General features: G+C 65.9%; 53 protein-coding genes and 1 other RNA gene (1 of these 54 cut by a window edge). 9 read left to right on the top strand and 45 right to left on the bottom strand.

What is annotated here, in order from left to right; genetic code table 11:
- Nucleotides 1–29: 29 nt before the first annotated feature.
- The 3 genes from ligA to murD form a co-directional block, all read right to left on the bottom strand.
- Nucleotides 30–2069, bottom strand: a complete 2040-nt coding sequence (gene ligA / locus ACVDHE_RS13110) for an NAD-dependent DNA ligase LigA (protein ID WP_458884815.1) — start codon at nucleotides 2067–2069, stop codon at nucleotides 30–32.
- A gap of 61 nt (nucleotides 2070–2130) precedes the next feature.
- On the bottom strand, nucleotides 2131–2835 hold the full coding sequence (gene yunB / locus ACVDHE_RS13105) for a sporulation protein YunB (protein WP_213038441.1): 705 nt from the start codon (nucleotides 2833–2835) through the stop codon (nucleotides 2131–2133).
- 60 nt (nucleotides 2836–2895) lie between these two features.
- The gene (murD, locus tag ACVDHE_RS13100; RefSeq protein ID WP_458884814.1) at nucleotides 2896–4266 is read right to left on the bottom strand and encodes a UDP-N-acetylmuramoyl-L-alanine--D-glutamate ligase; all 1371 of its coding nucleotides are present in this window, start codon (nucleotides 4264–4266) and stop codon (nucleotides 2896–2898) included.
- A gap of 135 nt (nucleotides 4267–4401) precedes the next feature.
- Between murD and rnpB the strand changes: the two genes are divergently transcribed.
- Nucleotides 4402–5014: RNase P RNA component class A (gene rnpB, locus ACVDHE_RS13095), an RNA gene on the top strand.
- A 538-nt stretch (nucleotides 5015–5552) separates the two neighbouring features.
- Here rnpB and ACVDHE_RS13090 read toward each other — a convergent pair.
- From ACVDHE_RS13090 to ACVDHE_RS12980, 23 genes are all read right to left on the bottom strand, one after another.
- Nucleotides 5553–5720 (bottom strand): hypothetical protein, encoded by a 168-nt coding sequence (locus ACVDHE_RS13090; RefSeq protein ID WP_458884813.1) that lies wholly within the window; start codon nucleotides 5718–5720, stop codon nucleotides 5553–5555.
- Between the two features lie 19 nt (nucleotides 5721–5739).
- Nucleotides 5740–6729: a helix-turn-helix domain-containing protein gene (locus tag ACVDHE_RS13085; RefSeq protein ID WP_458884812.1), complete on the bottom strand. Its 990-nt coding sequence runs from the start codon at nucleotides 6727–6729 to the stop codon at nucleotides 5740–5742.
- Between the two features lie 66 nt (nucleotides 6730–6795).
- Complete coding sequence (locus tag ACVDHE_RS13080) at nucleotides 6796–7176, bottom strand: DUF6291 domain-containing protein (RefSeq protein WP_458884811.1); 381 nt, start codon at nucleotides 7174–7176, stop codon at nucleotides 6796–6798.
- 266 nt (nucleotides 7177–7442) lie between these two features.
- Nucleotides 7443–8180 (bottom strand): YebC/PmpR family DNA-binding transcriptional regulator, encoded by a 738-nt coding sequence (locus ACVDHE_RS13075; RefSeq protein ID WP_213038436.1) that lies wholly within the window; start codon nucleotides 8178–8180, stop codon nucleotides 7443–7445.
- 5 nt (nucleotides 8181–8185) lie between these two features.
- Nucleotides 8186–8977 (bottom strand): Nif3-like dinuclear metal center hexameric protein, encoded by a 792-nt coding sequence (locus ACVDHE_RS13070; protein WP_458884810.1) that lies wholly within the window; start codon nucleotides 8975–8977, stop codon nucleotides 8186–8188.
- Nucleotides 8955–9668 (bottom strand): tRNA (adenine(22)-N(1))-methyltransferase, encoded by a 714-nt coding sequence (locus tag ACVDHE_RS13065; protein ID WP_418725911.1) that lies wholly within the window; start codon nucleotides 9666–9668, stop codon nucleotides 8955–8957. The genes ACVDHE_RS13070 and ACVDHE_RS13065 overlap by 23 nt, the downstream gene beginning before the upstream one ends.
- A 76-nt stretch (nucleotides 9669–9744) precedes the next feature.
- The gene (locus ACVDHE_RS13060) at nucleotides 9745–9951 is read right to left on the bottom strand and encodes a DUF1858 domain-containing protein (RefSeq protein ID WP_213038433.1); all 207 of its coding nucleotides are present in this window, start codon (nucleotides 9949–9951) and stop codon (nucleotides 9745–9747) included.
- Between the two features lie 138 nt (nucleotides 9952–10089).
- Nucleotides 10090–11748, bottom strand: coding sequence for a glycosyl hydrolase family 18 protein (locus ACVDHE_RS13055; protein WP_458884809.1), 1659 nt, complete (start codon nucleotides 11746–11748; stop codon nucleotides 10090–10092).
- Between the two features lie 73 nt (nucleotides 11749–11821).
- The gene (locus ACVDHE_RS13050) at nucleotides 11822–12328 is read right to left on the bottom strand and encodes an amidase domain-containing protein (protein ID WP_213038430.1); all 507 of its coding nucleotides are present in this window, start codon (nucleotides 12326–12328) and stop codon (nucleotides 11822–11824) included.
- A 1058-nt stretch (nucleotides 12329–13386) separates the two neighbouring features.
- Nucleotides 13387–15069, bottom strand: a complete 1683-nt coding sequence (recN, locus tag ACVDHE_RS13045) for a DNA repair protein RecN (RefSeq protein ID WP_418725914.1) — start codon at nucleotides 15067–15069, stop codon at nucleotides 13387–13389.
- A 696-nt stretch (nucleotides 15070–15765) separates the two neighbouring features.
- Entirely contained in the window at nucleotides 15766–16215 is a 450-nt protein-coding gene (locus ACVDHE_RS13040; RefSeq protein ID WP_213038428.1) for an arginine repressor, read from the bottom strand.
- Nucleotides 16205–17086: an NAD(+)/NADH kinase gene (locus ACVDHE_RS13035; protein WP_458884808.1), complete on the bottom strand. Its 882-nt coding sequence runs from the start codon at nucleotides 17084–17086 to the stop codon at nucleotides 16205–16207. Before ACVDHE_RS13035 ends, ACVDHE_RS13040 begins: the two co-directional genes overlap by 11 nt.
- Nucleotides 17083–17907 (bottom strand): TlyA family RNA methyltransferase, encoded by an 825-nt coding sequence (locus ACVDHE_RS13030; RefSeq protein WP_458884807.1) that lies wholly within the window; start codon nucleotides 17905–17907, stop codon nucleotides 17083–17085. The genes ACVDHE_RS13035 and ACVDHE_RS13030 overlap by 4 nt, the downstream gene beginning before the upstream one ends.
- Nucleotides 17904–19757, bottom strand: a complete 1854-nt coding sequence (gene dxs / locus ACVDHE_RS13025) for a 1-deoxy-D-xylulose-5-phosphate synthase (protein ID WP_458884806.1) — start codon at nucleotides 19755–19757, stop codon at nucleotides 17904–17906. Before dxs ends, ACVDHE_RS13030 begins: the two co-directional genes overlap by 4 nt.
- Nucleotides 19758–19774: 17 nt before the next feature.
- A complete protein-coding gene (locus ACVDHE_RS13020) occupies nucleotides 19775–20332 on the bottom strand; it encodes a DUF21 domain-containing protein (RefSeq protein ID WP_418725906.1) in 558 nt (185 codons plus the stop codon).
- A gap of 2096 nt (nucleotides 20333–22428) precedes the next feature.
- Nucleotides 22429–23304, bottom strand: coding sequence for a site-specific tyrosine recombinase XerD (gene xerD, locus ACVDHE_RS13015; protein WP_458884805.1), 876 nt, complete (start codon nucleotides 23302–23304; stop codon nucleotides 22429–22431).
- 34 nt (nucleotides 23305–23338) lie between these two features.
- Nucleotides 23339–23881: a hypothetical protein gene (locus tag ACVDHE_RS13010; RefSeq protein ID WP_458884804.1), complete on the bottom strand. Its 543-nt coding sequence runs from the start codon at nucleotides 23879–23881 to the stop codon at nucleotides 23339–23341.
- A gap of 452 nt (nucleotides 23882–24333) precedes the next feature.
- Nucleotides 24334–24741, bottom strand: a complete 408-nt coding sequence (locus tag ACVDHE_RS13005; RefSeq protein WP_213038423.1) for a TIGR04086 family membrane protein — start codon at nucleotides 24739–24741, stop codon at nucleotides 24334–24336.
- A gap of 72 nt (nucleotides 24742–24813) precedes the next feature.
- On the bottom strand, nucleotides 24814–25179 hold the full coding sequence (yajC, locus tag ACVDHE_RS13000) for a preprotein translocase subunit YajC (protein ID WP_213038422.1): 366 nt from the start codon (nucleotides 25177–25179) through the stop codon (nucleotides 24814–24816).
- An 82-nt stretch (nucleotides 25180–25261) separates the two neighbouring features.
- Nucleotides 25262–26395 carry a tRNA guanosine(34) transglycosylase Tgt gene (gene tgt / locus ACVDHE_RS12995; RefSeq protein ID WP_458884803.1) on the bottom strand — a complete coding sequence of 378 codons (1134 nt, stop codon included), beginning with the start codon at nucleotides 26393–26395 and terminating at the stop codon, nucleotides 25262–25264.
- 137 nt (nucleotides 26396–26532) lie between these two features.
- Nucleotides 26533–27417: a cation diffusion facilitator family transporter gene (locus ACVDHE_RS12990; protein WP_458884802.1), complete on the bottom strand. Its 885-nt coding sequence runs from the start codon at nucleotides 27415–27417 to the stop codon at nucleotides 26533–26535.
- A gap of 276 nt (nucleotides 27418–27693) precedes the next feature.
- The gene (gene queA / locus ACVDHE_RS12985; protein ID WP_458884801.1) at nucleotides 27694–28719 is read right to left on the bottom strand and encodes a tRNA preQ1(34) S-adenosylmethionine ribosyltransferase-isomerase QueA; all 1026 of its coding nucleotides are present in this window, start codon (nucleotides 28717–28719) and stop codon (nucleotides 27694–27696) included.
- A 12-nt stretch (nucleotides 28720–28731) separates the two neighbouring features.
- Complete coding sequence (locus ACVDHE_RS12980; RefSeq protein ID WP_458884800.1) at nucleotides 28732–30108, bottom strand: SpoIID/LytB domain-containing protein; 1377 nt, start codon at nucleotides 30106–30108, stop codon at nucleotides 28732–28734.
- A gap of 198 nt (nucleotides 30109–30306) precedes the next feature.
- Between ACVDHE_RS12980 and asd the strand changes: the two genes are divergently transcribed.
- A complete protein-coding gene (gene asd, locus ACVDHE_RS12975) occupies nucleotides 30307–31392 on the top strand; it encodes an aspartate-semialdehyde dehydrogenase (protein ID WP_458884799.1) in 1086 nt (361 codons plus the stop codon).
- Nucleotides 31393–31569: 177 nt separating this feature from the next.
- Nucleotides 31570–32469, top strand: a complete 900-nt coding sequence (gene dapA / locus ACVDHE_RS12970) for a 4-hydroxy-tetrahydrodipicolinate synthase (protein WP_458884798.1) — start codon at nucleotides 31570–31572, stop codon at nucleotides 32467–32469.
- Between the two features lie 94 nt (nucleotides 32470–32563).
- On the opposite strand, the gene ACVDHE_RS12965 is transcribed toward dapA, so the two are convergent.
- From ACVDHE_RS12965 to ACVDHE_RS12940, 6 genes are all read right to left on the bottom strand, one after another.
- The gene (locus ACVDHE_RS12965; protein ID WP_213038415.1) at nucleotides 32564–33085 is read right to left on the bottom strand and encodes an RNA polymerase sigma factor; all 522 of its coding nucleotides are present in this window, start codon (nucleotides 33083–33085) and stop codon (nucleotides 32564–32566) included.
- A 27-nt stretch (nucleotides 33086–33112) separates the two neighbouring features.
- Nucleotides 33113–33478: a hypothetical protein gene (locus ACVDHE_RS12960; protein ID WP_458884797.1), complete on the bottom strand. Its 366-nt coding sequence runs from the start codon at nucleotides 33476–33478 to the stop codon at nucleotides 33113–33115.
- A gap of 82 nt (nucleotides 33479–33560) precedes the next feature.
- Nucleotides 33561–35186: an ABC-F family ATP-binding cassette domain-containing protein gene (locus ACVDHE_RS12955; protein ID WP_458884796.1), complete on the bottom strand. Its 1626-nt coding sequence runs from the start codon at nucleotides 35184–35186 to the stop codon at nucleotides 33561–33563.
- A 93-nt stretch (nucleotides 35187–35279) separates the two neighbouring features.
- On the bottom strand, nucleotides 35280–36512 hold the full coding sequence (gene tyrS, locus ACVDHE_RS12950; protein WP_458884795.1) for a tyrosine--tRNA ligase: 1233 nt from the start codon (nucleotides 36510–36512) through the stop codon (nucleotides 35280–35282).
- Nucleotides 36513–36931: 419 nt separating this feature from the next.
- Nucleotides 36932–39568, bottom strand: coding sequence for a valine--tRNA ligase (locus ACVDHE_RS12945; protein WP_458884794.1), 2637 nt, complete (start codon nucleotides 39566–39568; stop codon nucleotides 36932–36934).
- A gap of 47 nt (nucleotides 39569–39615) precedes the next feature.
- Nucleotides 39616–40143: a hypothetical protein gene (locus ACVDHE_RS12940; protein ID WP_458884793.1), complete on the bottom strand. Its 528-nt coding sequence runs from the start codon at nucleotides 40141–40143 to the stop codon at nucleotides 39616–39618.
- Nucleotides 40144–40570: 427 nt separating this feature from the next.
- On the opposite strand from ACVDHE_RS12940, the gene ACVDHE_RS12935 reads away from it, so the two are divergent.
- The 3 genes from ACVDHE_RS12935 to ACVDHE_RS12925 are packed head-to-tail and all read left to right on the top strand — an operon-like array spanning nucleotide 40571 to nucleotide 41635.
- Nucleotides 40571–40777, top strand: coding sequence for a helix-turn-helix transcriptional regulator (locus ACVDHE_RS12935; RefSeq protein WP_325226932.1), 207 nt, complete (start codon nucleotides 40571–40573; stop codon nucleotides 40775–40777).
- On the top strand, nucleotides 40774–41193 hold the full coding sequence (locus tag ACVDHE_RS12930; protein WP_458884792.1) for a hypothetical protein: 420 nt from the start codon (nucleotides 40774–40776) through the stop codon (nucleotides 41191–41193). The genes ACVDHE_RS12935 and ACVDHE_RS12930 overlap by 4 nt, the downstream gene beginning before the upstream one ends.
- A gap of 13 nt (nucleotides 41194–41206) precedes the next feature.
- Nucleotides 41207–41635, top strand: coding sequence for a hypothetical protein (locus ACVDHE_RS12925; protein ID WP_213038407.1), 429 nt, complete (start codon nucleotides 41207–41209; stop codon nucleotides 41633–41635).
- Nucleotides 41636–42465: 830 nt separating this feature from the next.
- On the opposite strand, the gene ACVDHE_RS12920 is transcribed toward ACVDHE_RS12925, so the two are convergent.
- A complete protein-coding gene (locus ACVDHE_RS12920) occupies nucleotides 42466–43302 on the bottom strand; it encodes a hypothetical protein (protein WP_325226935.1) in 837 nt (278 codons plus the stop codon).
- Nucleotides 43303–43430: 128 nt separating this feature from the next.
- Nucleotides 43431–44516: a DUF3048 domain-containing protein gene (locus tag ACVDHE_RS12915; RefSeq protein ID WP_458884791.1), complete on the bottom strand. Its 1086-nt coding sequence runs from the start codon at nucleotides 44514–44516 to the stop codon at nucleotides 43431–43433.
- 160 nt (nucleotides 44517–44676) lie between these two features.
- Here ACVDHE_RS12915 and ACVDHE_RS12910 point away from each other — a divergent pair, with 160 nt between their 5' ends.
- From ACVDHE_RS12910 to ACVDHE_RS12900, 3 genes are read left to right on the top strand one after another with little or no spacing between them, the layout of a single operon-like run.
- A complete protein-coding gene (locus ACVDHE_RS12910) occupies nucleotides 44677–45225 on the top strand; it encodes a DUF4364 family protein (protein ID WP_458884790.1) in 549 nt (182 codons plus the stop codon).
- A gap of 59 nt (nucleotides 45226–45284) precedes the next feature.
- Entirely contained in the window at nucleotides 45285–45521 is a 237-nt protein-coding gene (locus tag ACVDHE_RS12905) for a hypothetical protein (protein WP_458884789.1), read from the top strand.
- Between the two features lie 9 nt (nucleotides 45522–45530).
- Nucleotides 45531–45797, top strand: coding sequence for a hypothetical protein (locus tag ACVDHE_RS12900; protein ID WP_458884788.1), 267 nt, complete (start codon nucleotides 45531–45533; stop codon nucleotides 45795–45797).
- Nucleotides 45798–45856: 59 nt separating this feature from the next.
- Here ACVDHE_RS12900 and ACVDHE_RS12895 read toward each other — a convergent pair whose 3' ends face one another.
- From ACVDHE_RS12895 to hprK, 11 genes are all read right to left on the bottom strand, one after another.
- A complete protein-coding gene (locus ACVDHE_RS12895; RefSeq protein WP_458884787.1) occupies nucleotides 45857–49342 on the bottom strand; it encodes a DNA polymerase III subunit alpha in 3486 nt (1161 codons plus the stop codon).
- 39 nt (nucleotides 49343–49381) lie between these two features.
- The gene (locus ACVDHE_RS12890; protein WP_458884786.1) at nucleotides 49382–49657 is read right to left on the bottom strand and encodes a hypothetical protein; all 276 of its coding nucleotides are present in this window, start codon (nucleotides 49655–49657) and stop codon (nucleotides 49382–49384) included.
- 7 nt (nucleotides 49658–49664) lie between these two features.
- A complete protein-coding gene (locus tag ACVDHE_RS12885; RefSeq protein ID WP_213038364.1) occupies nucleotides 49665–49955 on the bottom strand; it encodes a hypothetical protein in 291 nt (96 codons plus the stop codon).
- Nucleotides 49939–50439 carry a hypothetical protein gene (locus tag ACVDHE_RS12880; protein WP_458884785.1) on the bottom strand — a complete coding sequence of 167 codons (501 nt, stop codon included), beginning with the start codon at nucleotides 50437–50439 and terminating at the stop codon, nucleotides 49939–49941. The genes ACVDHE_RS12885 and ACVDHE_RS12880 overlap by 17 nt, the downstream gene beginning before the upstream one ends.
- A gap of 70 nt (nucleotides 50440–50509) precedes the next feature.
- Nucleotides 50510–50959, bottom strand: a complete 450-nt coding sequence (locus ACVDHE_RS12875; RefSeq protein ID WP_458884784.1) for a C-GCAxxG-C-C family protein — start codon at nucleotides 50957–50959, stop codon at nucleotides 50510–50512.
- A gap of 46 nt (nucleotides 50960–51005) precedes the next feature.
- Nucleotides 51006–51899: a DNA-binding protein WhiA gene (whiA, locus tag ACVDHE_RS12870; protein WP_213038361.1), complete on the bottom strand. Its 894-nt coding sequence runs from the start codon at nucleotides 51897–51899 to the stop codon at nucleotides 51006–51008.
- A 22-nt stretch (nucleotides 51900–51921) separates the two neighbouring features.
- Nucleotides 51922–52992 carry a gluconeogenesis factor YvcK family protein gene (locus ACVDHE_RS12865; protein WP_213038360.1) on the bottom strand — a complete coding sequence of 357 codons (1071 nt, stop codon included), beginning with the start codon at nucleotides 52990–52992 and terminating at the stop codon, nucleotides 51922–51924.
- A 13-nt stretch (nucleotides 52993–53005) separates the two neighbouring features.
- Complete coding sequence (gene rapZ / locus ACVDHE_RS12860; RefSeq protein ID WP_213038359.1) at nucleotides 53006–53866, bottom strand: RNase adapter RapZ; 861 nt, start codon at nucleotides 53864–53866, stop codon at nucleotides 53006–53008.
- Nucleotides 53867–53898: 32 nt separating this feature from the next.
- On the bottom strand, nucleotides 53899–54819 hold the full coding sequence (gene murB, locus ACVDHE_RS12855; protein WP_325226951.1) for a UDP-N-acetylmuramate dehydrogenase: 921 nt from the start codon (nucleotides 54817–54819) through the stop codon (nucleotides 53899–53901).
- Nucleotides 54820–54891: 72 nt separating this feature from the next.
- Complete coding sequence (locus tag ACVDHE_RS12850) at nucleotides 54892–55827, bottom strand: ROK family protein (RefSeq protein ID WP_458884783.1); 936 nt, start codon at nucleotides 55825–55827, stop codon at nucleotides 54892–54894.
- 16 nt (nucleotides 55828–55843) lie between these two features.
- Nucleotides 55844–56014 carry the end of an HPr(Ser) kinase/phosphatase gene (gene hprK / locus ACVDHE_RS12845; protein ID WP_458884782.1) on the bottom strand. It continues 777 nt past the right edge of the window, so 171 of the gene's 948 nt are visible here — the last part of the coding sequence; its start codon lies beyond the right edge, outside the window; the stop codon is at nucleotides 55844–55846.

The raw sequence follows: 56014 nt of genomic DNA, 5'->3' as shown, positions 1-56014 counted from the left end.
TTTGCGGGGATTTGCGGAGTGGTCGTACCTCAGGGGGCGGGCGTTTGTGCCTGGTCCAGGGATGCCAGCACCGCGGCGGCATCCCCCTCCCCCTCTCCGATCAGGGTCAGGAAGGCCGCCTCGTCGATGACGGGGACGCCCAGCTCCTGAGCCTTGCGCAGCTTGGACCCGGCGGCCTCGCCGGCCACCACGCAGAAAGTCTTTTTGGACACGGACCCGGAGACCTTGGCGCCCAGGGCCTCCAGCTTCTCCCCCGCCTCCTTCCGGGAGAAGGCGGTCAGCTCCCCGGTCAGCACGAAGGTCCGCCCGGTAAGCAGGTCCCCCACCGGCGCCGCCGTGGAGGTCATGTTGACCCCCGCCGCCGCCAGGCGGGCGATCAGGTCCCTGGCCTGGGCCCCGGCGAAGTACTCCGTGATGCACCGGGCGGTGATGGCGCCCACGTCGGGGATGGCGGTCAGCTCCTCCTCCGTGGCGGCCATCAGGGCCTCCATGGAGCCCAGCCGGGCCGCCAGGACCTTGGCGGCCTTCTCCCCCACCTGGCGGATGCCCAGGCCGTAGAGCAGGCGGCTCAAATCGTTGGCCTTGGAGTTCTCGATGGCCCGGATCAGGTTCTCCGCGGACTTGTCCCCCAGCCGGTCCAGCTTGGCAACGTCCGCAGCGTGGAGGGTGTACAGGTCCGCCGCCGTGCGGACCAGGCCCGCGTCCACCAGCTGCTGCACCACGGCGGGGCCGCAGCCGTCGATGTCCATGGCGCCGCGGCTGGCGAAGTGGGTGAGGTTGCGCAGCAGCTGGGCCGGGCACTCGGCGCCGGTGCAGCGCGCCGCCGCGCCGTCCTCGTCCCGGACCACCGGCGCGCCGCACACCGGGCAGGCGTCCGGCAGCACGTAGGGCACGGTGCCCTCGGGCCGCTTCGTGAGGTCCACCTCCAAGATCTCCGGGATGATCTCCCCGGCCTTCTGGACCAGCACCGTGTCCCCCACGCGGATGTCCTTCTCGGCGATGAAGTCCTGGTTGTGGAGGGTGGCGTTGGTGACGGTGGTGCCCGCCAGGCGCACCGGCTCCAGCACCGCCTTGGGGGTCAGGACCCCGGTGCGGCCCACCTGGACCACGATGTCGGTGACGCGGGAGTACTTCTTCTCCGGCGGGTACTTGAAGGCCACGGCCCACTTGGGGAACTTGGCGGTGGAGCCCAGCCGCTCCCGGTCCGCCAGGTGGTCCACCTTGACCACGGCGCCGTCGATGTCAAAGGGGTAGTCCATGCGCTCGTCGTTGATGCGCTCGATCTCCTCCTGGACCGCCGCCGTGCCGGTGAGGGTCTTGTGGGGGATCACCTTGAAGTGCTGGCTGGCCATGTAGTCCAGAGTCTCGGCGTGGGAGGAGAAGGTCTTTCCCTCCGCCAGCTGGAGGTTGAACACCTGGATGTCCAGCTTCCGCTCAGCGCAGACCTTGGGGTCCAGCTGCCGCAGACTTCCGGCGGCGGCGTTGCGGGGGTTTGCCATCAGGGGCTTGCCCTGGAGCTCCCGCTGGGCGTTGAGCTCGGCGAACACCGCCCGGGACATGTAGACCTCCCCCCGGACGATGAGCCGGGGGAGCTTGTCCGGCAGCGTCATGGGGATGGAGCGGACGGTTTTCAGGTTCTCCGTCACGTCCTCGCCCACCCGGCCGTCGCCCCGGGTGGCGCCCCGGACGAACACGCCGTCCCGGTACTCCAGGGCAACGGAGAGGCCGTCCACCTTGGGCTCCACGGAGTAGGCCACGGCCTCGCCCAGGGCCTCGGCCATGCGGCCGCAGAACTCCGCCACCTCGTCGCCGTTGAACACGTCCTGGAGGCTCTCCAGGGGCACCGGGTGGTCGTAGGTCTCAAAGCCCTCCAGGATCTTGTCCCCCACCCGCTGGGTGGGAGAGTCCGGCGTGATCTCCTCCGGGTGCTCTGCCTCCAATTCCTCCAGGCGGCGGTTGAGCCGGTCGTACTCGTAGTCCGGGATCACCGGCGCGTCCAGTACATAGTATAGGTAGCTCTGCTGGTTCAGAAAGTCCCGCAGCTGTTTCATTTCCTCCCGGTAGTCCATGGGATACCTGCCTTTCTTTGGTGCGGGGGAGGGCCACAGGCCCTCCCCCTGCCGTTGCGTTTTAGTTGCCGTTGAGGATGTAGTCCTTCAGATCCTCCTCGTAGGTGTCCGGATCCGTGCTGAAATAGGTGTAGCTGTCCGGCACCGAGCCCACGATCACCGTCTCCGCCACGATGAAGGAGTTGGAGACCTTGGTGGCGGTGGTGAAGCCCGGCAGCAGGATGCTGACGTACACGTCGATGGTCAATATGATCTGGTGCTTGGTCTGGTTGATGCCCGCAGAGGTGAAGGCGTTTTGAAAGCTGGCCTGAGAGGACCCCACGGACTCCATCCGCACGGTGATCCGGGGCCCCCGGCCGGCCAGCAGCGCCGAGCCCGTCAGGCTCCCGATGGGGATGGACAGGTCCTTGGCGGACACCTGGTTGATCCGCTCCAGCACCGTCTGCAGGATGTGGGACTGGAGCAGGTTGAAGGCCGCCATGTTGCTGCGCACGGCGGTGATCTTTCCGTCGTTGTCCTTCTCGAAGTTCACCAGGTTCTCATAGTCCAGCTCGCCGGAGGCGATGGCCTCGTCCACCGACTGGGTCACGATCTGGGTCACGGCGTTGGACACCCGGGTGGTGGCGAGAGAGGTCAGCAGCGGCTTCATCTGCGCCGCCGCCAGGGCCAGCGCCGTCAGGGCCGCCGCCACGGCGGTCAGCGCCGCCAGCCGTCCCAGCCGCAGCCGGGCCAGCCGGCGGCGGTAGTAGTGAAATCCCAGAGCCATGGCACATCGCCCCCCTTCCCGCCATCCTATGCGGGCAGGGGTTGACCCTAGGCCGGAAACTTACCGGAGGGCGTTCACCAGATCCTTGAACACCCGGCCCCGCTCCATGAAGTTGGCGAAGCGGTCGAAGGAAGTGCTGGCCGGGGACAACATCACCACGTCCCCTGCTTTGGCGCGGCTGTCCGCCAGGGCCACGGCGGCAGGGTAATCGCTTACCTCCAGGATCTCCAGCCCGGCGTAGTTGTCCGCCTGCTCCACGGCGGCGCGGATCACTCCGGCGGTGGCGCCGCAGAGGATCAGCAGCTTCACGTGCTCGTTGACCTCCGGGCCCAGAGGCGCGTAGGAGATGCCCTTGTCCTTGCCCCCGGCGATGAGGATGACCTTCTCCGGGAAGCTGCGCAGCCCCGCGATGGTCCGGCTGGGGCTGGAGGCGATGGAGTCGTTGTACCAGCGGACGCCATTGCGCTCCCGGACCAGCTCGATCCGGTGCTCCACGCCGCCGAATTCCCGGGCGAAGTCCCGGATGGTCTCGTCGCTCACCAGGCCGTCCACGGCGGCGATGGCCGCCAGGTAGTTCTCCACGTTGTGGACGCCGGGCAATTTGATGTCGGCGGTGTCCATCACCACCCGCTCGCCCTGGCCGTCCCGGACCACCACGCTGGTGCCCCGGAGGAACGCGCCCTCGTCCACCTCTTTTTGCCGGGAGAACCACCGCACCCGCCCCGGGGCCTTGGCGGCGGAGCGGACGGTGTCGGCGTTGTCGGCATTGAACACGGCCAGGTCCCGGGCGGACTGGTGTGTAAAGATATTTTCCTTTGCAGCAATGTACTCGGCGTAGTCCTTGTGGACGTCCAGGTGGTTGGGCGAGAGGTTGGTCACCACGGCGATGGCCGGGCTCTTTTTCATGGTCATCAGCTGGAAGGAGCTCAGCTCCAGCACCGCCCAGTCCGTGGGCGCCATGGCGGCGGCCTCGCTGAGCAGCGGGTGGCCGATGTTTCCGCCCACGTGGACGGTCCGTCCGGCCCGGCGCAGCAGCTCGGAGATGATGGTGGTGGTGGTCGTCTTGCCGTCGCTGCCGGTGACGGCGATCATGGGACAGGGGCACACGTGGAAAAAGGCCTCCATCTCACTGGTCAGCCGGCTGCCCCGCTCCACGGCGGCGGCGATGGGCGGCAGGTCCGGCCGCAGGCCCGGGGTCCGGAAGATCACGTCCTCGGTGAGATCGGCCAGGTAGTCCTCTCCCAGCTTCAGCGCCACGCCCCGGGCGGCCAGCTCCGCGCCGAAGTCCCCCAGGTCGGTCTTTTTGTCCCGGGCGGTGACGGCGCAGCCGTGGTCCACCAGCAGCTCGATCAGGGGCCGGTTGCTGACGCCCACGCCCAGCACGGCGGCGCGCTTGCCCCGCAGGGAATTCATATAGGTATCCAGATCCATGGAATCGCTCCTTTTATCCCCCGCGCAGCGGAGGCTCATACGATGGAAATGATACCACAAACAGGCGGAAAATACAACGGGGCCGGAGATTTTCCGCGTTGACTTTCTCCCCGCCGTCGGTTACAATAGCCTTTGCGAGGAAGACAGACAGTCGCGTGGGCAGGCCGAAAGGCCGTCCATGAGGAAAGTCCGGGCTCCACAGGGCAAGGATAACGGGTAACGCCCGCCGAAGGCGACTTCAGGAAAAGTGCAACAGAGAGATACCGCCAGAGCGGCTGATCCGTGCCGGCAAGAATGGAATAAAGGTGAACAGAGATGGAATGCGGCGTCCGGGTCCTGCGGGGTCCGGGCAGGCGGTGAGCGGGCCGAAGGCTCCCTCCTTCCGCCGAACAGCGCAACGGCCTCTGCGCGGGACAGCGCAGGGGTGTTGTGTGAAGAGGGACGAAGGGTCCCTCTTCACCATTTCGATCAAACCCGCCGAAGGCGGGCGGTCCCGCAGGGACCGATGGCACCTTTCCACCCTTACCAGTGCGGCTCAGCCGCCCTGGTAAGGGTGGAAAGGTGCGGTAAGAGCGCACCCGACGGCTCGAGAGTGTCCGTCGCTGTAAACTCTATCCGGAGCAACACCGTGGAAAGGACAGATGGCCGGCCCGGCCGTCCTTAGGAGGTGGCTTGAACGCACCGGCAACGGCGCGTCTAGATAGATGACTGTCAGATACAGAACCCGGCTTACAGTCTCCCTCGCAAGATACGGCCCCGGCTGCGCAACGGCAGCCGGGGCCTCAGCCTGTTTAAACAGGCTGAGGCGATTTTGGACGCTTTTGCAAACCGACCAAAATCTTTTGATCCAAATCGTGCAGGAAACCCCTCCTGGGTTTCCCGCACACACCCTTCCTTCCCGCCAGCGGCAGTCCTCTATGCGCATAAGGACGGGCTTTCGATGGTCGCCAGGCCAGCGGCAGCGAAAACCGGTGCTGTTTCTTTCACTGTGCAGCCCGTTGAGCCCCGCTGTGCGGGAGCGCAGCTCTTCGACCGCCGGTGGAAGGCGCACGGACGGCGGGGCCGCGGTCCGGGACAGGCCGATTCGCACGACCCCCGTAACCACAGACAGGCGGACCGGACGGTCCGCCTGTCTGTCTTCCGTTTTTCTCTTTTGGACCGCCCCGCGGCCCGGAAGGTGAATTGCCCCGAAGGGGCAAGAGAAGCCCCTCTGGAGGGTTCTCTTTTCGTAAAAAGAGAACATGGGGGGCGGGATCCGCCGGGAGACCTCCCGGCGGGCGCCCGCGTCACTGATACCGGTACTTCTCCCCGGTGTAGCGGTCCACGCACCGCAAAAACAGCTCCCGGCTGCGGAACTCCAGCAGGCGGAACCCGGCCTCCGGGTGGAAGGACACGATCTTCCGCTCCGGGCAGACCCACATCCGCCAGGGGCCCGCCGCGGTGACTTGCTCCATGGGGCCGCCTCCTTTCCGCTCACTGCTCCCAGATCTGCACCAGGGCCTCCCGCACCTCCTCCGGCACGGTGTCCGGCCAGGTCTCCACGATCTCCCCGTCCACGCAGTCGTAGACCGTATACGGCTTCTCCGGCCAGCGGGTGCGGATCACAAGCTCGTCCTCTCCGTCACCGTCGGTGTCTCCGGCGGCCGCGCCGATGCAGTCCTCCACCACCAGGACGGTGCTATCCGATCCATCGGCAGGGTCCGTCACCCAGAACCGATAGTCGCACAGATAGGCGTGCCCCCGGGACTCAGCATAGGGGTCTGGATAATAGTTCTCCGATGTGTACTGAAGACAGGGATATCCCAATACGAAGGAGAAGTAGCTTGGGCTGAAGGTCACGTCCATCAAGCCGCCCAATTCGTACATCCCGGTATCGATACATGAAGTAATCACGCCGGTATAGGTCAGCCGGTTCCACCGGTATTCCATCTGATAGGAAATGGGGTTTCCCCGCTCATTTTTCTGAACGACTGCGTCAAAATCCACGCCGTCGCCGCAGCGCAGCTTCAAAAGGTCGCCCTCCTGGCGCAGATAGAGATAGTCCACCCCGTCCACGGTCTCCTTCAGGACGAAAGCGTCCTCCCGGGTCTCCGTCACGTACAGGGCGTTGTATGCGATCACCAGCCCCGCCGCGATCAGCAATGCCAGCACCGCGCCCAGGCGGCCCCAGCTGCGCCGCCGCTCCCGCCGGAGGCTGTCATCGGAAATGGTCAGTAAGTTCTTCACAGGGTCCTCCTCTCCGCTCGGGACGGCCTGCCGCCGGCAGGCCAGCAGCTCCTCCACGCCCAGCCCCAGCGCCGCCGCCAGGGGCTCCAGCAGCGTCACGTCCGGGTAGCTCAGGCCACGCTCCCACTTGCTGACGGCCTTGTCGGTCACGTGGACCTTCTCCGCCAGCTCCCGCTGGGTCAGTCCCAGCTCCCGGCGGCAGTCCCCGATAAAGGCGCCCAGCCGCTCCTTGTTCATATTCATCACCTCTTGCCCCAAAGTGTACCCCGGAACGGAAAAAATGGCAACCGACCGGTGGTCGAGTCACGGTTTGTCCCGCTGATCGATGTACGGCTTCATCCACGCCACGTCCTCTATGTCCGGTTCTTCCTTTCCGGCGGCGCCAGATGGGCGCGCCTCCCACCGCCGGGCCGCCGCGGCCTGATAGCGCCGCTGCTTGTCCTTCCACTTCTCCGTGTCCCGGCGGATGGTCTCGGCCAGAAAGCGGTATGCCATGCGTCCCGCATCGTTCAGCAGCGGATACTGCTCTAACATCTCCTCCGGGTCGATGGGGGCTTTGTCCGCTGCGATGGCGTACCGGTACAGCAGGAGCAGCAGTTCTCCCCGCTGCTCTGCGGGCAGGGCCGCAATGCTGTTGAAATTATCGAAATACAGCATAAAGCTCTTCTTACGTTCTTCTGCCAATCAAGCACCTCCTCTTGTAAAGGGCTGCCCTCTCCCCTTTTGTTGCACGGAACCGTGCAACTCCCGGGAGGATTTTATAAAATTTTCCCGTTATGGTAAGGGCTATGGTAAGAGTCAGAGTCATTCTTATGGTTAGGGTAATGGGGCCCGGCAGGGCGTGCCGCGGCGGCACATTGCACAAAAGAAAAGTTTTGTTGAATGTGGAGGCGCAAAAAAGAGGAACGGCGTTCGCCGCTCCTCTTCTCTCCGCGATGGACGGTACCCGCTCAGTCGTTATCCCAGTTGTGCCAGACGTTCTGCACGTCGTCGCTGTCCTCCAGCATGTCGATCAGCTTCTCCATGTTCTTCACGTCGCCCTCGGCGGTGAGGGTGATGTAGTTCTGGGGAACCATCTCGATGTCGGCGTTGACGAACACGTAGCCCTTGGCCTCCAGGGCCTTGACCACGTCGTTGAAGGCGTCGGGATCGGTGGTGATCTCCAGGGCGCCGCCCTCGGACTGGAAGTCCTCGGCACCGGCCTCCAGGGCGTCCATCATGACGGTGTCGTCCTCCAGCTCGCCCTCGGAGTTGTCGATGACGATGACGCCCTTCTTGTCGAAGGACCAGCTCACGCAGCCCTGGGCGCCCATGTTGCCGTTGCACTTGTCGAAGGCGTGACGGACCTCCGGCGCGGTGCGCTGGCGGTTGTCGGTCAGGGCCTCCACGATGACGGCCACGCCGCCGGGGCCGTAGCCCTCGTAGGTGACGGCCTCGTAGTTCTCGGTGCTGCCGGCGCCCAGAGCCTTGTCGATGGTGCGCTTGATGTTGTCGTTGGGCATGTTCACGGCCTTGGCCTTGGCGATGACGGTGGCCAGGCGGGAGTTGTTGTTGGGGTCGCCGGAGCCGCCGCCCTCTTTGACGGCCACGATGATCTCCTTGGCGATCTTGGTGAAGGCGGCGGAGCGCTTGGCGTCGGCCGCACCCTTGGTTTTCTGAATGTTATGCCACTTGGAATGTCCGGACATGGTGATTACTCTCCTTCAACACAGTATTGGATCACTTCCCGGTGGGAAGCGGATTTGAAAACGGCCAGTTCGGGGAACCGATCCGTCAGATACGAGACCAGGCGGGCGCAGACGGGGTTTTCCGTTGGGAAGTGGCCGGCGTCGATCAGATTGACGCCCATCCCCTCTGCGTCCAGGAATTGGTGGTAGCTCAGGTCCGCCGTCACGAAGGTGTCGCACCCGGCGGCGACGGCGTGGCGGATGTAGTCCGAGCAGGCGCCGCCGCCCACCGCCACGCGGCGGACCGGCTTTCCGCACCCGGCGTACCGGACGCCGTTGGCGTGGAGATCGCGGCAGACCTTGCGGGCAAAGTCCTGTAAGGGCGTGGGACTTGACAGCGTTCCCACCCGGCACAGGCCCTCCGGGTCCCCCAGGGGCCCAGGGTCCTCCAGCCCCAGGGCGGCGGCGAAGGCGTCGTTGACGCCGCCGGGGGCCACGTCCAGGTTGGTGTGCATACAGATGGCGGCCACGCCGCTGCGCAGCAGCCGCAGCAGCAGGTGGCCCTGGGCCGTGTCGGACCGGACGGTCTGCACCGGCAGCCACTTGCAGTTCATGACGGGGTGGTGGCTCACGATCAGCTCACAGCCCTGCGCAATGGCCTCGGCGGCCACGGCCTCGGTGATGTCCAGGGCCACGCAGACCTTGGTCACTTCCCGGTCCGGGTCGCCCAGCAGGTGGCCCACATTGTCCCAGTCCATGGCGCCCTCTCTGGGGGCCAGGTCGAACAGGGCCTGTTCAATTTCCCGTACCGTTGGCATGGCGCCACTCCTCTCTCAGCTCCAGCAGCTCCGTCAGCACGTCCCGGACGGCATCGGCCTTCGCCGCGTCCTCCGGTCGGGCGGAGCGTCCCAGCCCCGCCGCCGCCGCTTGCAGCTGGATGATTTTCTCGATCAGATACCGGTCCCCCAGGGGGTCGGAGGCGATGCGGGGGCCGCACAGCAGCCGCCCCGGAGACAGGGTCATCTCCCCTGCCCCGGCCTCCAGCACCGGGTAGATGTGGCCCCGGTCCTCCACCAGGGCCTCCCGGCGGATGGCGTAACCGTGGTCCGCCAGGAACGCCCGCAGCGTCTCGCCCCGGCTCTGGGGCTGGAGCAGCAGGGTGTGGCGGCCGTCGGCGGTCCAGGGGGCCGCGGCCAGGATGGCGGCGATGTTCTCGCCCCCCATGCCGGCGATGGTGACGGTGTCGCACTCGCCGGGGCCCACGGCGGCCAGGCCGTCGCACAGGCGGAAGTCGATGCCGTCCGCCCCGTAGGCGGCGGCGTTTTCCCGGGCCCGGCTCAGGGGGCCGGGACGCAGGTCGCTGGCCACGGCGGAGCTGATGCGCCCCCGGAGCCGCAGCCAGATGGGCAGGAGGCCGTGGTCCGTGCCCACGTCGGCCAGCCGCGCCCCCTGGGGCACCCAGTCCGCCAGCAGCGCCAGCCGCGCCGACAGTTCCAGTCGTTTTTCCACGCGCTACCTCCGGAAACCGGCACAGGGACGCATACGGAGCTTTTGCTCCGTATGCGTCCCTCGGTCGTTGTTGGGTTTACTGAGGCTTGTTGGCCTCCTCGTTCACCAGGGCCAGCAGCTTCTCGCAGTCCACGCCGTGGACCATGCAGGCCTCCTCCACGGTCTCGCCCCGGGAAGAGGGGCAGCCCAGGCAGTGCATGCCGATGGACAGGAAGATGGGGGCGGTGTGAGGGGCGATATCCAGAATATCACCGATGATGGTGTCCTTGGTAATGGTGATCATGGGAGATTCCTCCAGTTGTGAAATTGCGGGGCCTGTCCCCTGTGGGACGTCTGCGGACCGCCGCCGGAATATTATACCCCATCATAGCCCGGATTTCAATAGAAAATCCCGGCCCGGCCGGGATTTTCCGCAAGTTTTTCAGTTCAGGGCGTCCGTCCAGCTCCAGTTGCCGTAGGCGGGCACGGTGCCCAGGCGCCACACGGACACGCCGGTGATGCCCAGGAGCTTGGCCGCGTCGATCCGGGAGCGGACGCTCTCGGCGTCGTCGTACCAGACGAAGCAGGCGCTGCCGTCCTCGGTGGTGTAGACGGCGTAGGGGCAGCGGAAGGTGTTGGACCGGCCCCGGACGGTGCCGGCCTGGCCCAGCCGCTGGGCCAGGGTGTCGTTGGAGATGTAGAAGGGCGCGGCGGCGGTGAGGGTCAGGTCCGTGGTGCTGCTGACCTTCCAGGCCACGTTCTTGCAGCTGATGCCCAGCACCAGCTTGTCCGCGCTCTGCCCGGCGGCGGTCACCTGATCCACGGCGGTCTTGAGGGACCAGTACACCTGGTCCATGGGGGACGTGGGGGCGGCGGTCAGGGCGCTGGCCCCGGCGGCCATGCTGCGGTCCTCGTAGTCGTAGGCCATGAGGATCACCTTGTCGGCCAGGGCGGCGATCTTCCCCAGCTCATAGCCGTCGTAGTAGCTGCCGGTGGTCAGAGCCGGGGACACGCACACGTACAGGCTCTTGTCCAGGGCCCGGACCTGCTGGGCGAGGTCCGTGAGGAAGGCGGTGAAGGCCGCGGCGTCGGCGCTGCGCAGGCCCTCGAAGTCGATGGTGACGCCGCTGTACGGATTTCTGCCCACGGTCTTGTAGGACACAGTCAGCTCGCCCAGGATCTGCTCCACCGCCTGGGCCCGGCCGTCGGCGGAGGAGAGCAGGGCCTTCAGGTCCTCCCCCTCCATAAAGACGTTCAGGTGCAGCTTCACGCTGTTGTTCTCCGCCTGGGCCACCACTTCCTCGTAGCCCTGGGGCACGGCGTACTCGTTGCCGTCGGCGGTGGTGGTGGCGAGAAGCGCCGTGGTACCGTCCCAGGTCATGCGGCTCCACCCGGCGCTGACGGCGTCCATGGAATTCATCAGGCTCAGCTGGCTGTAAGAGGAGATGGCGTAGAAGCCGTGGAGGAAGCCGGTGTCCTGCCGGAGCTTCTCGTAGATCCGCACCAGCATGGCCGCCGCCTGGGCCCGGGTGGCGGTCTCATTGGGGCCGAAGGTGGTGGCGGTGGTGCCCTTGGTCATGCCGATGTCATAGGCCACGGAGATGTACCCCTTCCCTGCCGTCACATCGGTGAAGGGCAGGTCGGCGTTTTTCTCCGCGATGGCGGCGGCGCCGCCCAGGCCCAGGGCCCGGACCAGGATCTCGGACATCTCGCCCCGGGTGATGGGGTCCGTGGGCCGGAAGGGCTCGTCGGTGTCCACCCAGCCGTATTCCGCCGCGGCGTCGATGGAGCTGTAATAGGCCCTGACGGCGTCGTACTCCACCTGCATCTCAGGGGTGATGTGGCCCACCAGGGTGGTGTCGCCGTCCTGGGGCAGCAGCATCCGGTCCAGCACCGTGACGAACTGGGCCCGGGTCATGGGGTCGGCGTAGCCGAAGGTTCCGGCGCTGTACCCGTTCATGAGGCCGTAGCCCACGGCCTTTTCCACCTCGGAGGCCAGGGCGCTGCCGGAGGGCACGTCGCTGTACGCCGCGGAGGCGGGCACAGCCGCCAGGGCGCACAGCAGCGCCAGGGACAATAGACACGAACACAGCTTTTTCATGGTGGTTCCCCCCTGTTTGATTTGGGATTATGGTAACCCCGGCGGGGCGGAAAATCATGAACAAACTGTGAACTCACGGTATGAGCGTGCCCAAAATATGGAGAAAGCGGATCTTCTGGAAGGTGTAGGTGGAAAGGGGCCGGTTGTCGGCGTCGTAACTGTGGGCGGCGATGAGCACGTCGCTTAAGGCGCGGACGGGCCGCCGCAGGGCCACTACCACCGGCGTGTGCTGGAAGGTCTCGCCGCTGAAAGACAGCTGCACCAGGTCCCCCGGCCGCAGATCGGCCAGGTCGCACTCCACCCCCACGGGGCCCTGGGAGATCTCCCGCCGGGTCATGAAGTTCCAGAAGAACTCCACGCCGGTCCAGGCGGGGGCCTTCTGGTTGGCGTCGATGTAGTACCAGCCCAGGTCTGGGGTGAAGTTCATGACGCCGCTGCCGGCGAACACGCACTGGGAGGCGAAGTTGGTGCAGTCGCCGCCCACCTCCTCGTAGTCGTAAAAGGCCGGGTTGCGGCCGTAGGCCCAGCGGTGGGCGTAGCGGACCACCGCCCGGCGGTCGTAGTTGGGGACAAAGCGCATAGAGGGGCCCTCCTTCCGTTTGGCACAGTCTATGCGCCGGGCGGGACGGAGGTGCGGGGCACTTCTCCCCTGGCGGAGACTCCGCCGTGATCCATGGCGGAGAGCCCGCCCCCTCCCCTCGGGAGAATGTGTTCGGCGCGCACACTGGGGTGAATGAAGGGGGCCTGTCCGGGATGTTTCGCGAAGCCTTCTCCCCTGGCAAAGAGCCTTCCCCCGCCGGGGGAAGGTGGACGGCCAAAGGCCGGACGGATGAGGGGGCCGGGAACGGAGGCGTATCGTTGAGTGCCGTCCCTTGCCCGGCGGGCCAGGTGGGCGCGCCGTCCCCGCGGGGATCCGCCCCCATTTTCTTTTGTCTTGACAAAAGAAAACGGCCGCGGCCGGTCAAAAGAAAACCGCCGGGGCGGCAAAACGCCCCGGCTGGGGCGTTTTGCCGAAATACGGGGGTCGTGCGAAGCGGTCTTGCGGGCATCGTCAGCCCCGTCGTCCCTGCGCTATGCCCCGGTGGTCGAAATACTCTTGTGCCGCATAGATCCTGCGGCGGAGGGACGGGGGAGGTAGACGATTTGGTTTGCTTCTCTTTCCGCTGCCGCTGCTTGGGCGCTTACGGAAAGCTCCAGCAGCGGCTTCGGACCTGGAACTGCGGACCTTACGGCGGAGGGCTGGGGGTGCTTGTCGACTTGGTCTGCTCCTTGTTCCGCCACAGCGTGCTGCCAGCCTCCATCAAACGCCAAGTGAGCGGCAGCGGAAAGCGGCGCTGGTCCATTCGTTTCCCGCCCCGTCTGCCCACCCAGAGTGGTTATGCGGGGACCAGGCTCTTCAACCGCCAGGGTAAGGCGCAGGGTCGACGGGGCTGACGACGCCCCCCGGACCGCTTCGCACGACCCCCGTACTCACGAAAGGGCGGCCCATCCGGGTCGCCCTTTCGTCATAGCGCTCTTCTCTTTTGGACCGGCCGCGGCCCGTTTTCTCTTTTTGGTAAAAAGAGAAAATGGGGGGCGGATCCCCCGCAGGAAACCTGCGCCTCCCGGAGGCCCTCCGGGTCAAATCCGCCCCCGGCATCACAGCCCCTTCCGGTAGGCCTCCGCCGCGTCCAGCAGCTCCCCGGCGCTCTCCAGCAGGGCCGGCGTCACCGCCGCGCCGCCGGTGATCCGGGCCAGCTCGGCCTTCCGCTGTTCCCGGTCCAGCAGCACAACGTGTGTAAAGGTCCTCCCCTTTGCTTCCCCCTTCTCCACAGAGAAGTGGGTGTCCGCCATGGCGGCCAGCTGGGGCAGATGGGTCACGCACAGCACCTGCTTGCGGCGGCTGACCTGGGCCAGCTTCTCCGCCACCTTCTGGGCCGCCCGGCCGCTGACGCCGGTGTCCACCTCGTCAAAGACCAGGGTCCCCACGGACTCCTGCTCCGCCAGCACATTCTTCAGCGCCAGCATGATCCGGGCCAGCTCGCCGCCGGAGGCGATCCTGGCGATGGGCCGCAGGTCCTCCCCCACGTTGGCGGACATCAAAAAGCGGATGGCGTCGCAGCCGTCGGGCCCTGGCTGGCGGGGCGTAAACTCGATGGCAAAGCGCACCCGGCGCATGTCCAGGTCCCGCAGCTCGCTCTGGATCCGCGCCTCCAGGGCCGCCGCCGCCTGGCGCCTGGCCTCGGTCAATGTCGCGCCGGCGGCCAGTACCGCCTGCTGCGCCTTGGCGTGCTGCTTTTCCAGCCGGAGCAGGGTGTCGTCCGCCGTCTCCATGGCGTCCAGCTCCTCCCGGCACCGGTCCAGGTAGGCGATGCACTCCTCCACCGTGGCGCCGTACTTCTTCTTCAGCCGGTACAGCAGGTCCGTGCGGCTCTCCACCGCGTCCAGCTCCGCCGGGGAGAAGTCGAACTCCGCCCGCTTGTCCCGGATAGTCTCGGCAAGGTCATATACTTCACAGCGGGCCTCTTCCAAGCGTTTGTACAGCTCCGCCAGGTCTCCGCCCAGGTTCCGGACGGAGGCCATGGCCGCCTCGGCCTCCCGCAGGGCCGTGACGGCGCCGCCGCCCTCGTCGTCGCCGCTTAAGGCATAGTCCGCACCGGAGAGGGCGGAGAGATACTTCTCGCCGTTGCGCAGCAGCTCCCGCCGCTCCAGCAGGGCCTCCTCCTCCCCCGGCGTCAGTTCCGCCCGCTCCAGCTCGCCGATCTGGAACCGGAGGGAGTCCATGCGCCGGGCCTTCTCCGCCTCGTCCATCCGCAGGGCGGCCATCTTGGCCGCCAGGTCCGCCATGACGCCGTAGGCGGCGCGGTAGGCCTCCAGCGGCGCGTCGGTGCGGCCGAAGCGGTCCAGATAGGCGCAGTGGCGCTCCTCGTCCAGCAGCTGCGCGCCGTCGTGCTGGCCGTGGATGTTCAGCAGTTCCCCGCCGATCTGCCGCAGCTGGGCCACGGTGACAGGGCGGCCATTGGCTCGGCAGGCGTTCTTGCCGTCCTCATAGATCTCCCGCTGGAGCAGCAGCTCGCCGTTCTCATCGGGCGATACGCCGCAGGCGGCAAGACCCGGCAGGTCCGCCGGAAGGTTGGAAAAGCAGGCGCTGACGAAGGCCCGGTCCGCCCCGGTGCGGATCAGCTCCCGGGAGGTCCGGCCGCCCAGCACGGCGCCCATGGCGTCGATGACGATGGACTTGCCGGCGCCGGTCTCGCCGGTGAGGGCGTTGAAGCCGGGGCGGAAGCGGATGTCCGCCTCCTCGATGACGGCAATATTCTCGATGTGCAGCAGGTCCAGCATGAAAACTCCTCCTTGGGGAAGGATATGCCCTCCCCCGGGGGAGGGCGGGTGGCCGGAAGTCTTCCGGGGAGATCCACCCCCCATTTTCTTTTCGGTCTTGCCGAAAAGAAAACGGGCCGTGGACGGTCCAAAAGAAAAGGCGCTGAGACGGACAGGCGTCCCGCCTGCCCGTGGGCGCGGGGGTCGTGCGGATCGGTGCGGCGGACATCAAGGCATCGCCGTCCCTGCGCCTTACCTTGGCAGGCGAAATACCCTGGAGCCGCACAGACCGTGCGGCGGGCAGACGGGGTGCAATACCGCTTTTGCCCCTGCTCCATTCTCCGCGCGTTACGCGCTGCCCCGGTGGTCTCTGTGGACTTTCCCATTTGGTCGCAGGGGCGGATAGCGGGCGTTCCTTCATCTGGCTGGCTTCCGGCCAGCCGCGCCTTCCCCGGAGGGGATGGCGCGCACCAGTGTCCGGCGTATCTGATCGTCCCGGCGGAATTCACTTCCGCCGGGACCCCTCTGCCCGCGAAAGCAGCCAAAAGCCAGAAACCACGGGTCTTTCGCCTCCGGCAGGAAAGGGATCCATTTTCGGCAGGACATGTGCCTGCCGAAAATCCCCCGGCCTGCGCGCCCTTGGGGCGCGCGCACCAGTGACACCGGTCACTGGTGGTGGGGTGGTTAGGAGGGGAGCCTGCTCCCCTCCTACTTCACTCACAGCATCTCCTTGATCTCCTCGCAGAAGGTGGCGGCGGAGTCCGCGTCCTTCATGACCAGAAAGGCCGTGTCGTCCCCGGCCAGGGACCCCACCATATAGGCGATGTCCATGTCGTCCAGGGCGGCGCAGGCGGCGCTGGCCAGGCCCGGCATGGTCTTGACCACCACGATGTTCTGGGCGCTTTCGATGCTGGTGATGCTCTCCCGGAAGATGGTCCGCAGCTTCTCCGCGAAGTTCAGCCGGGTCCGGTTGCCGGAGACGGCGTACTTGTACACGCCCCGGCCCACCGGCTCCTTGATCAGGTGCATCTGCTTGATGTCCCGGGAGATGGTGGCCTGGGTGCTGGAGATGCCCCGCTCCTGGAGCCGGGTGAGCAGCTGCTCCTGGGTCTCGATGTTTTCCTGGGAAATGATCTCGAGGATCATGCTTTGACGGTCATTTTTCATGGTCTACAAACCCTCCCGGCAACATTTTTTGGGCAAAGATCTCGCAGAAGCTCCGCTCCGACAGCCGCACCAGCTTCACGGCGTGCTTGGAGCGGCGGACGAACACCTTGTCGTCGGACTTCAATGCGAAGGCGCGGCTCTCGTCCACGCACAGGTACACCGGCTTGCGGCCGTTGCGCTCCAGCTCGATGGTCAGCACGTGCTCCGGCGAGAGGACATAGGAAGAAAAGCGCATATTGTGGATGCAGATGGGACAGACCACCATGGTCTGGGCCACCGGCTCCACCACCGGTCCCCCGGCGGAGAGCGAGTAGGCCGTGGACCCGGTGGGGGTGGCGATGATGACGCCGTCCCCGGCGATGTCCGCCAGGTGCCGCCCGTCGGAGGCGATCTTCAGATGGATCACGTGGGAGATGGGGCCCTCCCGGATCACCGCGTCGTTGAGGCCCAGGTTCGTGTAGATCTGGCGGCCCTCCCGCTGGACGGACACGTCCAGCATCATGCGCTGCTCCGTCTGGAAGTCCCAGTCCTTCAGCCTGCGCAATGTCTCCAGCTCTCCGGCCTCCAGCTCCGCGATGAACCCCAGACCGCCCATGTTGATGCCCAGCACCGGGATCTTGTTGAGGGCCACCAGCTTGGCAAGGTGCAAAATCGTGCCGTCCCCGCCGAAGGTGATCAGCAGGTCCGCGGTCTTGAGCTCCGCCGTCAGGGGCTTCACGTCGTAGTCCCCGAAGGCCCCCTCCTTCTGGTCCCGGAAGGGCGAGCACACCACGGTCTCAAAGCCCAGCTCCTTCAAAATGGCCTCCGCCTGGCGGGTGCAGACCATGCCCCGGTCCCGGTTGGGGTTGGGACAGAGAATGATCTTTTTCATGACGCCCCTCCTTCCCCGTGCTCCCGCAGGACCTGGTGGGACTCGGCCACCAGGGCGCTGAGGTCCGGGATCTGATCCGGGGCGTCGCTCTTTTCCAGATACCCCAGATATTCGATGTTGCCCTCAGGTCCCCGGATGGGTGAGTATGTGATCCCAAGGACCGACAAGTGGTTTTCCTTTGCATGCTCCAGGAAGTGCTCCAGCACCTCCCGGTGGACGGCCGGGTCCCGGACGACGCCCTTCTTGCCCACCTTCTCCCGTCCGGCCTCGAACTGGGGCTTGATGAGGCAGGCGATGTGGCCGCCGTCTTTCAGCAGCTCCCGCAGGGCCGGGAAGATCAGCTTCAGGGAGATGAAGCTGACGTCGATGGAGGCGAAGTCCAGCATCTCGGGGATCTGCTCCGCGGTCAGATACCGGGCGTTGGTCCGCTCCAGGCACACCACCCGGGGATCGGACCGCAGCTTCCAGGCCAGCTGGCCGTAGCCCACGTCCACGGCGTAGACCCTGGCGGCGCCCTTTTGCAGCATACAGTCGGTAAAGCCGCCGGTGGAGGCGCCGATGTCGGCGCAGACGGCGCCGGTCAAGTCGATGGGGAACGCGGCCATGGCCTTTTCCAGCTTGAGACCGCCCCGGCTCACGTAGGCAAGGCCCCCCCGGACCTCGATCTCGGCGTCCTCCGGTACGGCGGTGCCGGGCTTGTCCACCCGCGCTCCTCCGACGAACACCTCGCCGCTCATGATGGCGGCCTGGGCCTTTTGCCGGCTCTCCTGGAGCCCACGCTCCACCAGCAGCACATCCAGCCGCGTTTTCTTCACACTCATGGGTCTCTCTCCTTCATCACGGCCTCCGCGATGCCCGCCGCATCCAGGCCGAAGCTGTGTTCCAGCTGGGGCACGGTGCCCTCCGGGGCGAAGGTCTTGCCCAGGTTCTTCAAAATCACATGTCTGGGGGCCATCCCAGCCTCCGCCAGGATGGACGTCACCCGCTGCCCCAGGCACCCGGCGCCGAAGGCGTCCTCCGCCACCAGCAGGGTCTGCGTGTCCGCCAGAGGCTCCGCCAGGGTCTCGTAATCCAGGGGCGAGATGCGGTTGAGCTTCACCACCCGGGCCTCCACGCCCTGCTTGGCCAGCAGCTCCGCCGCCTCCAGCAGGTGGTTCACCATGATGCCGCAGCCCAGCAGCGTCACGTCCTTCCCCGGCCGCAGGCACACGGCGGGGCTGTCCGCGGTGTCGTCCCGGAAGGCGCCCTCTCCCCCTCTGGGGTAGCGGACCGCCACGGGGCCGATGATGGCAAAGACCGCCTGGCGGACCATGTGCCGCAGCTCCGCGAAGTTGGACGGGCACAGCACGGTGAACCCCGGGATCTGGGAGAGGAACATGGCGTCAAAGCAGCCGTGGTGGGTCTCGCCGTCGGCGCCCACCAATCCGGCCCGGTCCACGCCCAGCACCACGTGCAGTCCCAGCAGGGCCACGTCGTGGATCAGCATGTCGTATCCCCGCTGGAGGAAGGAGGCGTACACGGCCAGGGCCGGGATCATGCCCTGCTTGGCAAGGCCCGCCGCCATGGCCACAGCGTGGCCCTCGGCGATGCCAACGTCGAAAAAGCGCTCCGGGAACTCCTTTGCAAAGCCGGTCAGGCCCGTGCCGTCCGCCATGGCGGCGGTGATGGCGCACACCCGGCGGTCCTTTGCCGCGCAGGCGGAGAGGGCGGCGCCGAACACGGAGGAGAAGTCCTCTCCCCCGCTCTTTTTCAAAAGGCCCGTCTCGGGGTCGAAGGGGCCGATGCCGTGGAACCGGTCCGGGTTCTGCTCGGCGAAGGGGTAGCCCTTGCCCTTGACGGTGTTCACGTGGACCACCACGGGGCCGTCCAGCTCCCGGGCCCACTCCAGCACGTGGATCAGCCGGTCCAGGTCGTGGCCGTCGATGGGCCCCAGGTAGGTGAAGCCCATGTCCTCGAACAGGGTGCTCCCCGGCCAGATGGCCTTTTTCAGGGAGGATTTCACCCGGTGGCTCAGCCGGTAGAGGCCGTTTTCCATGGGGTGGGCGCCGAAGAGGCCCCGGTACCACTTCTTGAAGTGGTAGTAGGCGGGCTTGGTCCGCAGGCGCCCCAGGTGGGTGGGCACGGCGCCCACGTTGGGGTTGATGGACATGCCGTTGTCGTTCAAAATGACGATCAGCGGCTCCCCGGAGGCGCCGGCGTTGTTGAGGCCCTCATAGGCAAGGCCGCCGGTCAGGGCCCCGTCCCCGATCAGGGCCAGGACGCTGTAATGTTCATGGCGCAGGGTCCGGGCCCGGGCCATGCCCAACGCCACCGACACGGAGTTGGAGGCGTGGCCGGCGATGAAGGCGTCGTGGACGCTCTCCCGGGGCTTGGGGAAGCCGGAGAGGCCCCCGAACTGCCGCAGGGTCTCAAACAGCTCCTGGCGCCCGGTCAGGGCCTTGTGGACGTAGCACTGGTGGCCCACGTCGAACACCAGCCGGTCCGACGCGGTGTCGAACACCCGGTGGATGGCCACGGTCAGCTCCACCACGCCCAGGTTGGAGGCCAGGTGTCCGCCCGTCCGGGAGACGCTCTGGACCAGGAACTCCCGCAGCTCGGCGCAGAGGGGGGCCAGCTGCTCCTTGGGCAGGGCCTTCACGTCGGCGGGAGAGTGGATTGTCTCTAAGATCACAGGTGATCGCGCTCCTCTCAGCGATGAAACAGGTGCAGAAAGCGGCCGGCCCAGTAGACCACCTTGGTGCTGCGCTGGATGGCGAAGGTCTTGCCCAGGGCCTTGCCGCCGATGGTGAGGCCGGAGATCACCGCGGTGACCGCCACGCTGACCAGCACATTCCGCAGGTCAAAGGCCTCCTGGAGGCGGGTGACGATGACGGCGGCGGTGGTGCCGCTGACGATGCCGCAGATGTCCCCCACCACGTCGTTGCAGACGCTGGAGACCTTGCCGGCGTTGCGCAGCAGCATCAGCGCCTCCTTGGCGCCCTTTTCCTTGTGGGCGGCCATGGAGTGGAAGGGCTTGGGGTCCGCGGCGGTGACGGCCACGCCGATGATGTCGAACAGGATGCCCAGGGCGATGAACAGCGCCAGGATCAGCGCCGCCGCCAGGATGCCGGCGCCGGACAGGGGCCCCTGAGAGGCCAGGCTCAGCGCCGCGGAGAGGCCGATGGCCAGGAAAAAGACCTGGATGGGCCAGGCGTAGCGCCCGGCCTGTCTGTCCCGTTTTTTCCGGGAGGTGGGATGTTCTTTCAAGGAGCTTCTCCTCTTTGTCTGTGGTGGGATGGAAAAGACAGGGGGCGCCCCCCCTGGAATGGATGGGTTCGCTAAGCCGGCGGCGGCAGAAAAGGTAAATCTTACGGCTTAGGTCCGGGTTGGATTTCCCCGCGGCGCACCTCCCGTTGCCGGTGGAGGCGGTTCCCCCTTTGGCGCCGCGGCGCGGTGTCGCCGCTCCGCGCGACCCGACTGCCACTTAGTCCGCACTGCAATCCCTTTTCTGCCTCGGAAGGAACAGCCTAGGTGTTTTCCACCGCAGTCCATCCGCTTCTTTAGCCTCTTTTGCAGGACGGGTTTCAAGGAGCGATCGGGGTGTCCGTTCCGGCCGGAACGGCAGCCCCCGTTGATCCCCTATTCACCCGGCCCACGTCAAGGCAGGCTACGTCTGCACACAGCGTTACGGCCCCACAGGACCGATGCACCGCATTGCAGGTTCACAATCTGCTTCGTACACAGGCCGAAAATACCGCGATGGGAGTACGTCTGTGCACAACAGCAGGTCTCCACGGAAACAGGGTCGGGATAACCATGCCATTGGAAAGCGCCCTGAGACCGCAAGCGCGGGGACTCCCGCGCTTCCCCCCAGCACCCACCCGAAACTGGGCGTAACAAGCAGGCACCAGAGGTTTCATCGATGTGCCCTTCGAAGGATTTTTAGGCCCTCCCTGGGAAACGGCAGATCTGACTAGGATACTGCGCCGCCGCTTAGCGAGGATTAGTATAGCACGCTCTCAATAAATATACAACATATTCCGTATATACAAACTATGAATTTTTTGTGGCCGGGGCGGCGGTCTTTGCGCAGAAGGACGAAGGGGCGGCGTCGAAGGGGCCGCGCCTCCCCCTCTTCTGCCGGAAATGACTCTGTAAGCCCCGGCGGAGAGCCCTCCCCCGAGGGTAAGAGACAACGGTCAGGTGGATGGCCGCGGGCCGGAGGGATGAGGGGATCCCTGCCTGAGATGCCCCCGCAAGGCCTCGTCCCTGACGGGAGAGCCTTCCCCCACCGGGGGAAGGTGGACGGCTGAAAGCCGGACGGATGAGGGGGACGGGACGGAGGCGTATCGTCAGGTGCCGTCCCTTGCCCGGCGGGCCGGGTGGGGGCGCGGGGTCCCCGAGGCAGATCCGCCCCCATTTTCTTTTGTCTTGACAAAAGAAAACGGCCGCGGCCGGTCAAAAGAAAGCCGCCGGGGCGGCAAAATGCCCCAGCTGGGGCGTTTTGCCGGAATACGGGGGTCGTGCGAATCGGTCCGGTGGGCATCGATGGCCCCGTCGGCCCTGCGCTATACCCCGGCAGTCGAAATACCCTGTCTCCGCATAGACCCTGCGGCGGAGGGACGTGGGTGCTTGTCGACTTGATCTGCTTCTCTTTCCGCTGCCGCTGCCTGGGCGCTCGCGAAAAGCCCCGGAAGCGGCTTCAGACCCGGAACTGCACTGCCGCGTAGGCCCTGCGGCGGAGGGGCGGGGGTACTTGTCGACTTGGTCTGCTTCTCTTTCCGCTGCCGCTGCCTGGGCGCTCGCGAAAAGCCCCGGAAGCGGCTCCGGACCCGGAACTGCGCTGCCGCTGGCCCGGTGCCGGTCAAAAGCCTGAGCGGCAGGCGGGTCCTCCATCCGCCCCTACGGCAAAATGGGACAGTTGGCTGCGCGGCACCGGCATCAGCAGGCGGAACCCATGCCCCGCCGCAGCGTGTTGCCGGGCTCTCCTCAAACGCCAGGTGAGCGGCAGCGGAAAGCGGCGCTGGTCCATTCGTTTCCCACCCCGTCCGCCCACCCAGAGTGGTTATGCGGAGACCAGGCTCTTCGACCGCCAGGGTAAGGCGCAGGGACGACGGGGCCATCGACACCCGCCCGACCGATTCGCCCGACCTCCGCACACACGAAAGGGCGGCCCGGATGGGCCGCCCTTTCGTCACAGCATCTTTTCTTTTGACTGGCGCAGCGTGAAGAAAACTTGCCGGGGGCAAGTTTTTAGCGTAGCCCCGGCCGAACTTATTTCGGCCGGGGGGAACCACGCTGGTGCTGTAAACGGGGGCGGATCCCCCGCAGGACCCCCGCGCCCCCGGAGGGGCCCCCCCTCCTCACGCCCGGGGATGAGCCTTCTGATACACGTCCTTCAGCTGGCGCTTGATCACATGGGTGTAGATCTGGGTGGAGGAGATGTCGGCATGGCCCAGCATCTCCTGGATGGACCGCAGGTCCGCGCCGTTTTCCAGCAGGTGCACGGCAAAGGAGTGGCGCAGGGTGTGGGGCGTGATGTCCTTCTGGATCCCCGCCTTCTCCTGATAGTGCTTGATGATCTTCCAGAAGCCCTGGCGGCTCATGCGCTCGCCGTTCATGTTGACGAACAGGGCCGTCTCGCCGCTGTCGGCGATCAGCTGGGGCCGGACGTCCCGGACGTAGTCCCCGATGGCCTTGACGGCGGTGTGGTACAGGGGAATGATCCGCTCCTTGCCCTTGCTCTGGCACCGGAGGAACCCGGCCGCCAGGTTCAGATCGTCCAGATCCAGGGAGATCAGCTCGCTGACCCGGATGCCGGTGGCGTAGAGCAGCTCCAGCATGGCGTGGTCCCGGAAGCCCTTGGCGTCCACGCACTGGGGCTGCTCCAGGAACATCTCCACCTCCTTGGCGGTGAGGATCTCCGGATACTTCCGCTCCGCCCGGTTGGCGGTGATGCCCTTGGCGGGGTTGGATTTGACGGTGCCGTTGGCCGTCAGGTAGTTGTAGAAGGACTTCACCGACGCCAGGAAGCGGGTGATGGAGGCGGCGGACTTGCCCCGCCCCTGCATCCAGCTCATATAGCTCTGGACCATCTCCGGCTCGGCCCGGCGCAGGTCGCTGTCCTGATAATCCCGCAGGTATTGGGAGAACTGGGACACATCCCGCAGATAGGAGCTGACGGTGTTCTGAGAGGCGTGCTTTTCCTCCGTCAGATAGGCGCCGTACTCCGCAATCAAATCAGCAGCCAGGATGCTCCCCCCTTTTCTTCAGCTACAAGATCCGCTCCAGGATCATCCCCAGCAGGGCCGGGGCCAGCAGCAGATCCGCGCACACGCCCGCCAGCAGCGCCGCCGCGCTGAGTCCCAGCCGCAGCCAGCAGCTCCGGCCGTAGATCACCGGAGCGCAGCGCCGTCCGCTCCCAAACGAGACGGCGGCCAAGGCCGCGGAGGTCCCCCAGGAGGGCACCGCCAGCAGGAAGTAGCAAGGCACCGTCACCGCGCACCGCAGCCCGAACACCGCCAGGGCCAGCAGCACCCCGTCGGCTCCGAAGGCCGCCGTGAAGCAGCACACGGAGAAGGACAGGAAAAACCCGTAGGCCATGGTCACGCAGGGCAGCAGCACCACGCCGATGGAGGCAAAGCCCAGCAGAAAGGCCAGCAGCGGGTATCGGAAATAGATCACCACCGCGGACAGCGCCGCGGCGGCGGACCGTCCCGTCTGCCCGCCCACGCGGACATAGTCCTCCAGATATCTGTTCAGTTCCGCTCCGGTCTCCGCCGGCACCCGTCCCGCCAGGACCTGTCCCAAAATCACGCCGGCCAGGAAACAAAGAGCCAGCAGGAGCAGGCGAGGCAGTGAGTGCGCCGGAGACAGCGGGTGTTTGTTGCGTCCGTTCCCCTTCAATCCGCCTCACCTCGCTCCACTATATGAGCCGGGCGGCGGATTTATGAAACGGTTAACGTAAACCTTGCTCTGTTCTAATATAGTGCAAATCCCCTGATTTTTCAAGGAATTTACTGGAAGTTTGCGTTTTTTGTGATTTATGACAAAATATTATGTAAACTGTATTATGTTAACTTATGCAACAGACACCTGCCGCGTCCCGGAGACCGGGCCAAACAGAGGCAACATCTTGTAGACATAACGACGGCGGCGCCCCATATTTGCCGGCGCCGCCGTGACCCATCCCGGCCGCGCTCCCCCCTCCCCTCCGGGACGGAAACGCAGGGCCGCTGTGAAATTTCGGTAAAATGCACAAGAGCCGCTTACTTCCGCCGGGGCCGCTTCCGGGTCCGCTTGCCGCCCTTCCGGCCCAGCAGACCGCCCAGTCCACCGGCTCCCAGGGCGCACAGCAGCACCACACCGCCCCGGCCGGTCCAGGCCACCTGCTGCCAGCACAGCACTCCCAGCGCCGCCAGCACCGCCGCCACTCCGGCCCCGCAGCCAAGTCCGCTGACCAGCGTGCCCCAGGGGCATTTTGCCGCGCTGTACAGCGCCCCCGCCAGGGTGGCCAGGACGCAGGCCGCAGCCACAGCCGGGAACGTCTGGCTCTCCCCCAGCACGCCCTTCACCGCCAGCAGTGCCAGCAGGGGCTGGGCCAGCAGATCGATCCCCAGGGCCAGACCGATCCCCTGGGCCAGCGGCACCCAGGCCGCCCTTTTCCCTTTTGCCATAAAAAAGCCCTCCCTCGTCCAATGCTCTCACTGGAGCATATGACGGGGGAGGACGGTTTTATGAGGGAGATCTTACTTTTCCTCTTCCTCGGGGGCGGGGATCTCGTCCACAGGCTCCTCAGCGGGCTCCTCGGCGGACTCCTTCTTCTCCTTCTTCTCCTTGACGGGCTCGGTGGAGGCCTGAACGCCGGTGGTGGAGATGGCCCACTTGGTGATCTCCATGCGGACGCGGTCCTCGCTGGTCTCGATGACCAGGGTGTCGGGGTTGACCATGACGATCTTGCCGACGATGCCGCCGATGGTAGTGATCACGTCGCCCTTCTTCAGGCTGTCACGCATCTCCTGGGCCTTCTTCTTCCGCTTGTTCTCGGGCCGGATCAGCAGGAAGTAGAACACGGCGATCAGGACCACCAGCATGATAATGGATTCGTAAGTCATAGTACGCGAAGCTCCTTTTTCTTATAATCAGAACGGGACTATTATACCAAATATCCCTATATTTGCAAGCACTTTTTTGTCCTCAGGCCCGCCGCTCCAGCTGTCCGCTGTACCGCTGCCGGAAGTCCGCGAAGGTCCCCTCCTCGATGGCGGCGCGGATCTTCGCCATCAGCTCGTTGTAGAACCAGAGGTTGTGCAGCACCGCCAGCCGCAGCGCCAGCACCTCGTCGGCCTTGAAAAGGTGCCGCAGGTACGCCCGGGAGTGATTGCGGCACACCGGGCAGCCGCAGCTGCCGCTGACGGGCCGGTCGTCGGTGGCGTACTTCTCATTCATGATGTTGACGGTGCCCTCCCATGTGAAGAGCTTGCCGTGGCGGCCGTTGCGGGAGGGCATCACGCAGTCGAAGAAGTCCACCCCCCGGCTGACGGCCTCGATGATGTTGCTGGGGGTGCCCACGCCCATGAGATACCGGGGCTTGTCCGCCGGCATGTGGGGCTCCACGGCGTCGATGATCTCGTACATCACCTCCGCCGGCTCCCCCACGGCAAGGCCGCCGATGGCGTAGCCGTCGCAGTTTAGCTTTGCGATCTCCTTCATGTGCCACACCCGCAGGTCCGGGAAGGTGGCGCCCTGGTTGATGCCGAAGAGCATCTGCTTGGGATTCACCGTGTCCGGCAGGCTGTTCAAGCGGTCGTGCTCGGTCTTGCACCGCGCAAGCCACCGGGCCGTCCGCTCACAGCTGGCCTTGGCGTACTCGTAGGTGGCCGGGTTCTCCACGCACTCGTCGAAGGCCATGGCGATGTCGCTGCCAAGGTTGGACTGGATGCGCATGGACTCCTCGGGGCCCATGAAGATCCTGTGGCCGTCGATGTGGGAGGCGAAGGTGACGCCCTCCTCCTTGATCTTCCGCAGCGACGCCAGGGAGAACACCTGGAACCCGCCGGAGTCGGTGAGGATGGGGCCGTCCCAGTTCATGAACCTGTGGAGCCCGCCCATCTGCCGGACGATGTGGTCGCCGGGCCGCAGGTGCAGGTGGTAGGTGTTGCTCAGTTCGATCTGGCAGCCCACCTCTTTGAGGTCCAGGGCGCTGACGCCGCCCTTGATGGCCGCCTGGGTGCCCACGTTCATGAACACCGGCGTCTGGACCACGCCGCCGTGGGCGCAGGAAAACTGGCCGCGCCGGGCGCGGCCCTCTTGTTTGAGAACCTGAAACATAGTGATCCTCCTGTGGATATGAGCCGCCTCCGCCCCGCCGGGCGGGCAGGCCATTCAAGTTATTATAGTCCATCCCGCCGCCGGGCGCAAGACAAAAAGCGCCGGAGCCAATGGCTCCGGCGCTCCAAACGCCATTTTCAGCCCTCCACCCGGGCGGGATTCACGTGGACCATGCAGTGCTTGATCTGGGGGAAGCCCGCCTCCAGGGCGTCGTGGACGGCCTGGGCGGTGGCGTGGGTCTCGTTGAGGGTCAGCTCCCCGTCGGCCCGGATCTCCACGTCCACGTAGATCCGGTCGCCGAAGAGGCGGGTATTCAGGGTATCTACCCCCAGCACGCCGGGCTGGGAGAGCACAGAGTTCTCCATCTCCTCCGCCAGCTCCGGGGCGCAGGCGTGGTCCGTCATCCGCTCCAGGGCGTCGGACAGGATATCCCAGGCGGCCTTGAGGATGAACAGGCAGATCACCACGGAGGCGATGGGATCCAGCACCGGCCAGCCCAGCCGGGCGCCCAGGATGCCGGCGAAGCTGCCCACGGAGGACAGCGCGTCGGACCGGTGGTGCCAGGCCTCCGCCATGAGGGCGCTGGAGTCGATGCGCCGGGCCGCGGCCCGGGTGTACCAGAACATGGCCTCCTTGACCACGATGGACACCACCGCGGCCGCCAGGGCCAGGGCGCCGGGCGACGCCAGCTCCTCCCCGCCCAGGATCTTCTGCACGCCGGACCAGCCGATGCCAACGCCCGTGGCGCCCAGGATGATGCCCAGCACCAATGCGGCCACGCACTCCAGCCGCTCGTGGCCGTAGGGATGGTCCGCGTCGGCGGCCCGGCCCGCCAGCTTCACCCCCAATATCACGATGAGGGTGGCCAGCACGTCGGAGGCGGAGTGGACGGCGTCGGACACCATGGCCCCGGACCGGGCCAGGATGCCGGCGGCGAATTTGAACAGCGACAGCGCCACGTTGATGACGATGGTGATGGTGGACACGTTCACGGCCACCCGCTCATGCTCCCTTGGATTCATAATCGTTCCTCCCTGCTCCGGCATTCCGCCGTCCCGTCCGGTGTGCCGGACTGCCGCGTCCGCGGCCCGACCCGCCCTCCCAGGCGGCAGGTCTGCATGGCTGCCTCCGCCGCGGGCGCGGCATCGGCAAGCCGGGAGTTTTCTAATTAAGATACCATATGCAAACAGCACTGTCAAGGTGTTTTGCAAACGTTTGTCTTGACAAACTGCGCGTTTTTTCTCCCTTTTCACAGGAAAACGCCCCCGGCGGCAGCCGGGGGCGCGCGGAGGGCTTTTTCAGCTGAGGAACATGGCGTCGCCGAAGGAGAAAAACCGGTACCGTTCCCGGACCGCCTCGGCATAGGCGGCCAGGACGTGCTCCCGCCCGGCGAAGGCGGACACCAGCATGATGAGGGTGGACTCCGGCAGGTGGAAGTTGGTCACCAGGCCGTCCATCACCTTGAACTTGTAGCCGGGGTAGATATAGATATCCGTCCAGCCGGACCGGGGCTCCATGTGGCCGTCCTCCGCCGCCCAGGACTCCAGGGTCCGGCAGGAGGTGGTGCCCACGCAGATGCACCGGCCGCCGCCGGCACGGGTGCGGTTGATGAGGTCCGCCGTCTCCTGGGAGATGGTGCAGAACTCGCTGTGCATGGGGTGGTCCTCGATGTTGTCCTCCTTCACGGGCCGGAAGGTGCCCAGGCCCACGTGGAGCGTCACATAGCCGATGCCCACGCCCTTGGCGGCGATGGTCTCCAGCAGCTCCGGCGTGAAGTGGAGCCCCGCCGTGGGGGCGGCGGCGCTGCCCAGGACCTTGGAGTAGACGGTCTGGTAGCGCTCCTGGTCCTGGAGCTCCTCCTTGATATAGGGCGGCAGAGGCATCTTGCCCAGTTTTTCCAGGGTCTCCAGGAAGATGCCCTCGTAGTCGAAGCGCACCAGGCGGTTGCCGCCCTCCAGCACGTCCACGATCTCCGCCGTCAGGGCCCCCTCGCCGAAGGTCAGGCGGGTGCCCGGGCGCAGCTTCTTCCCCGGGCGGACCAGGCACTCCCACACCTTGTCCCCCCTGTCGGTCAGCAGCAGCACCTCGCAGGCGCCGCCGCCGGGCAGCCGGGAGCCCAGCAGCCGGGCGGGCAGCACCCGGGAGTTGTTCAGGATCAGGCAGTCGCCGGGGTTGAGGAAGTCCGGCAGGTCATAGAAATGGTGGTGCCCCACCGCGCCGGTCCGCCGGTCCAATGTCATGAGCCGGGAGGCGTCCCGCTTCTCGATGGGGGTCTGGGCGATCAGCTCCTGGGGCAGGTCGTAGTAAAAATCATGGGTCTGCATCTTCGGGTCTCCTTATCCGATGGTCACACCGGTGTAATAGAAATTGAGGATATCCACATAGGTATATCCCAGCTCCGCCATGGCCTTGGCGCCGTACTGGCTCATGCCCACATTGTGCCCGTTTCCGGTGCCGGTGATCACGAACTGGCTGCCGCCGGAGGAACCGGAGGCGCCGGAGGCGCTCAGCGTCACGGTGCCGGAGGAGGTGACGGCGCTGTGGGTCCCCTCCTGCAGGGAGGAGAGCGTCCCCTTGCCGGAGATCACCGAGGCGCCGGTGAGGCTCTGGAGCGAGGAGGAGCCGTTGACGGAGAAGCCTCCGCCGCCGGAGCCGCCGGAGATGGTGAACCGGAGGCTGGCCACGTTCTTATTCAGCGTGGTGCTGTAAAAGGCGTTGGAGCACGCCTGGCCGGTGACGGTCAGGCTCTTGCCGGTGTCGTCCACAAAGACCACCTTGGTGACGTTGCCCAGGGCAGACCGCTCCGCCACGTACACGTCCACCACGTTGCCGATGGAGTAGCCGCTGTTCTGGAGGACCCAGGTCAGCTCCGTCGGGGTATATGTAACGGTGTAGTTGTAGTTGGGGATGGTGGTCTGGGCCTCATAGGGGTCCGTCTTGCCCTTGAGGTAGGGCGTGTCCCCGCCCCAGACCTTGGCGCCGTCCTCCGTGGCGCCGCCGTCGGAGGAGTGGTACACCGCCTCGATCAGCTGTCCGTTGTACCGGATGCACTGCCCGGCGGTCTCGTTCACCGCCTGGTCGCTGAGGGGCGTGGAGGTGGAAACGCCGTTGTAGACCTGGCAGTCGATGGTGGCGCAGACGTCAAAGCCGTAAGAGGCGTGCTTGGTGCTGCGGCAGGCGAAGGTCCGGGCGCAGACCGCCTGGGCCTTCAGCGCCTCCAGGGGCCAGTTGCCGTTCATCTCGTGGGGGATGACGCCCTTGACATAGTCCTCCAGCCCCACCACGTTGACCACCTGGAGCCCGCCGTTGGAGCAGGTGTACTCAAACCCGCCCCGGTAGCGGTAGCCCTTGAACCAGGTGATGGGGTCTCCCCCCGGGTCCTGGGGCATGACGCCCAGGGTGCTGTCCACGCAGGAGTAGACCACCTGGCTGGTGCCGGTCACCGTCACGGTGATGCCGCCCCAGACGTCGGGGGTCATGGTGATGGTGGTCACGTCGGTGTACCCCATGGGCACGAACTGGCGGCTGCCGTCGAAATAGCCGAAGGCGTAGCCGCTGCCCTGGGCGTTCTCCAGGTTGGCGGACTCCATCACCGACGAGCCGTACCGCAGCCCCACCTTCACCGTGTTGTTCGTCACGGCGGCCGAGGCGGTCACAGCGCTCAGGGTAAAAAATGTCACAACGAGCATCACAGTCGCAAGCAGTTTTTTCATGAATCCTCCCCAATATCCGCGGCCTTGACTGGGGCGGAAAAGTATGCTAATATACATACAAATGTCCGTCCCACAAGTACAGGCCATGGTCGTTCCCAATGGAACCCATTATAGTACAAACCGGCGACACATTCAACCAAAAATCGACGGGGGCCGGTTCCGGCCCCCGCCGCAACATCGCAGCAGGAGGAAACGCATATGAAAGAGTACAAAGTGGGCATTATCGGCGCCACCGGCATGGTGGGCCAGCGGTTCATCACCCTCATGGAGAACCACCCCTGGTTCCGTCTGACCGCCCTGGCGGCCAGCGCCCGCAGCGCCGGCAAGCCCTATGCCGAGGCCGTGGCCGGCCGCTGGGCCCTGGATGTCCCCATGCCGGAGGAGGCCAAGAGCATCGTGGTTCTGGACGCCGAGGCCGACGCGGAAAAGCTGGCCTCCATGGTGGACTTCTGCTTCTGCGCCGTGGATATGAAGAAGGAGGAGATCCGGGCCCTGGAGGAGAAGTACGCCAAGCTGGAGTGCCCCATCGTCTCCAACAACTCCGCCCACCGCTGGACCGACGACGTGCCCATGGTGGTGCCGGAGATCAACGCCGACCACATCGCCGTTATCGAGTCCCAGCGCAAGCGCCTGGGGACCAAGCGGGGCTTCATCGCCGTCAAGTCCAACTGCTCCCTCCAGAGCTACGTCCCCGCCCTGCACCCGCTGAAGAAGTACGGCCTGGAGAAGGCGCTGGTGTGCACCTATCAGGCCATCTCCGGCGCCGGCAAGACCTTTGAGCGCTGGCCCGAGATGGTGGACAACTGCATCCCCTTCATCGGCGGCGAGGAGGAGAAGAGCGAGACCGAGCCCCTGAAGCTCTGGGGCCGCATCGAGGACGGCAAGATCGTCAAGGCCGCCAGCCCCGCCATCACCGCCCAGTGCTTCCGGGTGGCCTGCCAGGACGGCCACATGGCCGCCGTGTTCATGAAGTTCGCCGACGGCTGCAAGCCCACCATGGAGCAGATCAAGGCCGACTGGGCCGCCTTCCGGGGCCCCGCCCAGGAGCTGGACCTGCCCTCCGCTCCCAAGCAGTTCCTCCACTACTTTGAGGAGGAGAACCGGCCCCAGACCCGTCTGGACCGGAACCTGGAGCACGGCATGGCCGTGTCCATCGGCCGCCTGCGGCCCGACAGCCAGTACGACTACAAGTTCGTGTGCCTGAGCCACAACACCCTCCGGGGCGCGGCCGGCGGCGCGGTGCTCCTGGCGGAGCTGCTGTGCGCCAAGGGCTACATGGACTGATCGGTTTCCTGTACACAGTGACGAAGGAGCCGGGCGCCCAAAAGGCGCCCGGCTTTTCCGTCGGGACAAGGCAGCATGTTTTGCATGGTTTTCGGCACAAATTCGGATTATCCCGCATAGAATGATCCTATACAATGGAGACAACATCCGGGCGGACTTGTATAGGAGGTACAGATCATGCGCAAACCCCTGTTTACCGGCTCCGGCGTGGCCATCGTCACGCCCTTCACCAATGAGACCGTGAATTTTGCCGCACTGGGCCGTCTGCTGGACTTCCAGCTCCAAAACGGCACCGACGCCGTCATCGTCTGCGGCACCACCGGCGAGGCCACCACCATGAGCTACCACGAGCGGATGCGGACCATCGAGTTCTGCGTGGAGCGCGTGGACGGCCGGGTGCCGGTGATCGCGGGCAGCGGCTCCAACGCCACGGAGACCGCCGTCACCCTCTCCCGGGACGCGGAGCGGGCCGGGGCCGACGGGCTGCTGGTGGTGACGCCCTACTACAACAAGGCCAGCCAGAAGGGCCTGATCCGCCACTACACCGCCATCGCCGACGCGGTGGACCGGCCCGTCATCCTCTACGACGTGCCCTCCCGCACCGGCGTCACCATCGCGCCGGAGACCTACGCGGAGCTCTCCAAGCACCCCAACATCAACGGCGTCAAGGAGGCTGGGGGCAATTTCAGCAATATCCAGAAAACCCGGAACCTCTGTCCCGCGGACTTCTCCATCTGGTCCGGCAACGACGACGAGACGGCGGCCATCTGCATGCTGGGCGGACGGGGCGTCATCTCCGTGGTGGCCAACGTGCTGCCGGCCCAGATGCACCGCCTGACGGAGCTGTGCCTCGCCAACGACTACGCCGCCGCCGGGAAATTGCAGCTGGAGCTGAAGGACTTCTGCGACGCCATGTTCTGCGACGTGAACCCCATCCCGGTCAAGACCGCCCTGAACCTCATGGGCTGGGAGGCCGGGCCTCTGCGGCTGCCCCTGTGCGAGCCCGACGAGGCCGTCACCGCCCGCATCCGCCGGGCGCTGGAGCGGTACGGGCTGCTGGAGGCCGAAGCCGTCTGAAGCGCCTCCTCTCCGAAAGAAGCCGCCCGGTGGTCCGGGCGGCTTTGTCATGGGGCGGCCGCCCTTTCGCCGCGGCCCGAGGAGGCGTCAGCCGTCACAGGGCGTCCTCCCCCTCCTCCAGCGCCTGCGTCAGGCGCTTTTTGGCCCGGCGGATCACCTGGGACACCGCCTCCGGCGTGGTGGAGAGAAATCCGGCGATCTCCCGGTGGGAATAGCCGTTGCAGTATTTCAGCAGCAGCGCCTCCCGGTATCGGGGCGGAAGGTCCGCCAGGGCGGCCGCCAGTGCGCTGTCCGGCAGCGGCGCGGAGCGGCATGCCAGCGCCACCTCGTCCAGTTCCACCTGGGGATGACGGCGGCGGCTGCGCCACAGGTCGATGGCCTTTCGCTCCGCCACGGTCACCGCCAGGCTCTGCATCCGGGGGCCGGGGCCGTCGGGCAGGCGCCCGGCCTGCTCCGCCAGCTTCACGAAGGACTGATGCACCGCATCCTCCGCGTCCTGGCGGTTTTTCAGGATCTGATAGGCCACACGGTACATCAGCCCCCGGTATGTGAGATACATCTCCTGGAACCGGGCCCGCTCCGACGGTGTCTCAATGGCCTGCAAATAGATCAGCAATGATCTCCCTCCCCTGTCTGTTTGCTCTTATAAACGCTCCGGCGGGGCCAAACTGGACACCTGCCGAAAGATTTTTTCTCTCAGGCCGTTCCCAAGCAAAGAGGCGCCGCCCGGATCCAGGTAGATTCCCGGGATCCGGGCGGCGCCTCCGACCGTGAGAAACCGCCGCGGGGAAAACCGCTCAGCCGCCGTCTCCCCCGCGGTCCGCACCTGGAACCGCCCGTTGGGAGAGCAGGTCTCCCCCTCCGCTTCCGCCAGCGGCAGCGCATCCAGGTACGCCTGATACGCCGCCTCCGCCGCCCGTTCCTCCGCCTGCCGGGACGCCGCATATCCAATGGCCCCCGCCGTCACCGCCGCCAGCAGGACCACCCCCAGGATCCGCCCTCTCTCCATAAAAACACCGCCCCCATACCGAGTATACGCTCAGTATAGGGGCGGTGTAACGTTATGTCAACTACAATTCGGTGACAAGTTTTCAGCCCTTGAGCCGGGCAAGCATCTCCTCCCGGGCGCCGGCGATATACTCGTCGTAGGTGCACATCTTGTCGATCAGCTTGCCGTCCACCAGCTCCATGATCCGGTTGGCCACGGTCTGAACGAACTCATGGTCGTGGCTGGCGAAGAGCACCACGCCCTTGAAGTCGATGAGGCCGTTGTTGACGGCGGTGATGGACTCCAGGTCCAGGTGGTTGGTGGGCTGGTCCAAAATCAGCACGTTGGAGCCGAAGAGCATCATGCGGGAGAGCATGCACCGGACCTTCTCGCCGCCGGAGAGGACCTTGACCGGCTTGAACACGTCGTCGCCGGAGAAGAGCATCCGGCCCAGGAAGGACCGCTTGAAGGACTCGGTCCCCTCCTCGGCGTTGTCGGCGGTGTACTGGCCCAGCCAGTCCACCAGATTGAGGTCGCAGCCGTTGAAGAAGGCGGAGTTGTCCAGGGGGAAGTAGCTGGTGGTGATGGTGGTGCCCCACTTGAAGGTGCCCTCGTCCGGCTCCAGCTCCTCCATGAGGATCTTGAAGAGGGTGGTCTTGGCGATCTCGTCCTCCCCCACGAAGGCGATCTTGTCCCCCTTGTTCACCCGGAAGGACACGTTGTCCAGCACCTTCCGGCCGTCCAAGGTCTTGGAAAGACCCTCCACGCTGAGGATCTCCTTGCCCGGCTCCCGGTCCATCTTGAAGCCCACGAAGGGATAGCGCCGGGAGGAGGCGGGCATCTCCTCCACCGTCAGCTTGTCCAGGAGCTTTCTCCGGGCCGTGGCCTGCTTGGACTTGGACTTGTTGGCGGAGAAGCGGGAGATGAACTCCTGGAGCTCCTTGATCTTGTCCTCCTTCTTCCGGTTCTGGTCCTTGATCATCCGCTGCATCAGCTGGCTGGACTGGTACCAGAACTCGTAGTTGCCCACGTACATCCGGATCCCGCCGTAGTCCACGTCCACGATGCTGGTGCAGACGGTGTTGAGGAAGTGGCGGTCGTGGCTGACCACGATGATGAGGCTCTCGCAGTCCATGATGAAGTCCTCCAGCCACTCGATGGCCTGGATGTCCAGGTGGTTGGTGGGCTCGTCCAGGAGGATGATGTCCGGCTTTCCGAAGAGGGCCTGGGCCAGCAGGACCTTCACCTTCTCCTTGGCGGTAAGAGAACTCATCTCGCTGTACAAAATGTCATTGGAGAGGCCCAGGCCCTGGATCAGGCGGCTCACGTCGCTCTCGGCCTCCCAGCCGCCCATCTCGGCAAACTCCGCCTCCAGCTCGCTGGCCCGGACGCCGTCGGCGTCGGAGAAGTCCTCCTTCTCATACAGGGCGTCCTTCTCCTTCATCACGTCGTAGAGGTGCTGGTTGCCCAGGATGACGGTGTCCAGCACGGTGTAGGCGTCGTACTGGAAGTGGTCCTGCTTGAGGACGCTCATCCGGTCCTCCTTGGAGATCACCACCTCGCCGGTGGTTGGCTCCAGGTCCCCGGAGAGGATGCGCAGGAAGGTGGTCTTGCCGGCGCCGTTGGCGCCGATGATGCCGTAGCAGTTGCCGGGGACGAATTTCAGGTCCACGTGCTTGAACAGGGTCTGCCCGGAGAAGTTCAGGGAGACGTCGTTGACTGTGATCATGGCGGTTCCTTTCTGGTCGAAACGTGAATTTCACAAAACGCCAGAACAGGCGCGGCGCCGTGGGCGCCGCGTCTGTCCCGTCGTTGGATGCGTTTATTCGGACAGCAGGGCCTTGTGGTAGACCTTCTTGCCCTTCCTGATGACGGCGCCCTCGCCGCAGCAGTCCTTGCAGGAGAACTTGGCCTCGATATCGGCCACCTTCTGCCCGCACACGGACACGCCGCCCTGCTGGACCAGCCGCCGGGCCTCGCCCTTGGAGGCGGCCAGGCCGCACTTGACCAGCAGCGTCAGAATGTCGATCTCGCCCTCGGCGGTGAAGTCCGCCCGGCAGAGCTTGGTGCAGGGCATGTCGGCGGAGTCGCCGCTGCCGCCGAACAGGGCCCGGGCGGCGGCCTGGGCCTTCTCGGCCTCGGCCTCGCCGTGGACCAGCTTCGTCAGCTCGTAGGCCAGGATCTCCTTGGCGGTGTTGAGCTGGGCGCCCTCCCAGGTGTCCATCTCGTCCACCTGCTCCAGCGGCAGGAAGGTCAGCATCCGGATGCACTTGAGCACGTCCGCGTCGCCCACGTTGCGCCAGTACTGGTAGAAGTCGAAGGGAGAGGTCTTGTTGGGGTCCAGCCACACGGCGCCGGAGGCGGTCTTGCCCATCTTCTTGCCCTCGGAGTTCAAAAGCAGGGTGATGGTCATGGCGTAGGCGTCCTTGCCCAGCTTGCGGCGGATCAGCTCCGTGCCGCCCAGCATGTTGCTCCACTGGTCGTCGCCGCCGAACTGCATGTTGCAGCCCAGGGTCTGGAACATGTGGTAGAAGTCATAGGACTGCATGATCATATAGTTGAACTCCAGGAAGGAAAGGCCCTTCTCCATGCGCTGCTTGTAGCACTCGGCCCGCAGCATGTTGTTGACGGAGAAGCAGGCGCCCACCTCGCGGAGCAGGTCGATATAGTTCAGCTTCAGCAGCCAGTCGGCGTTGTTGACCATCATGGCCTTGCCCTCGCCGAACTCGATGAACCGCTCCATCTGCTTTTTGAAGCACTCGCAGTTGTGCGCTATGGTCTCCGGCGTCATCATGGAGCGCATATCGGTGCGGCCGGAGGGGTCGCCGATATAGCCGGTGCCGCCGCCGATCAGGGCGATGGGCCGGTTGCCGGCCATCTGCAGCCGCTTCATCAGGCACAGAGCCATAAAGTGGCCCACGTGCAGGGAGTCGGCGGTGGGGTCGAAGCCGATATAGAACACGGCCTTGCCGTTGTTCACCAGCTCCCGGATCTCGTTTTCGTCGGTGACCTGGGCGATCAGGCCCCGGGCCTTCAGTTCCTCGTAGATCTGCATAGTCGTATCTCTCCTGTTCAAAGGTTTTTTCGGAACAGAATCAAAACCCTCTGTCCCGTGTTTGGGACAGAGGGCGAATGGTCGTTCGCGGTACCACCTCTGCTTCGCCGCCCTCTCGCGAGGACAGCCTCACGCCGTGCCAGCACACGGCCGCGCGGTAACGGGCGCTCCCGGAGCACGCCTACTGGGCCCATGGGCCGTTGGGGTGCCAGCTCCAAGGTGTATTCGCCGCCGTCCGCTCTCCCCTTTTCACCGTGCCAGGGGCTCTCTATGCAGCATCGTGGCGGGTACTCCTCCTCTTCCTCGCTGTATACGGGCAGGATTATACCGGATTTGCGCCGGAATGTCAAGAGCGCCGCGGAAACGCCCGGCGGGAGATGGGCTCTCCCGCCGGGCGGTCATGGGAAAGGGACTTCGCCTCAGCCCTCCATGGCCTTGGCGGACTCCTCCAGCTTCGCGATCAGCTCCCGGAACTTGGCGGCCTTCTCCCGCTCCACGTTGACCACGGCCTCGGGGGCACGGGAGACGAACTTCTCGTTGGAGAGCTTCTGCTCCACGATCCGCAGGCCGTTGCAGGCCTTCTCCAGCTCCTTGGCGATGCGCTCCCGCTCCGCCGCCAGATCCACCAGCTCGCTCAGGGGCAGGTAGGCGGTGGCGTTGTGGGTGACCACGGTGACAAAGCCGCTGACGTCCGCCGGGGCGGCGTCGGCAAAGGTCACGGCGCTGGCGTAGGCCAGGCGCTCGATGAAGTGCAGGCCCTGGCGGTAGATCTCCGGCGTGGCGGTGACCAGCAGCACCTCGGCCTTCTTGGAGGGGGCCACGTTCATCTCGGCCCGGCGGGTGCGGATGGCCTTGATGGTGTCCATGACGGCCTCCAGGCTGGCCTCCTCCTCCGGGAAGCGCAGGTCCTCCCGGTACTTGGGCCAGGCGGAGGTCATCAGGTAGTCGCCCTCGTGGGGCAGGGCCTGGAAGATCTCCTCGGTGATGAAGGGCATGAAGGGGTGCAGCAGCTTCAGAAGCTCCGTCAGCACGTAGCAAAGGACGTTCTGGGCCGTGAGCTTGGCCTGCTCGTCGGTGCCGTTCAGGCGGGTCTTGGTCAGCTCGATATACCAGTCGCAGTAGGTGTCCCACAGGAAGTCGTAGACCTTGGCGGAGGCCACGCCGATCTCGTAGGCGTCCAGGTTCTCGGTGACCTCCTTGACCAGGGTGTTGAGCTTGGAGAGGACCCACTTGTCCTCCGGGGCCAGGGCCGCGGCGTCCGGCAGGGCGCAGGTGTCGATGGTGAGGTTCATCATCACGAACCGGCTGGCGTTCCAGATCTTGTTGGCGAAGTTGCGCATGGCCTCGCACTTTTCGGTGTAGAACCGGGTGTCGTTGCCCGGGGAGTTGCCGGTGATGAGGTTGAAGCGCAGGGCGTCGGCGCCGTACTTCTCCGCCATCTCCAGCGGGTCGATGCCGTTGCCCAGGGACTTGGACATCTTGCGGCCCTTGTCGTCCCGGACCAGGCCGTGGATCAGCACGGTGTGGAAGGGGATCTTGTGCATCTGCTCGCAGCCGGAGAAGATCATCCGGGCCACCCAGAAGAAGATGATGTCGTAGCCGGTGACCATGACGGAGGTGGGATAGTAGAAGTCCAGATCCGCGGTCTTTTCCGGCCAGCCCATGGTGGAGAAGGGCCACAGGGCGCTGGAGAACCAGGTGTCCAGCACGTCCGGGTCCCGGGTCAGATGGGTGGAGCCGCACTTCTGGCAGACAGTGGGGTCCTTCCGGTCCACGTTGATGTGGCCGCAGTCGTCGCAGTACCAGGCGGGGATCTGATGGCCCCACCACAGCTGACGGGAGATGCACCAGTCGTGGACGTTCTCCATCCAGTTGATATAGGTCTTGGAGAACCGCTCGGGGACGAACTTCACCTCGCCCTCCCGGACGACCCGCAGCGCCTCCTCGGCCAGGGGCGCCATCTTCACGAACCACTGGGCGGAGATCAGGGGCTCCACGTCGTTGTGGCAGCGGTAGCAGGTGCCCACGTTGTGGTTGTAGGGCTCGGTCTTGATGAGGTAGCCCTGCTCCTCCAGGTCCTTGACGATCTGCTTGCGGCACTCGTAGCGGTCCATCCCGTTGTAGGGCCCGCCGTTTTCGTTGATCTTGCCGTCGTCGCCGATGCAGCGGATGGTCTCCAGGTTGTGGCGCAGGCCCACCTCGAAGTCGTTGGGGTCGTGGGCGGGGGTCATCTTCACGGCGCCGGTGCCGAAGCCCAGCTCCACGTACTCGTCGGCTACAATGGGGATCTCCCGGTTCATGATGGGCAGGATGCAGGTCTTGCCCACCAGGTGCTTGAACCGCTCGTCCTCCGGGTTCACGGCCACGCCCGTATCGCCCATCATGGTCTCGGGCCGGGTGGTGGCGATGACCAGATCGCCGGAGCCGTCGGTCAGGGGATAGCGGATATACCACAGGTGGCCGGGCTTGTCCACATACTCCACCTCGGCGTCAGAGAGGGCGGTGGTGCAGTGGGGGCACCAGTTGATGATGCGGCTGCCCTTGTAGATCAGGCCCTTGTCGTACAGCTCGCAGAAGGTCTCCCGGACGGCCTTGGCGCAGGTGTCGTCCATGGTGAAGCGGGAGCGGGACCAGTCGCAGGACACGCCCATCTTCTTCTGCTGGGCCACGATCCGGTCGCCGTACTGCTCCTTCCACTTCCACACCCGCTGGAGGAACTTCTCCCGGCCCAGGTCATAGCGGGTCAGGCCCTCCTTGGTGCGCAGCTCCTCCTCCACCTTGATCTGGGTGGCGATGCCGGCGTGGTCCACGCCGGGCAGCCACAGCGTGGAGTAGCCCTGCATCCGCTTGAAGCGGGTCAGGATGTCCTGGAGGGTGCAGTCCAGGGCGTGGCCCATGTGCAGCTGGCCGGTGACGTTGGGGGGCGGCATGACGATGGAGAAGGGCTCCTTCTTGGGGTCCGGGTCGCCGTTGAAGCAGCCCGCCTTCTCCCACATCTCGTAGATGCGCCCCTCCACCTGTTGGGGCTCATACACCTTTGGCAGTTCTTTTCTCATGAGTCGATCCTCCTATGCTCTTGGACCTGGGGTCCTGATTCGTGAAGTTAGATGGATACAAAATTAAGGCCCGTCTTTTCCCGGAAAAAGTCCGGGAAGGCCTCTGGATCTCCCTGGGTGAAACAGTCTTTGGGCAGCGACTGGTACCGGGTGGTCTCGCCCTCCAGGCCCACTACGTAGCTCCCCCGGCAGAGCAGCAGATGGCTGAAGCTCTCATAGGGGACCGTGGTCACGATGCCGTGGACCGTCTTGCGCATGCCGTCGCCATCAAAGGTGATGCACACCGGATGGCAACTTTTGAGGTCCTTCTTCAACATGTTATCCGCCATGCGGACAGCCATGCGGGGGAGACCGGCTCCCAGGAGCAGCAGCAGTATCCCCATCACCACCGGGGCCAGGGCCAGGACGTCCAGGGAGACCAGGAGGCACAGGACCCCCACCAGCAATGACAGCACCCCCAGCACCAGGAGGAAGACGCGCCAGGCCCGGAGCAGGCGGAATTTTCCCAGCTTTATCTGGAAAAAAGTGACCGCGCCTATGACCGGCGTCTCTGCAGGGATCTGTATCTCGAACAACGCGCTCCCTCCTCCCTCCAAACAAAAACGCCCCGGGCCTCTTCGGCCCAGGGCGAACAAATGTCCGCGGTACCACCTGGATTCGTGCCATGCACGCGCTCAGCGGGCGCTGCCGCGCCCCTCCCCGGTAACGGTGGGATGCCGCCGCAGCCTACTCCTCCTTCGGCTCCGGTGCTCCGGGACGACTTCCCCGGCGGCCTCACGGGCGCTTCCACCATCCGCGCTCTCTCTCGGCTTCCGCCCTCCGGGTACTGCTTCCCATCTCCGCAGTTCAATATACCGCTCTAGTATATCCTTCCCCGCCGGGATTGTCAAGCCTCCTCCCTTTCGCCGGATAAATGGAAAGTGCGCTTGACATTTTTCCGCTGCTGTGGTACGCTGATGATGGAAAGCAAACTTTCCATTTCACGAAGAGAGGGGGCGCGCCATGAAAAACCGGCTGGAGCAGCTGCGAAAGGCGCGGGGCCTGCGGCAGGAGGAGCTGGCGGAGGCCCTGGAGGTCTCCCGGCAGACCATCGGCTCGTTGGAAAACGGGCGGTACAACCCCTCCATCCTGCTGGCCTTCAAGCTTGCCCGGTACTTTGACTGCGCCATTGAGGACATTTTCATCTACGAGGAGGATGAGGGATCATGAAGCGGACCACCCTTGCGTATTGCCTGGTAATGGTGTTGGGCGTGGCCTTGGTGGCCGTGGGCCTGCTGGATATCCGGGCCCAGTTCCTGCCCACGGCCGTGTCCGAGATCCTGGCCCCTCTGGCGGGCGGCGCCATCGGCCTGGGCATCGCGGGCCTGATCGGACAGAGCATGATCCAGTCGGACCCGGTGCTGCAGCAGCGGGAGAAGGCGCGCAATGACGAGCGCAACACCGCCATCCGCTACCGGGCGGAGGCCTGGGCGGGCAACGTCACCACGGTGCTGCTGGCTCTGGGGAGCGCCGTGTCCAGCTACCTGGACGTGCCGGAACGGATCACCTGGACGCTGCTGGGCATCGCCGCTTTCAACGTGCTGCTGACCGGGGTATTCACCCTGTGGCTGCGGCGGAGAATGTGAGGAGGATCGGACCATGAACAAGAAACGCACGCTGTACCGGACGCTGCTGATCCTGGGCCTGGGGCTGCTGGCGGCAGCGCTGGCATTGACGGCCCTGCTGGGCGACGCTCTGCCCGACACGGCGGGCGGGGCCATGGTGGGCGTCAGTTCGGGCCTTGCCGCCATGGGCCTTGCCAACCTCTTGATGCTGCGGCAGGCGGAGAAGGACCCCCGGCTGGCCCGTCAGACGGAGATCGAGGAGAAGGACGAGCGCAACACCGCCATCCGCCGCCGGGCCAAAGCCGTCTCCGGCGAGGTCCTCCAGTGGACGGTGCTGGGAGCGGCGTGGCTGTCCATCGCCCTGGGGGCTCCGCTGTGGGTGACGCTCACAGCGGTGGGGGTGTTCGCAGGCAAGTCCGTGCTGGAGTGGTGCCTCATGGTCCGCTACCAGGGGCAGATGTAAGGGGACGGGCGGACCCGGCCGGGAGGCGCCCCTCCGGGGAGGCCGGGAGGTCTCCCGGCGGATTCCGCCCCCATTTTCTTTTCGAGGCATCGAAAAGAAAACGGCCGCGGCCGGTCAAAGGAAAAGATGCTGAGACGAAAGGACGGCCCGAATGGGCCGTTCTTTCGTATGACGGGGGTCGTGCGAATCGGCGTGGTGAGGGGCGGCTGCACCGTCGGCCCTGCGCCGGACATTGGCGCTGGAAGAGCCTGGTCCCCGCACAACGTCCGCGGGTGGATGGACGGGGTGGCAGACGAATCGACCAGCGCCGATTTCCGCTGCCGCTCCCCCGGCGTTCGACGAAAGTCAGCACCACGGGCGGATCCTCCATCGGCCTCTACATCTCCAAACCAGGAAAGCAGGCGGTTCCTCCATCCGCCCCTACCCCCCCAATGGGAGGCCTGCATCAACCGCCGGGGCAGCGCGTAACGCGCGGAGATCGGAGCAGGGGCAAATCCGACAACCACCCCGATCACCCGCCGCACCGTCTATGCGGCTCCAAGGTCTTTCGACTGCCGGGGTCCGGCGCAGGGACGACGGGGCCATCGATGCCTGCCGGACCGATTCGCACGACCCCCGTTACACGAAGATGCGGCCCGGATGGGCCGCATCTTCGTCAAAAGCGTCTTTTCTTTTGGACCGGCGCAGCGTTAAGAAAACTTGCCGGGGGCAAGTTTTTAGCGCAGCCCCGGCCGAACTTATTTCGGCCGGGGGGAACCACGCTGGTGCTGAAAATGGGGTGCATTCTCCGGGGACCTCGCACCCTCAGGAGGGGCCGCCCCCGCAGGGCCTCACTTGTGGCAGCAGCAGCCCTTGGCCTCCTCGTAGCACTCCGGCGCCTTGACGGTGTTGGGCGGGAAGAACTCGCCCACCGGGAAATTGATGGTGCGGAACAGGGCGCAGGGATCCTCGCAGCCGTCGCCGCAGGCGCACTCCTTGTCGGGCATGCAGTAGTCGTACACCGGCACCAGCAGCTGGGTGTCCCGCTCCAGCCGGACGATGGAGAACTGGCCCAGGGTGACATAGACCCGGCGGCAGTCGTCGCCGCTGGAGAGCTCCCCGGCGAAGCACTCGTTGATGAAGCTGGGCACCTCGCACAGGTCGCAGTCGCACTCCCGGCGGCCGCAGCAGTCCACGATCCGGGCGTCCAGGACGATGGGGTCCACGGCCTCCACCACGGCGATGGGGGCGTTGGCCTGGCGGGTCAGCTGGACGTCGCACTCCCCCGCCCGCATCTGGGAGGAGAAGATCTTGGCGCTGCCCTCGCTGCCGAAGAGAATGGCCCGCTTGTCGAACACGCACAGGCCCTCTACAGTGACGGGGCAGGAGCAGTTCAGATAGGCCTGGAGGGTCACCTGGTAGAAAAACCGCATATCCACGGTGTAGAAGCCCCGGTTGAAGCTGACGGGCTCGGTGTCCACGTAGACGTACAGCAGCTTGGCGCTGCCGGCCTTGACGGACTGGGCGCGGTTGAGAGCCTCCACGCAGGACAGCTTCGGGTAGAAGCGCAGATCCTCGATGCAATCCTTATCACGGCAGGAATCGAAGATCTTCCTGGTATGGATGCAAACCGCCTCACGGATGCCGCAGGGTTCCCCCACGGGACCGGGCATGACTTTCTCGGGCATTGCAATACCTCCTAAAATAAGTAGCTGGATGAAAGAGTGAGCTCTTTCAATCCAGTGTATGCGCCGCCCGCCGATGGGTGCAGACGGCGGAGCGCCGGACTGGCGCTCCGCCGGAAGTTTCGCCGGTCTCAGCTGACCGTGAGGGTGCTGTCCCGGGGATTGATGATGCAGATGTAGCTCCTGCCCCGGCCCAGCGCCAGGGGCGTGCCGTCCTCCAGGGTGTAGACGAAGGGGCTGTACCGGTCCGCCCGGCTCCAGCGGATGGGCACGGACCTTCCGCCGCAGAAGAAGGTGCCCTCCCCCTCCCCGGTGAGCTTGGCGGTCATGCGGCCCGCCGAGTCCCCGGCGTTGACATAGATGGAGGTCTCCAGCACCAGCACGTTGACGGCGCTGACCTGGGCGCCGCCGGTCCCGTCGGTGTAGGGTCCGCCGTACTGGCCCGCCAGATACGTGCCGGAAGCAGCGTCGTAGTCGAAGGTGCCGGTCTTGTAATAGGAGAATTTCAGGGAGATGTGCTCCGCCGCCGTGCCGCCGGCGGGGGTGCCGTCCTCCGTGAAGGTCAGTCCCTCTTCATATCCCGCCTCGTGCTGCCTGCGGAAGTGGTCCTCCGCCAGATACGCCAGGATCTTCTCCCCGGAGGTCACCATGCTGTGCTCATAGCCCATGGTCCTGCGCCGGTCCTGGTCCCGCCAGAAGATATCGGCGTCGGACCCGCCGTTGACCCCGTCCATGTTGTCCACGCCCCAGGCGGAGATGTCCCGGTAGGCCTCCGGACTGCCGCCGGCGTGGACCAGCAGGGCGTCGTGGGCCAGGGCCAGCTCCAGGTAGTAAGGCCGGGTGGACCGGACGCTGCCCAGGGTCTCCACCCCCTCCAGGCTCTGGTACAGGGCCAGCATCCGGGTGATGCCGCCCTCGGCGGGGACCTCATAGATGATATCCGCCTGGGAGATACCCAGCTGGGGCTGGGCGGCCTTCAGGTTGTTGAACATCACCGCCACCGGCCGGTCGGCCTCGTAAATCTCCTCCATGGGCTCCCCTGTCAGGGGGTTGGTCCCGGCGGGGACGCAGGGCGCAGGCTCCGGCTGAGGCTGCGGCAGTTCCTCCTCCGCTTCCTCCGGGATCTCCTCCGGCTCCTTCGCCGCCTCCCCGCCGCAGGCCGTCAGGCCCGCCAGCAGCAGCGCCGCCAGCAGCGCGCACAGCATCCGTCTGCCCATGCTCCCGCCCCTTTCTCTGTGATGTGAACCTCATGATACCCTGCCCCGGGCCGCCCCGTCAAGACAGAATTCGACAGGCGCGATTTTCGCTCTGTACGGCGGCGGGATTTTGGGGTATAATGGATTTGAATCATCATCCATTTGGAAAGGAGGTGCCGCCGTGGCCGGCAGAGGCTTTATCCGCGACAAGCTGGAGATCAAGTTCCTCATCCTCTACATCACCGCCCGGGTCATCGAGCCCATTCCCTTTGACACGGTGCTGGATCTGACGCTGTGCGACGACGCCATCGACTACTTCGACTTCTCCGAGTGTCTGGCGGATCTGGTGAAAACGGAGCACCTGACGCTGTCGGAGGAGGGGCTCTACGCCATCACCGAAAAGGGCCTGCGCAACAGCCGCATCTGCGAGTCCAGCCTGCCCTACTCCGTGCGGCTGCGGTGCGACAGGAACCTGGCCGCCTGCAACCGCAAGCTCCGGCGCAAGAGCCAGGTGAAGGCCTCCGTCACCCAGCGTCCCAACGGCACCTACACCGCCGCCTTCTCCCTGGAGGACGACATGGGCAGCGTCATGGACCTGAAGCTGGCCATTCCCCGGGAGGATATGGCGAACATGCTGGCGGAGCGGTTCCGCAAGAGCCCGGAGCGGCTGTACAGCGAGATCATGCGGGTGCTGATGTCCTCGGACCCGGAGGAGGACAAGGACCAGTGACGCCCGGAGGGGTCCCGCACATTTATGAATACGCGGTCTGATCGAAAGGAGCGTACGGTATGTTCCCCACGATCCTCGCAGCCCTCATCGGCGCCCTGGCGGGGGCGTTCCTCCGCTTCGACATCCGGAAGGACCCGCGCGCCTGGCTCCTGACGGCGGCGCTGGCGGCCGTCGCCCTGGCGCTGTTTTGGCTCATGCCACCGGGACAGGAGTTCTTCGGCTTCTGGGCCTTTTTGTTCGCCGCCGCGGCGGCGGGGGCCCTGCTCTGCGGCGCGGGGCTGCGGCTGCACAGATAAGGAGGACCTATGGGCATCATTCTCTGGAACTGGACCTGTCTCCTGGCCCTTCCCCTGCTGGCGGGCATCCTGGTGCGCGCGCTGCTGCGGAAGAAGCGGCGGGCCTGGATCTTCACCGCCGGCGCGGCGGTGCTGGCCGTGGCCCTGGTGCTGTGGGCACGGACCAACCCCATCCCCGGAAACGAGGGCCCCGCCCTCCGGGCTCTCCAGGCGATCTTTGTGACCGTCGGTGCCGGACTGACCGGCCTGATCCTCCGGCTGAACCTCCGCGACTGAGACGGAAAAGCGCCCCGTGTCCACTGGACACGGGGCGCTTTTTTATCGGTTTCCGGCGGTCACTTGACCACCACGTTGTCCGCGCCCAGGGTCTCCCGGGCCTCCTCCACCAGGGCGCGGTGCAGCAGGACGCTGGCGGCGTAGACCTTCCGGGTGTCCGCCATGACCATCCGCACCGGCGTGGTGCCGGGGAACATATTGAACACCAGCTTCATATGCCGCACCGCCGGGCTGTCGATGCTGGGGAATTTCAGATAGAGGGTCTGCCCCTCCAGCAGCTTCTCCCCCTTCGGCGCGGGAGGCGGCGGCGTGCCGCCCTTCACGGTGGAGAGCGGGTACACGCTGTCCGCCATGACCTGGGGGGCCTTCTCGTCCCGGACGGAGAGGCGCCCCTTCACCACCACCGCCTGGTTCTCCTTCAGGTAGGCGCCGCAGGCGTCCAGCACCCGGGCAAAGCAGAGCAGCTCCATGGAGGCGGTGTCGTCCTCCACGGTGACGTAGGCCATGAGGGAGTTGTTCTTCGTGGTCTTGGTCTTGCTGGCGGTGACGACGCCGCAGAGGGTGATCCGCTGGTCGTCGGCAAAGCGGGTGGGTCCCCCCTCCTGGGCGAAGTCCTCCAGAATGGAGGCCATGGTGGGGGCCCGCAGGGCCTTCACCTCCTGGCGGTACTGGTCCATGGGGTGGCCGGAGAGGTACAGCCCCGTGGTGGCCTTCTCCATGGTCATGAGCTCCTGGGGGGTGAACTCCGGGATATCCGGCAGGGGGATCTCCTTTACAGGCGCTGCGTCCTGCTGTCCCATCGCCATGGAGAAGAAGTCCAGCTGCCCCTCCAGGTTCTGGCGGAGGCTGTCGGCCACGGCGTCCATGATGGACTCGTACACCTGGATCAGCTGGGACCGGCGGGCGCCGGTGGAGTCGAAGGCGCCGGAGCGGATCAGGTTCTCCACCGCCCGCTTGTTGATGTCTCCCCCGCCCATGCGCTCGCAGAAGTCCTGGAGGGACCGGAAGGGCGCCTTTTTCCGCTCCTCCATCACCGAGAGGATGAACCCCCTGCCGATGTTCTTGATGGCGACCAATCCGAAGCGGATGCCCCCCTCCTCCACGGTGAAGCGGTCGGCGGAGCGGTTGATGTCCGGCGGCAGCAGGGCGATGCCGCACTCCCGGCACTCGTTGATGTAGCCGGCCACCTTATCGGAGTTGTCCAGCACGCTGGTCAGCAGCGCCGCCATGTACTCCCGGGTGTGGTGGCACTTGAACCAGGCGGTCTGGTAGGCCACCACGGCGTAGGAGACGGCGTGGGCCTTGTTGAAGGCGTAGTTGGCGAAGTCGTAGATGTCCTGGTAGATGGCCTGGGCGGTGGCCTCCGGGATGCCGTTTGCCACGCAGCCGGTGATGTTCCGCGACCGGTCCCCGTGGAGGAAGGCCTCCCGCTCCCGCTCGATGTCCTTGGCCTTCTTCTTGCTCATGGCCCGGCGCACCATGTCCGCCTGGCCCAGGGAGTACCCCGCCAGCTGCTGGAAGATCTGGATGACCTGCTCCTGGTAGACGATGCAGCCGTAAGTGACGGACAAAATCGGCTCCAGGGATGGGTGCAGGTACTTGATCTTGCTGGGGTCCTGGGAGCAGGCGATGAAGCGGGGGATGGAGTCCATGGGTCCCGGGCGGTACAGGGCGATGATGGCGGTGATGTCCTCGATGCTGCGGGGCTTGAGGCCCACGCACACGCCGGTCATGCCGGCGGACTCCACCTGGAACACGCCGCTGGTCTTTCCCGCGGAGAGCATGGCGAAGGTCTCCGCATCGTCCTCGGGGATGTCCTCCAGCCGGAAGTCCGGCTGGCGCTCCTGGACCATCTTCACCGCGTCGTCCAGCACCGTCAGGTTCCGCAGGCCCAGAAAGTCCATTTTGAGAAGGCCCAGTTCCTCCAGGGTGGTCATGACGTACTGGCAGACCACGGCGTCGTCGTTTTTCGCCAGGGGCACGTACTCGTACACCGGCCGCCGGGTGATGACCACGCCGGCGGCGTGGGTGGAGGCGTGGCGGGGCATCCCTTCCAGGGCCTTGGCGGTGTCGATGAGCTTTTTCACCCGCTCGTCGGTGTCGTACAGCTCCCGCAGGGGCTTACTGAGGCGCAGGGCGTCCTCCAGGGTGATGTGCAGGGCGCCCGGCACCTGCTTGGCGATCTGGTCCACCTCGGCGTAGGGCATGTTCATGACCCGGCCCACGTCCCGGATGACGCCCCTGGCGGCCATGGTGCCGAAGGTGACGATCTGGGCCACGCGGTCGTCGCCGTACTTGCGGCGGACGTAGTCCACCACCTCGCCCCGGCGAGTGTCGCCGAAGTCCATGTCGATATCCGGCATACTGACCCGCTCCGGGTTCAAAAACCGCTCGAAGTAGAGGCTGTATTTCACCGGGTCGATGTCGGTGATGTGGAGGCAGTAGCTGACCATGCTGCCCGCGGCGCTGCCGCGGCCAGGGCCCACGGGGATCCCGGCGCCCTTGGCGTAGCGGACGAAGTCGGAGACGATGAGGAAGTAGTCGGTGAAGCCCATCTTCTCGATCATGTTCTGTTCATAGGTCAGCTGCTGGCGGTGGCTGTCGTCGTCGCCGTAGCGCTCCCGGTAGCCCTCGTCGCAGAGCTTTTTGAGATAGGTGAAGCTGTCGTAGCCCGGGGGCAGCTGGAACTCCGGCAGGTGGTACTTGCCGAAGGTAAATTCCAGGTTGCACATCTCCGCGACCTTCACGGTATTGTCCAGCGCCCCTTCAAAGCCGTCGAAGAGGGCCCGCATCTCCTCCTCGCTGCGCAGGTAGAAGTTCCGCGGCTCGTAGCGCATCCGGTTCTCGTCGTCGATGGTCTTGCCGGTCTGGATGCACAGCAGCACGTCGTGGGCCTCGGCGTCCTCTTTTCGCAGGTAGTGAGCGTCGTTGGTGCAGACCATGGGGATGCCGGTCTCCTGGTGGATGCGCAAAATTCCCTGGTTCACCTGCCGCTGCTCCGGGATGCCGTGGTCCTGGAGCTCCAGGTAGAACCGTTCCGGTCCGAACAGCTCCGCCATCTCCAGGGCGTAGTTTTTGGCGCTCGCATACTCGCCGTTGCGCAGCCGCCGGGGGATCTCTCCGGCGAGACACGCGGAAAGGGCGATGAGACCGCCGCTGTGCTGCCGCAGCAGCCCCTGGTCGATCCGGGGCTTGATGTAAAAGCCCTCGGTCCACCCGGCGGAGACCAGGTAGGAGAGGTTTCGGTAGCCCTCCTCGTTCTCGCACAGCAGCACCAGATGGCGGCTCTCGGCGTCGAACTCGTGGACCTTGTCGAACCGGGACCGGCCCTGGGGCGTCACGTAGACCTCGCAGCCGATGATGGGCTTGACCCCCGCCGCCTTGCAGGCGCGGTAGAAGTCGATGGCGCCGTACATGACGCCGTGGTCCGTGATGGCGCAGGCGGTCTGCCCCATGTCTTTGACGACCTGGGGCAGGTCCTTGATGCGGCAGGCGCCGTCCAGGAGGCTGAACTCCGTATGCACATGGAGATGGACAAAGGACATGGGCGGTCTCCTTTCCGATAGTTGCGCTGCGGCAGCAGGTCACTTCACCTCTGACCCGCAGCGGGGACAGAACCTGGGCAGCTGGCCGGGCAGGCGCATGCCCCGGCAGAGATTGGCTCCGCAGACCGGGCAGCGCACCCATAGGGAGGCCAGCGAGGCCAGGAGGATGGCACCCAGGGCGAGACCCAGCAGGGCCATGGCCAAATGCTCCCAGCAGCAGGCGGCGGCCCAGGCCGGTACCAGCAGTCCCAGGCCGCTGTAAAACACGATCCGGATGGCCCGCATCCGGCGGTGGTTCATGGAATGTCTGTTCACAGGCACCTCACAGCTTTTCTCCGCAGCCGGGGCAGTGGGGAGGCAGGCTCAGGGGCAGACGGCCTCCCAGCATCAGGGACGCCCCACAGTGGGGACAGCGCACCTTCCAGGCGGCCAGGATCAGCCCGGCGATCAGCAGCACCGCCCCGCCGGCCATCAGCAGAGCCGCCAGCGCCCGGGGCGCCGTGCTCACGCACAGCACCAGACCGCCGGCCATCACCAGCAAAAAGCCGCTGAAAAACAGAATATGGGACATCTTCAGCGCCTGACGGCAGTCCCATTCATCCCCCTTTTTCATGGCAGTCCCCTCCTTTTTCAAAGGTCCGGGGAGCAGGGCCGCTCCCCGCTCCGCCGCCCAGCAGGTCCTCCCCGACCCACCGCAGCAAACGCCGGTCCCGGCCCCAGGCGGTGAACATTCGGGGGACCAGCAGCAAAAAGACGGTCATGGCCGCCGGGACCCACCAGGGGGTCATCCGGCCGGTCCGAAGCGAAGCCACGCACGTCAGCGCCGGCGGCGCCAGCGCATCCAGAGCCAGCGACCACAGGGGTGGCGCAAAGACTCCGGTCACGCGGCAGCCCTCCCCCTCCGGCCGCACCCACAGCCGCAGGGGCAGCTGGCCCCGCACCCGGAATACCGGCAGCTCCGGACACAGCCACAGCCGGTATCCGCCCCGGACCGCCTTCCAGTGAAGGCGCCAGTCCGGCCCGAAGGACCGGGCCCGGGTCCGGATCCGGGCCTGGAACTGCTCCGGCGCCAGGGCGGTATGCCACACATGGAGCACAGGACCGCCTCCGGTCCGTATCTCACTCCGGTCCCTCACACCTGCGCCTCCCCCTCCGGTACGGCTTGACTCAGCCCTGCTCCTCCGCCAGCATCTGCTCCACGATCTCCACAGCGGTGACGACCATGTTGTCGCAGTGGGCGGTGACGCCCAGCCGCTGCGCGGCGGGGTTCTTGTCCGTGACGCCGGGGCGGGCCTTCAGCAGCTCGCCGCAGCGGGTCAGGCCGAACACCTCCTCGAACCGGCGGCGGAACTCCTTGGTCTTGGCATAGACGGCCACCTTCCCCGCCCTGTCGGCCCCGTCGGTGTGGGGGTGCAGCAGGCTCAGCACCAGCACGCCGCCGCTGACGGCGCCGCACACCTCCGCGTGGCTGCCGCCCACGCCGCCGCCGAAGCCGCCGGTGGCGGCCATCAGCTGCTCCGGGGCCAGACCCGTCAGATCCGCGAAGGCGCCCGCCACGGACTGGGCGCAGTTGTATCCCTGCTTGTGGTATTCATAGGCTTTTGCACAGCGGTCCATATAAAAATTCTCCTCCTTCTATCTGTTATGTATTTTTACTTTACAGTCATTCCGCCAGCTGCATGATCTTCCGCAGGCGGTGGCTGAGGCAGGACTTGGTCACCGGCGGGTCAAAGGTCTCCGCCAGCTCGGAGAGGCTCAGCTCCGGGTGGGCCTCCCGCAGGGCCGCCGTGGCCTTCAGCTTCTCCGGCAGGGTCTCCATCTGCCCGGAGGCGCGCAGGCGGCGGATGGCCTCCAGCTGCTCCTGGGCCGCCAGCACCGCCTTGTCCAGGTTGGCGCTGTCGCAGTTGAGCCGGCGGTTGACGCTGTTCCGGAGGTCCTTCTCCATCTTGGCGGTCATGACGTTCATGGCCGCCACCGGCGCCCCGATCAGGGTGAGAAAATCCTCGATCTGGTCGCTCTGCTTGAAGTAAGTGACGAAGCTGCCGTTGCGTCTGACGCTCTTGGGCGGGTAGCCGCTCTCCCGCAGCAGCACGTCCAGCTCCCGGCTGGCCTGCTGGTGGGAGGTAGTCAGCTCCAGGTGGTAGCGCTTCATGGGGTCGGTGATGCTGCCCCCGGCGAAAAACACCCCCCGCAGGAAGGAGGCCTTGCAGCACTCCTCCTCCAGCAGGGCGAAGTTGATGTGGAGCACCAGGTTCTGCCGCAGGTCGTAGCCCAGCATGTCGGTGATCCGCTCCAGCTTCCGCCGCTCCGTGATCTGGAACACCATCTTCCCCGGCGCCCCCGGCTCCGGCTGGCGGTCAAAGCGGATGCTGAAGGCCCGGTGAAAGAGCTTTGGCAGGCGGGCGGCAAAGTTGGGGTTCTCGGTGACGATGCGCACCTCCGATGCGCTGAAGGTGTTGCAGTAGAGCAGGATGCCGTAGGCCTCCGCCCTGGCGCAGCAGAGCTTCTGCACCGGCAGGCGGCACAGCTCGTTTTTGGCGTCGAAGGAAAAGGACATGGCGTCGCTCCTTTCGTAGTGTTCAGCGGCGGCTCCGCCCCTCCACGTGGGAGGCGCTGCGGCGGAAGTCGTAGCGGTCCCCGGCGATGCGGACGCTGCGCTCGGCGTGGAGCAAAATCAGCTCCCGGGCCAGGTGGTCCGGATGGTGGCGGACGAAGCCCTGTTCCACGGTGGCGATGGGCCGGTCCACCACCTCCACGCCCAGGGCGGCGCACGCCTCCCGGTCGCCGTACAGGGGCGCGGCTCCCTCCTGAGCGTACCGGGCGGCCACGTCTCTGGGGATGGGGGAGGAATTGGTCAGGCACAGGTCAAAAAGGCCCGGCGCCGAGTGGGCGAAGAGGGCCGCGATGTGGTCGGAGACGGTGTACCCCTCCGTCTCCCCCTCCTGGGTCATGACGTTGCAGACGTAGATCTTCAGCGCGTTGGAGGCCTGGATGGCCTCGGGGATGCCGTCCACCAGGAGGTTGGGGATGATGCTGGTGTAGAGGCTCCCGGGCCCCAGTACGATCATGTCCGCCTCCCGGATGGCCGTCAGCGCCTCCGGCAGGGCCTTGGGATGCTCCGGCAGCAGCCGCACCTGGCGGATGCGGCAGTCCTCCTTCTTCTTGCAGTAGAAGATTTTAGACTCCCCCACCACGCTGGCGCCGTTTTCGAACTCCGCCTCCAGCCGCACGTCGGCGGTGGTCACCGGCAGCACCCGGCCGGTGATGGCCAGGACCTCGCTCATGCGGCTGACCGCCGCGTCAAAGGTGGGCGAGATGCCGTTGAGGGCTGCGAGAAAGAGGTTTCCGAAGCTCTGGCCCGCCAGAGACCCCTCGGTGAAGCGGTAGCTGAGCAGCTCCCGCATGACCGGCTCGGTGTTGGCCAGGGCCTCCATGCAGTTGCGGATGTCGCCGGGCGGCGGCATCCCCAGGTCCTGGCGCAGCCTGCCGGAGCCGCCGCCGTCGTCGGCCACCGTCACCACGGCGGCCAGGTTCTCCGTGTACTGCTTCAATCCCCGCAGCATATTGGCCAGGCCGTGGCCGCCGCCGATGACGGCGATCCGGGGTCCGTGGGACCTGGGCAGGCGGTACGGGGCCGGTTGGTATTCCATGGGCACCTCTCTCTCAGCTGCTGCGGGACATGTCCCGGTGGTTTTCCGTCACAGAATAGCCCTGCTGGCGGATGAAGTCCGTCAGGGCGTGGGTCACCGCCACGGAGCGGTGGTGGCCGCCGGTGCAGCCCACGGCGATGGTCAGGGAGGTCTTGCCCTCCTCGGCGTACAGAGGCAAGGTGAAGGAGAGCAGGTCCTCCAGCTTCTTCATGAAGTCCCGGGTCTGCTGGAAGCTGAACACATAGTCCGCCACCGCCTTGTCCAGCCCGGTCTTGGGACGCAGGTCCTGAATGTAGAAGGGGTTTGGCATGAACCGCACGTCCAGCACCAGGTCCGCCTCCAGGGGCAGGCCGTACTTGAAGCCGAAGGAGGTAACGTTGACGGTCATGGCGCCCCGCTCCTCCCCCTGGCCGAACAGCCGCAGCAGCTCGCCCCGCAGCTGGGCGGTGGAGGTGCGGGAGGTGTCGATCACATAGTCCGCCCGCTCCTTCACCGGCTGCATCATCTCCCGCTCCCGGCGGACCGCCTCCTCCAGAGAGTCCGTCTCCCCCCGCAGGGGATGGCGGCGGCGGGTCTCCTTGTAGCGCTTGATGATGGTCTCCGGCGCCGCCTCCAGGAACAGCATCCGGCAAAGGCCCATGGATTTGAGCTTATCCAGCACGTCGAACAGCTCCGTGAAGGAGCTGGCGGTGCGCACGTCGTACACCAGGGCCACCCGGTCGTACCGGCCGCTGACCCCGGCGCAGAACTCCGCAAATTTCAAAATCATGGCGGCGGGCATATTGTCCACGATGTAAAAGCCCATGTCCTCCAGGAAGGAGGCCGCCTTGCTCTTTCCCCCGCCGGAGAGGCCGGAGATGATAAGGATTTCCACAGTATCCACCTCCTGATGGTTCGCCGGAACGCTCAGTTCCGGATGATCTTCACTTCCGGCTCCAGGGCCACGCCGGTCCGGTCCAGGACCCGTCTCTGGATCTCGGCGATCAGGGCCTCCACGTCGGCGCAGGTGGCGCCGCCCCGGTTGACCACGAAGCCCGCGTGCTTCTCGCTGACCTGGGCGCCGCCCACGGTCAGGCCCTTGAGGCCGCACTGGTCGATCAGCGTCCCGGCGAAATGACCCTGGGGCCGCTTGAAGGTGCTGCCGGCGCTGGGCAGTTCCAGGGGCTGGCTGGCCCGGCGGCGGTCCATCAGCGTCCGCATCTTCTGCCGGATGGCCTCGCCGTCCCCCGGCGTCAGGCGGAACACCGCGTGGAGCACCACCGCCTCGGGATGGTCGGTGAGGAGGCTGCGGCGGTAGCCGAAGGCCATCTCCTCCCCGGAGAGGAATTTGACCCCCTCCTCCGGGAACAGCACCGAAACACCGGAGACCACCTGCTTCATCTCTCCGTCATAGGCCCCGGCGTTCATGCACACACCGCCGCCCACGCTGCCGGGGATGCCGTGGGCGAATTCCAGGCCCGTCAGGCCCTGCTGGCAGGCGAACTCCCCCAGCCGGGCCAGGGACACGCCGCTCTCGGCCAGGATCGTGTCCGGCTCCTCCCCCAGCTCCAGCCGGGAAAGGCCGGAGGTCTCCACCACCAGCCGGTCCAGGCCCTCGTCCGGGCAGAGGAGGTTGGTGCCCCGGCCGACGACCAGGGGCCTTGCCCCGCACTCGGCCGCAAAGCTCATCAGCAGCACCAGCTGTGCCCCCGACGTTGGAAACGCCATCCGCCGGGCGGGCCCGCCGATGCGGAAGGAGGTGTGCCGGCTCATGGGCTCCTCCTCCGCGATCTTCAGGTCCGGCAGATAGTCCGCCATCTTCTTGTCAAATCCAGTCCACCAATCCATAGCGTCTCCCTCCGCGCCTCCGGGCGCTCAACGAATCCCGCCGGCCCGAAGGCCGGCGGCTCGATCTTGTTCTCACAGGACCTTTTCCAAAAACGCCGCGCCGATGATGCCGGCGTCGTTGCCCAGTTCCGCCCGGACCACCCGGGTGACCCGGCCGCCGTGGCGGGCGTAGGCCTCCTGCTCCACGATGCGGCGCAGGGGCTCCAGCAGCAGCTGCTCCGGCGCAGCCGCCACACCGCCGCCGATGGCCACCGCCTCCGGCCGCAGGATGTTGATGAGGCTGGTGGTGCCGCCGGCCAGGTACTCCACATACTGCCGGCACACCGCCAGGGCCGTCTCGTCCCCGGCCAGAGCCGCCTGGAAGGCGGTGCGGCCGTCCACGGCCCCCAGGGCCTCCGCCGCGGCGCGGAGGCCGCTCTCCGGGTGGGCCTCCATGGCGGCCCGGGTCTGGGCGATCAGGGCCGTGGCGGAGGCGTACCGCTCCCAGCAGCCCCGGCGGCCGCAGTTGCACAGCTCGCCTCCCTGCATGATCGCCATGTGGCCCGCCTCGCTGGAGGCGGCGCCGCCCTGAAGGCGGCCGTTCAGGATGATCCCGGCGCCGATGCCGGTGCCCAGGGTCACCACCACAAAGTCCCGGCAGCCCCGGCCCGCGCCGCAGAAGAACTCGCCCACGGCGGCGCAGTCGGCGTCGTTGCCCAGGTACACGGGGATATCCAGATGCTGCCGGAACAGACGCTCCAGCGGCACGTGCTTCAAAGGGATATTGGCGGTGTACACCACCTCGCCGCCGTCCACAGCGCCGGGCAGGCCGATGCCCACGGACTCCAGGTCCTCCGGTGCCGCGCCGCCCTGTCGCACCGCCTGGAGGGCCAGCTCCGCAAGATCCGCGGCGAAGGCCTCCGCCCCGGAAAAGTGCAGCGGGCGCCGGGCCGCCGCCAGCAGGCGGCCCTCGCCGTCCACAAGGCCGGCCTTGAGGTTGGTGCCGCCCACGTCAATGCCAACAAACATCTCCTCGTTCCTCCGTTCAGCCCTTGGTCTTGCCCTCGGCCCGCAGGTCCACCCGCTGGGCCAGCTCCTGGGCGGCGTTGTAGCCGTACCGCCGGTGGCGGTTGTTCATGGCCGCCACCTCCACGATGCTGGCCAGGTTCCGGCCCGGCCGCACAGGGATGGTGACGCAGGGCACCTGGATATCCAG

The organism is Dysosmobacter sp. Phy (assembly GCF_054476235.1).
Note: the sequence above shows the minus strand (reverse complement) of the source record. Positions and strands in the feature narration are given on the sequence as shown.

Excerpts from the sequence above, each read along its gene's own strand:
- ACVDHE_RS12850 (WP_458884783.1), bottom strand. The coding sequence starts at position 55,827 with ATGTTTGTTGGCATTGACGTGGGCGGCACCAACCTCAAGGCCGGCCTT.
- ligA (WP_458884815.1), bottom strand. The coding sequence starts at position 2,069 with ATGGACTACCGGGAGGAAATGAAACAGCTGCGGGACTTTCTGAACCAG.
- tyrS (WP_458884795.1), bottom strand. The coding sequence starts at position 36,512 with ATGCAGATCTACGAGGAACTGAAGGCCCGGGGCCTGATCGCCCAGGTC.
- recN (WP_418725914.1), bottom strand. The coding sequence starts at position 15,069 with ATGCTGGACCTGCTGCACATCGAGAATATTGCCGTCATCGAGGAGGCG.
- ACVDHE_RS12920 (WP_325226935.1), bottom strand. The coding sequence starts at position 43,302 with ATGCCCGAGAAAGTCATGCCCGGTCCCGTGGGGGAACCCTGCGGCATC.
- murB (WP_325226951.1), bottom strand. The coding sequence starts at position 54,819 with ATGGATTGGTGGACTGGATTTGACAAGAAGATGGCGGACTATCTGCCG.
- ACVDHE_RS13090 (WP_458884813.1), bottom strand. The coding sequence starts at position 5,720 with ATGGAGCAAGTCACCGCGGCGGGCCCCTGGCGGATGTGGGTCTGCCCG.
- dapA (WP_458884798.1), top strand. The coding sequence starts at position 31,570 with ATGCGCAAACCCCTGTTTACCGGCTCCGGCGTGGCCATCGTCACGCCC.
- ACVDHE_RS12980 (WP_458884800.1), bottom strand. The coding sequence starts at position 30,108 with ATGAAAAAACTGCTTGCGACTGTGATGCTCGTTGTGACATTTTTTACC.
- tgt (WP_458884803.1), bottom strand. The coding sequence starts at position 26,395 with ATGTTTCAGGTTCTCAAACAAGAGGGCCGCGCCCGGCGCGGCCAGTTT.
- ACVDHE_RS12990 (WP_458884802.1), bottom strand. The coding sequence starts at position 27,417 with ATGAATCCAAGGGAGCATGAGCGGGTGGCCGTGAACGTGTCCACCATC.
- yunB (WP_213038441.1), bottom strand. The coding sequence starts at position 2,835 with ATGGCTCTGGGATTTCACTACTACCGCCGCCGGCTGGCCCGGCTGCGG.
- queA (WP_458884801.1), bottom strand. The coding sequence starts at position 28,719 with ATGCAGACCCATGATTTTTACTACGACCTGCCCCAGGAGCTGATCGCC.
- ACVDHE_RS12955 (WP_458884796.1), bottom strand. The coding sequence starts at position 35,186 with ATGATCACAGTCAACGACGTCTCCCTGAACTTCTCCGGGCAGACCCTG.
- ACVDHE_RS12925 (WP_213038407.1), top strand. The coding sequence starts at position 41,207 with ATGAACAAGAAACGCACGCTGTACCGGACGCTGCTGATCCTGGGCCTG.
- yajC (WP_213038422.1), bottom strand. The coding sequence starts at position 25,179 with ATGACTTACGAATCCATTATCATGCTGGTGGTCCTGATCGCCGTGTTC.
- ACVDHE_RS13030 (WP_458884807.1), bottom strand. The coding sequence starts at position 17,907 with ATGAGTGTGAAGAAAACGCGGCTGGATGTGCTGCTGGTGGAGCGTGGG.
- ACVDHE_RS12875 (WP_458884784.1), bottom strand. The coding sequence starts at position 50,959 with ATGGACCGCTGTGCAAAAGCCTATGAATACCACAAGCAGGGATACAAC.
- ACVDHE_RS12895 (WP_458884787.1), bottom strand. The coding sequence starts at position 49,342 with ATGTCCTTTGTCCATCTCCATGTGCATACGGAGTTCAGCCTCCTGGAC.
- ACVDHE_RS13060 (WP_213038433.1), bottom strand. The coding sequence starts at position 9,951 with ATGATCACCATTACCAAGGACACCATCATCGGTGATATTCTGGATATC.
- ACVDHE_RS12935 (WP_325226932.1), top strand. The coding sequence starts at position 40,571 with ATGAAAAACCGGCTGGAGCAGCTGCGAAAGGCGCGGGGCCTGCGGCAG.
- ACVDHE_RS13075 (WP_213038436.1), bottom strand. The coding sequence starts at position 8,180 with ATGTCCGGACATTCCAAGTGGCATAACATTCAGAAAACCAAGGGTGCG.
- ACVDHE_RS12930 (WP_458884792.1), top strand. The coding sequence starts at position 40,774 with ATGAAGCGGACCACCCTTGCGTATTGCCTGGTAATGGTGTTGGGCGTG.
- ACVDHE_RS13035 (WP_458884808.1), bottom strand. The coding sequence starts at position 17,086 with ATGAAAAAGATCATTCTCTGTCCCAACCCCAACCGGGACCGGGGCATG.
- ACVDHE_RS12900 (WP_458884788.1), top strand. The coding sequence starts at position 45,531 with ATGGGCATCATTCTCTGGAACTGGACCTGTCTCCTGGCCCTTCCCCTG.
- ACVDHE_RS12945 (WP_458884794.1), bottom strand. The coding sequence starts at position 39,568 with ATGAGAAAAGAACTGCCAAAGGTGTATGAGCCCCAACAGGTGGAGGGG.
- whiA (WP_213038361.1), bottom strand. The coding sequence starts at position 51,899 with ATGTCCTTTTCCTTCGACGCCAAAAACGAGCTGTGCCGCCTGCCGGTG.
- ACVDHE_RS12905 (WP_458884789.1), top strand. The coding sequence starts at position 45,285 with ATGTTCCCCACGATCCTCGCAGCCCTCATCGGCGCCCTGGCGGGGGCG.
- asd (WP_458884799.1), top strand. The coding sequence starts at position 30,307 with ATGAAAGAGTACAAAGTGGGCATTATCGGCGCCACCGGCATGGTGGGC.
- ACVDHE_RS12865 (WP_213038360.1), bottom strand. The coding sequence starts at position 52,992 with ATGGAATACCAACCGGCCCCGTACCGCCTGCCCAGGTCCCACGGACCC.
- ACVDHE_RS12960 (WP_458884797.1), bottom strand. The coding sequence starts at position 33,478 with ATGGAGAGAGGGCGGATCCTGGGGGTGGTCCTGCTGGCGGCGGTGACG.
- ACVDHE_RS13005 (WP_213038423.1), bottom strand. The coding sequence starts at position 24,741 with ATGGCAAAAGGGAAAAGGGCGGCCTGGGTGCCGCTGGCCCAGGGGATC.
- ACVDHE_RS13070 (WP_458884810.1), bottom strand. The coding sequence starts at position 8,977 with ATGCCAACGGTACGGGAAATTGAACAGGCCCTGTTCGACCTGGCCCCC.
- ACVDHE_RS13040 (WP_213038428.1), bottom strand. The coding sequence starts at position 16,215 with ATGAAAAATGACCGTCAAAGCATGATCCTCGAGATCATTTCCCAGGAA.
- ACVDHE_RS12915 (WP_458884791.1), bottom strand. The coding sequence starts at position 44,516 with ATGGGCAGACGGATGCTGTGCGCGCTGCTGGCGGCGCTGCTGCTGGCG.
- ACVDHE_RS12885 (WP_213038364.1), bottom strand. The coding sequence starts at position 49,955 with ATGAAAAAGGGGGATGAATGGGACTGCCGTCAGGCGCTGAAGATGTCC.
- murD (WP_458884814.1), bottom strand. The coding sequence starts at position 4,266 with ATGGATCTGGATACCTATATGAATTCCCTGCGGGGCAAGCGCGCCGCC.
- ACVDHE_RS13050 (WP_213038430.1), bottom strand. The coding sequence starts at position 12,328 with ATGCGCTTTGTCCCCAACTACGACCGCCGGGCGGTGGTCCGCTACGCC.
- ACVDHE_RS13055 (WP_458884809.1), bottom strand. The coding sequence starts at position 11,748 with ATGAAAAAGCTGTGTTCGTGTCTATTGTCCCTGGCGCTGCTGTGCGCC.
- ACVDHE_RS13085 (WP_458884812.1), bottom strand. The coding sequence starts at position 6,729 with ATGAACAAGGAGCGGCTGGGCGCCTTTATCGGGGACTGCCGCCGGGAG.